The organism is Streptomyces sp. NPDC043867 (genome assembly GCF_056435845.1).
The window spans coordinates 282,324-339,606 of the sequence record NZ_JBWKDS010000003.1 but is presented as its reverse complement, the minus strand read 5'-3'; the positions used below and the strand labels follow the sequence as shown (position 1 = coordinate 339,606).

43 protein-coding genes and 4 pseudogenes (1 of these 47 running past the window's edge) are annotated in these 57,283 nt (G+C 65.7%); 17 read left to right on the top strand and 30 right to left on the bottom strand.

Going from position 1 to position 57,283, the window contains the following annotated elements:
* Window positions 1-37: 37 nt before the first annotated feature.
* The 7 genes and pseudogenes from AC069T_RS05055 to AC069T_RS05025 all read right to left on the bottom strand — a co-directional run bounded on the left by AC069T_RS05055 (window position 38) and on the right by AC069T_RS05025 (window position 9,623).
* Window positions 38-2,056: a hypothetical protein gene (locus tag AC069T_RS05055; RefSeq protein WP_478781386.1), complete on the bottom strand. Its 2,019-nt coding sequence runs from the start codon at window positions 2,054-2,056 to the stop codon at window positions 38-40.
* Between the two features lie 1,534 nt (window positions 2,057-3,590).
* Window positions 3,591-4,055, bottom strand: a pseudogene (locus AC069T_RS05050) (3'-5' exonuclease); the annotation flags it as partial.
* Between the two features lie 155 nt (window positions 4,056-4,210).
* Window positions 4,211-4,339, bottom strand: a complete 129-nt coding sequence (locus AC069T_RS05045; protein ID WP_478781385.1) for a hypothetical protein — start codon at window positions 4,337-4,339, stop codon at window positions 4,211-4,213.
* A gap of 526 nt (window positions 4,340-4,865) precedes the next feature.
* The gene (locus AC069T_RS05040; RefSeq protein ID WP_478781384.1) at window positions 4,866-5,420 is read right to left on the bottom strand and encodes an SUKH-4 family immunity protein; all 555 of its coding nucleotides are present in this window, start codon (window positions 5,418-5,420) and stop codon (window positions 4,866-4,868) included.
* A gap of 41 nt (window positions 5,421-5,461) precedes the next feature.
* Window positions 5,462-6,988 carry a WXG100-like domain-containing protein gene (locus AC069T_RS05035; protein WP_478781400.1) on the bottom strand — a complete coding sequence of 509 codons (1,527 nt, stop codon included), beginning with the start codon at window positions 6,986-6,988 and terminating at the stop codon, window positions 5,462-5,464.
* Between the two features lie 86 nt (window positions 6,989-7,074).
* Window positions 7,075-8,655 carry a hypothetical protein gene (locus AC069T_RS05030; RefSeq protein ID WP_478781383.1) on the bottom strand — a complete coding sequence of 527 codons (1,581 nt, stop codon included), beginning with the start codon at window positions 8,653-8,655 and terminating at the stop codon, window positions 7,075-7,077.
* 89 nt (window positions 8,656-8,744) lie between these two features.
* On the bottom strand, window positions 8,745-9,623 hold the full coding sequence (locus AC069T_RS05025) for a nucleic acid/nucleotide deaminase domain-containing protein (RefSeq protein ID WP_478781382.1): 879 nt from the start codon (window positions 9,621-9,623) through the stop codon (window positions 8,745-8,747).
* 287 nt (window positions 9,624-9,910) lie between these two features.
* Here AC069T_RS05025 and AC069T_RS05020 point away from each other — a divergent pair, with 287 nt between their 5' ends.
* The 3 genes from AC069T_RS05020 to AC069T_RS05010 all read left to right on the top strand — a co-directional run bounded on the left by AC069T_RS05020 (window position 9,911) and on the right by AC069T_RS05010 (window position 11,894).
* The gene (locus tag AC069T_RS05020; protein ID WP_478781381.1) at window positions 9,911-10,123 is read left to right on the top strand and encodes a DUF6417 family protein; all 213 of its coding nucleotides are present in this window, start codon (window positions 9,911-9,913) and stop codon (window positions 10,121-10,123) included.
* 376 nt (window positions 10,124-10,499) lie between these two features.
* Complete coding sequence (locus AC069T_RS05015; RefSeq protein ID WP_478781399.1) at window positions 10,500-11,012, top strand: RICIN domain-containing protein; 513 nt, start codon at window positions 10,500-10,502, stop codon at window positions 11,010-11,012.
* Between the two features lie 366 nt (window positions 11,013-11,378).
* Complete coding sequence (locus AC069T_RS05010) at window positions 11,379-11,894, top strand: RICIN domain-containing protein (protein WP_478781380.1); 516 nt, start codon at window positions 11,379-11,381, stop codon at window positions 11,892-11,894.
* A gap of 178 nt (window positions 11,895-12,072) precedes the next feature.
* Here the strand turns inward: AC069T_RS05010 and AC069T_RS05005 are convergent, their stop codons facing one another.
* Both AC069T_RS05005 and AC069T_RS05000 read right to left on the bottom strand, forming a co-directional pair.
* Complete coding sequence (locus tag AC069T_RS05005; protein ID WP_478781379.1) at window positions 12,073-13,347, bottom strand: acyltransferase family protein; 1,275 nt, start codon at window positions 13,345-13,347, stop codon at window positions 12,073-12,075.
* A 764-nt stretch (window positions 13,348-14,111) separates the two neighbouring features.
* The gene (locus AC069T_RS05000) at window positions 14,112-14,606 is read right to left on the bottom strand and encodes a lamin tail domain-containing protein (RefSeq protein ID WP_478781378.1); all 495 of its coding nucleotides are present in this window, start codon (window positions 14,604-14,606) and stop codon (window positions 14,112-14,114) included.
* 399 nt (window positions 14,607-15,005) lie between these two features.
* Between AC069T_RS05000 and AC069T_RS04995 the strand changes: the two genes are divergently transcribed.
* The gene (locus AC069T_RS04995) at window positions 15,006-15,473 is read left to right on the top strand and encodes a hypothetical protein (RefSeq protein ID WP_478781377.1); all 468 of its coding nucleotides are present in this window, start codon (window positions 15,006-15,008) and stop codon (window positions 15,471-15,473) included.
* 44 nt (window positions 15,474-15,517) lie between these two features.
* Here AC069T_RS04995 and AC069T_RS04990 read toward each other — a convergent pair whose 3' ends face one another.
* Complete coding sequence (locus AC069T_RS04990; RefSeq protein WP_478781376.1) at window positions 15,518-15,664, bottom strand: hypothetical protein; 147 nt, start codon at window positions 15,662-15,664, stop codon at window positions 15,518-15,520.
* Window positions 15,665-16,433: 769 nt separating this feature from the next.
* Between AC069T_RS04990 and AC069T_RS04985 the strand changes: the two genes are divergently transcribed.
* The 3 genes from AC069T_RS04985 to AC069T_RS04975 all read left to right on the top strand — a co-directional run bounded on the left by AC069T_RS04985 (window position 16,434) and on the right by AC069T_RS04975 (window position 22,054).
* The gene (locus AC069T_RS04985; RefSeq protein WP_478781398.1) at window positions 16,434-19,622 is read left to right on the top strand and encodes an RHS repeat-associated core domain-containing protein; all 3,189 of its coding nucleotides are present in this window, start codon (window positions 16,434-16,436) and stop codon (window positions 19,620-19,622) included.
* 1,140 nt (window positions 19,623-20,762) lie between these two features.
* Window positions 20,763-21,452, top strand: coding sequence for a GmrSD restriction endonuclease domain-containing protein (locus tag AC069T_RS04980; RefSeq protein ID WP_478781375.1), 690 nt, complete (start codon window positions 20,763-20,765; stop codon window positions 21,450-21,452).
* A gap of 164 nt (window positions 21,453-21,616) precedes the next feature.
* Window positions 21,617-22,054 carry a peptidase inhibitor family I36 protein gene (locus AC069T_RS04975; RefSeq protein ID WP_478781374.1) on the top strand — a complete coding sequence of 146 codons (438 nt, stop codon included), beginning with the start codon at window positions 21,617-21,619 and terminating at the stop codon, window positions 22,052-22,054.
* A 205-nt stretch (window positions 22,055-22,259) separates the two neighbouring features.
* On the opposite strand, the pseudogene AC069T_RS04970 reads toward AC069T_RS04975, so the two are convergent.
* Window positions 22,260-22,508 (bottom strand): annotated as a pseudogene (locus AC069T_RS04970) (transposase); the annotation flags it as partial.
* A gap of 108 nt (window positions 22,509-22,616) precedes the next feature.
* Entirely contained in the window at window positions 22,617-23,549 is a 933-nt protein-coding gene (locus tag AC069T_RS04965; protein WP_478781373.1) for an aminoglycoside phosphotransferase family protein, read from the bottom strand.
* 143 nt (window positions 23,550-23,692) lie between these two features.
* Between AC069T_RS04965 and AC069T_RS04960 the strand changes: the two genes are divergently transcribed.
* Entirely contained in the window at window positions 23,693-24,343 is a 651-nt protein-coding gene (locus tag AC069T_RS04960) for a GNAT family N-acetyltransferase (protein ID WP_478781372.1), read from the top strand.
* 298 nt (window positions 24,344-24,641) lie between these two features.
* Here the strand turns inward: AC069T_RS04960 and AC069T_RS04955 are convergent, their stop codons facing one another.
* A complete protein-coding gene (locus AC069T_RS04955; RefSeq protein WP_478781371.1) occupies window positions 24,642-25,658 on the bottom strand; it encodes a hypothetical protein in 1,017 nt (338 codons plus the stop codon).
* Between the two features lie 1,011 nt (window positions 25,659-26,669).
* Between AC069T_RS04955 and AC069T_RS04950 the strand changes: the two genes are divergently transcribed.
* The 3 genes from AC069T_RS04950 (at window position 26,670) to AC069T_RS04940 (ending at window position 28,918) form a co-directional block, all read left to right on the top strand.
* Window positions 26,670-26,804 (top strand): hypothetical protein, encoded by a 135-nt coding sequence (locus AC069T_RS04950; protein WP_478781370.1) that lies wholly within the window; start codon window positions 26,670-26,672, stop codon window positions 26,802-26,804.
* Between the two features lie 258 nt (window positions 26,805-27,062).
* Complete coding sequence (locus AC069T_RS04945; RefSeq protein ID WP_478781369.1) at window positions 27,063-27,887, top strand: hypothetical protein; 825 nt, start codon at window positions 27,063-27,065, stop codon at window positions 27,885-27,887.
* Between the two features lie 224 nt (window positions 27,888-28,111).
* Window positions 28,112-28,918 carry an SAM-dependent methyltransferase gene (locus AC069T_RS04940; protein WP_478781397.1) on the top strand — a complete coding sequence of 269 codons (807 nt, stop codon included), beginning with the start codon at window positions 28,112-28,114 and terminating at the stop codon, window positions 28,916-28,918.
* Between the two features lie 197 nt (window positions 28,919-29,115).
* Here the strand turns inward: AC069T_RS04940 and AC069T_RS04935 are convergent, their stop codons facing one another.
* Window positions 29,116-30,036: a helix-turn-helix domain-containing protein gene (locus tag AC069T_RS04935; RefSeq protein WP_478781368.1), complete on the bottom strand. Its 921-nt coding sequence runs from the start codon at window positions 30,034-30,036 to the stop codon at window positions 29,116-29,118.
* A gap of 123 nt (window positions 30,037-30,159) precedes the next feature.
* A complete protein-coding gene (locus tag AC069T_RS04930) occupies window positions 30,160-30,396 on the bottom strand; it encodes a DUF397 domain-containing protein (RefSeq protein WP_478781367.1) in 237 nt (78 codons plus the stop codon).
* A 562-nt stretch (window positions 30,397-30,958) separates the two neighbouring features.
* Here AC069T_RS04930 and AC069T_RS04925 point away from each other — a divergent pair.
* The 5 genes and pseudogenes from AC069T_RS04925 to AC069T_RS04905 form a co-directional block, all read left to right on the top strand.
* Window positions 30,959-31,705 (top strand): MFS transporter, encoded by a 747-nt coding sequence (locus AC069T_RS04925; protein WP_478781366.1) that lies wholly within the window; start codon window positions 30,959-30,961, stop codon window positions 31,703-31,705.
* 178 nt (window positions 31,706-31,883) lie between these two features.
* Window positions 31,884-32,798, top strand: coding sequence for a non-homologous end joining protein Ku (ku, locus tag AC069T_RS04920; RefSeq protein WP_478781365.1), 915 nt, complete (start codon window positions 31,884-31,886; stop codon window positions 32,796-32,798).
* A 381-nt stretch (window positions 32,799-33,179) separates the two neighbouring features.
* The gene (locus AC069T_RS04915; protein ID WP_478781364.1) at window positions 33,180-33,401 is read left to right on the top strand and encodes a LexA family protein; all 222 of its coding nucleotides are present in this window, start codon (window positions 33,180-33,182) and stop codon (window positions 33,399-33,401) included.
* A complete protein-coding gene (locus AC069T_RS04910; protein ID WP_478781363.1) occupies window positions 33,398-33,745 on the top strand; it encodes a hypothetical protein in 348 nt (115 codons plus the stop codon). The genes AC069T_RS04915 and AC069T_RS04910 overlap by 4 nt, the downstream gene beginning before the upstream one ends.
* A gap of 45 nt (window positions 33,746-33,790) precedes the next feature.
* Window positions 33,791-34,118, top strand: a pseudogene (locus tag AC069T_RS04905) (tyrosine-type recombinase/integrase); the annotation flags it as partial.
* A gap of 101 nt (window positions 34,119-34,219) precedes the next feature.
* Here AC069T_RS04905 and AC069T_RS04900 read toward each other — a convergent pair.
* The 11 genes and pseudogenes from AC069T_RS04900 to AC069T_RS04850 all read right to left on the bottom strand — a co-directional run bounded on the left by AC069T_RS04900 (window position 34,220) and on the right by AC069T_RS04850 (window position 53,140).
* Complete coding sequence (locus tag AC069T_RS04900) at window positions 34,220-34,975, bottom strand: barstar family protein (protein ID WP_478781362.1); 756 nt, start codon at window positions 34,973-34,975, stop codon at window positions 34,220-34,222.
* A 100-nt stretch (window positions 34,976-35,075) separates the two neighbouring features.
* Window positions 35,076-42,266, bottom strand: coding sequence for a polymorphic toxin-type HINT domain-containing protein (locus AC069T_RS04895; RefSeq protein ID WP_478781361.1), 7,191 nt, complete (start codon window positions 42,264-42,266; stop codon window positions 35,076-35,078).
* 224 nt (window positions 42,267-42,490) lie between these two features.
* Window positions 42,491-42,859 (bottom strand): annotated as a pseudogene (locus tag AC069T_RS04890) (ATP-binding protein); the annotation flags it as partial.
* Window positions 42,860-42,910: 51 nt separating this feature from the next.
* Window positions 42,911-43,630 carry a helix-turn-helix domain containing protein gene (locus AC069T_RS04885; RefSeq protein ID WP_478781360.1) on the bottom strand — a complete coding sequence of 240 codons (720 nt, stop codon included), beginning with the start codon at window positions 43,628-43,630 and terminating at the stop codon, window positions 42,911-42,913.
* A complete protein-coding gene (locus AC069T_RS04880) occupies window positions 43,630-45,750 on the bottom strand; it encodes a hypothetical protein (protein WP_478781359.1) in 2,121 nt (706 codons plus the stop codon). The genes AC069T_RS04885 and AC069T_RS04880 overlap by 1 nt, the downstream gene beginning before the upstream one ends.
* On the bottom strand, window positions 45,750-46,364 hold the full coding sequence (locus AC069T_RS04875; protein WP_478781358.1) for a helix-turn-helix domain-containing protein: 615 nt from the start codon (window positions 46,362-46,364) through the stop codon (window positions 45,750-45,752). The genes AC069T_RS04880 and AC069T_RS04875 overlap by 1 nt, the downstream gene beginning before the upstream one ends.
* 516 nt (window positions 46,365-46,880) lie before the next feature.
* A complete protein-coding gene (locus tag AC069T_RS04870; RefSeq protein ID WP_478781357.1) occupies window positions 46,881-47,522 on the bottom strand; it encodes a DUF6461 domain-containing protein in 642 nt (213 codons plus the stop codon).
* An 85-nt stretch (window positions 47,523-47,607) separates the two neighbouring features.
* Window positions 47,608-49,563 carry a hypothetical protein gene (locus tag AC069T_RS04865; protein ID WP_478781356.1) on the bottom strand — a complete coding sequence of 652 codons (1,956 nt, stop codon included), beginning with the start codon at window positions 49,561-49,563 and terminating at the stop codon, window positions 47,608-47,610.
* Window positions 49,564-50,252: 689 nt separating this feature from the next.
* On the bottom strand, window positions 50,253-51,740 hold the full coding sequence (locus AC069T_RS04860; RefSeq protein WP_478781396.1) for a UvrD-helicase domain-containing protein: 1,488 nt from the start codon (window positions 51,738-51,740) through the stop codon (window positions 50,253-50,255).
* Window positions 51,741-51,858: 118 nt separating this feature from the next.
* Window positions 51,859-52,710, bottom strand: coding sequence for a DUF6083 domain-containing protein (locus tag AC069T_RS04855; protein ID WP_478781355.1), 852 nt, complete (start codon window positions 52,708-52,710; stop codon window positions 51,859-51,861).
* Between the two features lie 166 nt (window positions 52,711-52,876).
* Entirely contained in the window at window positions 52,877-53,140 is a 264-nt protein-coding gene (locus tag AC069T_RS04850) for a helix-turn-helix transcriptional regulator (protein WP_478781354.1), read from the bottom strand.
* Between the two features lie 431 nt (window positions 53,141-53,571).
* Here AC069T_RS04850 and AC069T_RS04845 point away from each other — a divergent pair, with 431 nt between their 5' ends.
* Entirely contained in the window at window positions 53,572-54,315 is a 744-nt protein-coding gene (locus AC069T_RS04845; protein ID WP_478781353.1) for a hypothetical protein, read from the top strand.
* Window positions 54,316-55,226: 911 nt separating this feature from the next.
* Here the strand turns inward: AC069T_RS04845 and AC069T_RS04840 are convergent.
* The 4 genes in view from AC069T_RS04840 to AC069T_RS04825 are tightly spaced (at most 45 nt apart) and all read right to left on the bottom strand, a layout consistent with a single transcriptional unit that may run on beyond the window.
* Window positions 55,227-56,006 carry an aspartyl/asparaginyl beta-hydroxylase domain-containing protein gene (locus tag AC069T_RS04840; RefSeq protein ID WP_478781352.1) on the bottom strand — a complete coding sequence of 260 codons (780 nt, stop codon included), beginning with the start codon at window positions 56,004-56,006 and terminating at the stop codon, window positions 55,227-55,229.
* A 45-nt stretch (window positions 56,007-56,051) separates the two neighbouring features.
* Window positions 56,052-56,789, bottom strand: coding sequence for a 2OG-Fe(II) oxygenase (locus tag AC069T_RS04835; RefSeq protein ID WP_478781351.1), 738 nt, complete (start codon window positions 56,787-56,789; stop codon window positions 56,052-56,054).
* Between the two features lie 13 nt (window positions 56,790-56,802).
* Complete coding sequence (locus AC069T_RS04830) at window positions 56,803-57,132, bottom strand: phosphopantetheine-binding protein (RefSeq protein ID WP_478781350.1); 330 nt, start codon at window positions 57,130-57,132, stop codon at window positions 56,803-56,805.
* On the bottom strand, window positions 57,129-57,283 hold the 3' end of the coding sequence (locus AC069T_RS04825) for a class I adenylate-forming enzyme family protein (RefSeq protein ID WP_478781349.1). It continues 1,156 nt past the right edge of the window; only the last 155 of its 1,311 coding nucleotides appear in the window; its start codon lies off the right edge, out of view; the stop codon is at window positions 57,129-57,131. Before AC069T_RS04825 ends, AC069T_RS04830 begins: the two co-directional genes overlap by 4 nt.

Here is a 57,283-nt window from a genome sequence, read left to right as displayed (position 1 = left end):
TCACACTGGCGACGACGACGCCAGCACCAAGCCCGCATCAGCCACTACAAACGACGCGGACACAGCCCCTGAAAACTGCCCAGCAATCAGAACAAGCACCGTTGCAGTAGTAGGTCTTGATGTCCCAGAGCATGTCGGTGGAGAAAAAGGTCGGATAGTACGTCTTACCTGCGCAGTTGTAGTCCCCCGAGGTGCCGTCACACATCAGGTCGATCGGCACATCAGGATAGGAAGTCGGTTTGTCCTTGAACGTGGGGCACTCGGCAGGGGTTTCACGCAGAGGGTCGTCCTGCGTCATCCGCTCGATGCACCGATTGACGTGGGACAGCTCGACCTTTGCCGGCGCCGTGCTGCTGGCGACCTGGGAGGCCCAGCCGTACTGGATCTCCTTCACATAACCGGAGGAGACGTACGAGCGGGCCTTGTCCGTATTGGCGACGGACCGGTAGTGGTTGTACTCCTTGTCGTAGAAGTACATCGACTCGACCTCATTGGCGTCAACGACACGGTCGAGGTTCCAGCGCCAGGCCTGGGTGCACGGTTCGGGGAATTGATCGTGGCACGGCTCGCCCGCGTCGTTGCCGACCACGGGCACGGTGAAAACGGAAGCAGTAGCGGTGGTGGTGCGTTCGGATCGTCCCCAGCCGAAATAGTAGCGGTGCCCGTCCTGAGAGGAGATGACCCAATACTCGCCGTCGCGGCCTGCGCCATGGCCGCCGAACAGACGCTGCACCCGCCAGCCCGGATCGTCCTTGACGTGATATGAGCCGGAGCCGGTGTTGTCCTGAATGAGCTGGGAGCTGACACCATTGAGGTTGATGACATAGACGGCGCCGGAGGGCTCCTTAGTGCTGTTCGGGGAGTCCCAGCACAGGTCACCGATCGTCTTTAGGCCGTCCTGGGTGCAGTTGCGGTACCGGCGCTCGATGAAACCGACGCTTAGATCCCACCCCATGCCGACCCATGAAGCCTGGTTGTTGGATGCCGAGGTGCGCCCGTCCACCGACTGCGAGTTGTACGACATCGCCAGGGAGGGCGCGGAGCCCATCGGCGGTGACGGCAGCCGGATCGGCACGTTGTAAGCGAACGCACCAGAACCGGGCGACACACTCCACGAGCCGGTAGACGACATGGTGGAGGCGCGGTAATCGCCCTTGTCCGAGGACGAACCGGTGGCGAGCGCATACACGCTCCCGCCGCTACTGCTGCCCAACTGTGTCGTAACACCCTGCGTGTCCGGCTCGGCGATCACTGTCGCAGTCAGCGTGCCCGTGGCAGTGTCGTTGTCCGCGGAGACGACCTCCCTCTCGGCGCATTCATCGGCATCCGGGGTCTGCAAGGCGCAGGCAGGCAGCTTGACCAGCTGCAACCGGGAGGCGAAGTCGCCGCCGTAGGCATACTTGAAGCCCGAGTAGTCGATGTCGACGCGGACCTGGCCAGGCTCGTCGACGCCGTCGGTGCGGGTCACCTGCAGGCCCATGCCGATCCCACCGGCGGGCGCGACCGCTTCGCGGTCCAGGACTCGTACGTCAACCTGATCCGGCGATACCGAAGGCCTTGAGGTGTCGGTTGGGCCGCCCGTCGCGCTCGCCGAGGGCGAGGGAACCAGTGGTCGGGGCTCAGGGCTCGTGGACGGCTCAGAGCTGTCCGTGCTGCTTGCGGTAGGCGAAGCGGAATCCTCGTCCACTTGTTGCATGTTGCTGAGTTGGGGCTCGAATGGGTCTGCGGCGGGCAGCGGCGTGACCTCAACTACGTCGCCGACCTGCGTTTGAGTCTCACTGCTCGCCGTAGGCGACGGGCTGACCGCACCTGGTGTTCCGGGCACCGCATTAGACAGGTCGATGCTGGCTTCAGCGTTCCGCGGCCAATCCGGCGCCGGGAGCGGCTTGCCAACTTCTTCCGCCTGCAGTGGCGGGACGGAGCCCAGCGATTGAGATGGCACTACTGGGGTCGAGTCGTTCGCCGCTCCGGCTTGTTGCGGAGAGACCATCGACAACGTCGACAGCAAGCCCGCAAGCACCGCGCCGGCCACACCCGTCGAGACATAGCGCATCACACGCGCACGCCGAGCAGCCACTCAATACTCCCACCCCATGCGGCCGCCCGACACTGGGGCATGCTCGCTATCCAACTCGAAGCCACCGTCGTCTTTTCGGGTGCCGCACTCCTCAGCGCGGGTCATCCACCGCAGAAGATGATCAGTGAAGATGGAACGTATCTGATGTGAACCTGCCGTGAACAGCGGCGTCGTGGAAAGGTTCCCGCAACGTGGGGTGATAACGGTCACAGCTCGCTGTCAAGCGGCGTCTCCACCGCCGCGATTTCTGCTGTCGTCCTGGCGGGCGTGCAGTCAGGCTCCAACGAGCGCCAACTCTCTGCCCATCCAATGTGTCCATGAAGCGGGGTTTCTCCCGCAGCCTTCTGCTGGTAGTAATCGAGCATCCACCCCAGTGCGCGTGTCGGGTGGCGTGCCCCAGCCTCAGGGTGCTACCGCCAGCCAGACCCTCGGCCGGTGATCTCATGGTGGTCCTGCATAAGACTTGGCGCCCACATCTGTGATCGATAGGGGGTGGGCAGAGGAATGTGGAGTGCGGGGGGGGCGTCGTTATGGCCGTACCGCTGCATGCGGCGGCGAGGAACTCGATGCGCGTACGCAGTCTGAGGGCAAGAGCGGACCACCGCGGCGACGGATCGAGCCGCCCGGAACGAGGTAGAGGATGACATTCGGGCTGGGGTGGAGGCTGGGAACTTTGAGCCTCCACGCTTCATCGCAGCGAAGGACATGCTTGGTTCCCTGCGAGGTCGGTGCCGTTGTGCGGGCCAGCACGAGGCCAGATCCGGAAGCGGTCGCCAAGGTTGTTGCCGGCCTGAAGGGTCGAGGCTGACGCCAGACCAGGCATCTGCCGACTGAAGTCAATGAAGCTCGGGGACTGGAGAGGAAGGGGTGGATGGTGAGCGTCGTTGCCGGATCGGTCTCCGAGCGGGCCGTCTCCCTCAAGTCCGACACCGAAGTCCAGCCCTCGTTCAAGGGCCTGATGTTCCGCGGGACATATCGGGGAGACGGCACATACAGTGTCCCCTCGGCTCCTGCATCACCTTCGTAGGTTCGAGGTCGGTGCCTAACTAGTGACGCCGAATTGCAACACTGGTTGTCAGGGTGCACCCGAGTAGGTGGGTCATATTTCGAACGCTCCCTGAAGCCCTCCCATGCGACCTCGTATTCCAGCGCTGCCCAGGCCTTCACGTCCAGAAGATCATGAACAGTACGCTGATGGCGAACAGGATGGGACCCGACACCATCAGAGCAATCCCACAAATCTTGTAGAAGGCCGGGCCAACGGCGTCTGCATCGAGGGCTCCAAGGCTGCCCAAGCGCTGCGCGCAGCTCCGACCGCCGGGCGAGCTGAGCGTCGACAGCGCCGCTGAGGTTGAACGTCCAGCGCACGCCCTGGGCGGTCGCTACCGTGCCGACTGCGGCTAGAAAGAGGAGTCCCCATATCGAAGGGGACGAGCTGGAGCCGGACGTGGCGGCGATCATGAGCATGTCGCGATAATGCCAGAGGCTTCAACTGCCAGTACAGACCAAAGAATCACTGATGGTCGTGGATCCAGGACAGGCCTCCCAAGTGGAGTCGTTGACGAGTTCGGGTGACGGCCACGTAGGCCAGTCTCGCCTCAGCGTCGTCGATGGGATCGGGAAGCGGCGAGGTGTCTGTCTGCCCGTCGTCCAGATGGTTCTTGGGGCGTGTGAAGTCGTCTGCGATGAGGACGCAGGGCCATTCGCGGCCCTTTGCCTTGTGGGCGGTCGAGACGGTGATCTGCGCGTGCGGCTCGGGGGTGAGCTGTGCAACGGCGGCAAGGATGGCATCGGTACCGTGGGAATCGACCAGGTTGACCAGGGGCTGCAGGTCGCGTCCTGCCGCGTCGTGGGCGGCATAGTCCTGCAGAGCGGCCCAAGTGGGAAAGAGAACCAGTTCGGGGTGGTGGGTGCGGCGGCCTGCTTTGAGATCGCCGGCAGCGAGGGCCAGCGCACGGAGACTGTCCCCTCCTCCCGAGCTACTCGACCAGCTCGTGGCATCGCGCGCTTTGGTCTCCTGGCGGCATAACCGGGACAGCGATGAGCTCTTCTGGTGGCTGCCGTCGCCGGTGCGGACGGGGCACCGGTAGGAGTGGAAAGTTTCAGCCCTCCAACGGGATCCGGGCGGCGATCTCACGGGCCAGCCGGCCAGCCTCCGCAGACGCAGGCCTTCCCCCTCACGGCGACCATGGCCAGCAGGCGGAGCAGGTCATGAGCCTCCTCCAGAGTCCAAGGAGCCAGCCGCTCGGTGGCGTGCTCCATCGGAGCGAAGGCCAACTCATCGAGCTCGGCATCTTCGCTCAGGCCGGCGGCCCATTGGCCCCATGGTCACGTACCCGCGGCAGGAGAAGCTCCCCCCGCGCGGGTGAAGGCGGGGCGGCCGTGGAATGCATCCACTGCCCGATTGCCTTGCCCTCGTCTACCCCTCGACCAGGAGCAGGATCGTTGAGCTCCCAACCGCGCGTGAGCAGAGCACCACTGCGCCGCCCGCGAGTCCGGACTGCGGGACTCGAGTGGGCAACGGGGCTGCTTTGCCGACCCCCTTCGGCGTCAGGGAGTTACCCGAGCGCAGAGATGTGGTGGCGTCGACCGTCGACGATGCTGGTACGTCGTAGGCCAGGTCTCCTTCCGGATCCCAGTGCAGGACGGGGACTGGAGGGAAGAGCATGTCGTGCACAAGGCGGGCAAGTTCCGCCCGCCCCACGTAGCCGGCAAGCGACTGCTGGCGAGAATCGCCGTCGGCGCTTACATCTGTGAGGGCTTCCGATGGGCTGCGCGGGCTCTCGGGTCACCAAATCCCTTCGATGACCTCGTCGAAGATGAGGGCCCATTGGGACTGCTCGCTCTCGAAGGGCAGCGGATCGAAGGCTTCAATGCGAGCACGAAGCTGCTCGACCTGCACCTCGGTGTCGCCCTCGTCGTCACGCTCACGGTCATCGAACTTCTTGAACAGGTGCAGCGCGTAGACGAGGGATTCCACGTCTCGGTGAAGCTGCGTGTACGACTCAGGGGGGTCCCCCTCGCCGAACGCGTACACCTTGCCGCTGGCCGGGTCGAGGGCAATGACGGACGCTGCGAAGTAGGCAAGGACGAGCCACGAGCGGCACTCCGAGGGCAAGGGTCCGTCGTCAGGTTTGAACCACTCGGCCAGCCTGATTGACTCTTCCTGTCCGACGCTGGCTCTGGACTTGAAGTAGTCGTTGTCCGGGAGTCCGACACTACTGAGGAAGTCCGCGGTGCGCGGCTCGAGTTGATTGTCGGGTGACTCGTAGCGTGGGAAGTACACGACGCCGGACAGGCCGAAGGTGTTCAGGAGTTCGTCCGGCGTGACAGCGAAGCTCATGCGGGGGACCTTTGTGTCGCTGGCAGGGGCGTGGAAAGATGTTAGCGGCCGTGCGCTTTGCGTAGTTCTTCCATGTACTGCTGGTGTTCGGTGTCCCGGCGGTGGCGTGGGATGGCCTGGTCGTAGTCGTTGGTGTGGTGGACCGTCTTGGCGTCTTTGAAGTGCAGGTCGAGCCATCTGTCACAGCTGGGCTTGAGCTGGCAGGGCTCTCGTTCGGTGAAGACCTCCTTGAGGCCTGATTGTTTTCCATTGTGCAGGATGGGATAGCCGATGGAGCGTTCGGAGTGCATGCTCTTCTCGCTGTAGCCGACGAGGACACTCTCACCTCTGCCGTCCGGATCGATGTAGCGGCCTGCGGCGTAGTTGTTTCCGCTGTAGTCGTCACGGGCGTAGCGGGCGAGTTGGGTTGCTTGTCCGAGCTCGTCGGTGTAGGGGTCGACTTTGGTGGAGTGGACTTTGCCGGCGTGGGTGTTGGGGACGGAGGTGTCGGCTTGGTCGCGCCGGGTCTGGGGGCGCCAGGCTTTGCCGTTGTCGAGGATGCCGTCGAGGCGTGCTTTGTCGGTGCTGTCGAGGTGGTGGAGTTTACCGTCGGCGTCTAGGCGTTCGACGGTGCCGTCGGCGCTGAGCAGGTAGGTGCGGACGTCTTTGCAGCTGTCGATGTCGTGCTTGGTCTTCTCGTCGTTCTTCTTGTGATCTTTTTTACTGGTGTCGATCTTGCCGCCGTGGTCCTCGAGGACGTGGATGGTCTCGTCGGTCTTTTTCTCGACGGCGTCCTCGGCCTTGTCCATGACGGCGGCGAGCTTGTGGAAGCGGCTGTCCTTTTTGACGGAGCTGCGCCTTTTGGCGCCGCCCGTCTTATGGTCGTTCTTCTTTTTGTCAAAGTTCCGTTTGGTTTCGTCGTAGCCGCCGGAGGCTTTTTCGAAATCGTCGAACTCGATGACCAGGTCCTGCGCCATGTCGGCGCTTCCGACGGCGTAGTGCGAGAGGTCGTTGTCGTCGTGGGCGTCGAGTTGGTCGGTGAACAGGTCCTCGATCTCGCCGAGGATCTTCGCCTCGATCTTGTCGGTGACGATGGAGGTGATCTCTCCGATGGCGTAGTCGATGGCCTCGTGGAGCGCGATGCGGCAGGCGGCGATCGCAGCGGCGCTGAGGAGGCCGCTGAGGCCGACGGTGAAGAACATGCCGATGACACCCGCGGTCGCGGCGGCGGCTGTTGCTGACAGCTCGGCTATACAGGCTATTTTGCAGCCTTCGATGAAGCCGGCGCAGTCGTCGAGGGCGCCGGCCAGGTCGTCGAGGGCCTTGATGAAGGTGGAGAGGTCTTTGGTGGTGAGCTTGCCCCAGCGGCGGTCGATCGCCGTGACGGTCATGCCCTTGCTTCGGCCGGCGACGATATGGGAGCAGGCCTTGTTGCCTTCGGTGATGACGTCGCGCAGGCCTTCGGCAAGGTGTCGGTAGTCCTTGGCGCAGTCGCGAACTTCGTCTTCATCGATGTTGGGCCATTTGACCCCGACGAGATCGAGGACTTCAACCAGCTCGTCCGGCAGCTTCTTACCCACGCATCCCATCCCCCGTGCGACAGCAACCGCCCTACCCTTCACGTTGAGTGAAAGATCGTCAAGCCGTGAGCGTCGAGATCCGGCCCCGCCCTGTCTCAGCAGGGCCGCAGGCAGAGGACCATTTCGTCGCTGCCAATGACCAGGTCTGCGTTCGCAGTTGCCGCCAGAGAGCGAACGGGCCATCCAGGGCGGAAGGTCCGCGTCGTGCCCGTGTTCCAGATGTGGTGCTCGATCAGGCCGTCTGCCCATCCGACGGCAAGCGTCGGCCCCTCACTGGTGTGCGCTGCGGCCAGAGCGGTGACGGGAACTGTTCGCTCGGCGAGCGGTGTGGTGAGGGGTTCTCTGCCGGGAGACCATGCGCGCACGCGGCCGTCTGCCCCACCGCTGTACAGGAGGGTCGTCGGCTCGCGGCCGTCGGCGGCGGTCAGGTCCAGGGCGGCGAGGGCTGTTGCGGGTCCGTTGTGCAGGGTTATGGCATAGGGGCGGGCTGTGGGCTGGTGGAGCGGGATGGCGTGGACGGAGCCGGCTTCGTCGGCGACGGCCATCAGGCTGGGGGAAGCGGTGAGAGCGCGGCCTGGTGTCTGCGACAGGAACTCGTTCATGGTGTGGACAAGTTGCTCGAGGGGGGTGGGTCCGCCGTCCAGGAGTGCGCTGATTCCGGACGGCGTGCGCGTGGCAGTGCTGTGCGCTCCTTCCAGGCGGCCTTGGGGGTCCAGGGTGAGCACGGCTCCCTCCGGAAGTGCCGCGAGCGCCTGCGTCTGCATGAAGGTGCGATGTAGCCGACTTGAGGGGACCGCGGTGTCGGCATGGATGATCCGCACGATGCCTTGGTGATCTCCCACCAGAAGCTTGCCGGCGAGCACACCGTGTCCGGTGGCGAGACTAAGCGCAGGCCCGGGCCAGGGTGGGCTGACGTCGCCGGTCACTCGGTTCCAGACCACGCTCCAGTCGGCGTCAGCGGCGAGCGCAGCCAGTTCCTGCTTCAGGCGGGGGTCGGCGCCGTCACCAAGGGCTGCCAGCAAGGTGAGTGCCCGTGTGGCTGGCTTTGACTCGCTGATGAGGGCCTGTCCGGCGCGCAGCCAGGCGGCGCGCAGTCCTGCGTGGTCGGCGTTGCTGTCCTCATAGAGGGTGGTGACGTGGATCGGGTCTTGGGCGCACACGCGTCCCGGATCATCCAGCGTTTCTGCGGATACTGGGGAGGGGGCTGTTCCGGGGCGAGTGTCGGTCTGTGCGGCTTTCCAGACGGCGAGCCGTTCGGTATCGGTCCACTGGTCGTGGTCGAGGTTCATGACCGCCGGTGCCAGTGTGACGAGTCGGGACGTTGCAGGGCTCGTGGTGGTGGTTTCCACGAGGAGGCGGACGTGGTCGAGACGCATCAGGTCCGTGGCGAGGTCGGCAAGTATGAGGGGGTCGGCGGCGTCGTGCAGGTCCGGCAGGACGATCGTGACCGGTCGACGGTCGCTGGCCAGAGCCGCGACCAGCTCTCCCGGGGCCCGGGCGACCAGGTTAAGTTGGTTGGCCAGGGTCCAGACCGCACCGCGCACGCCGAGGTCCTGCAGCGGTGCGACCGCGTGGACGCGGCGTTCCTGAGGGGTGCCGGGACGTGCCCCATGTGCCACCAGCCAGGCCAGGAGCGTCGACTTGCCGCATCCGGTGCTGCCGGTGACCAGGCACATGTGGGGGGCCGCGGGGTCGGCCAGCCAGGCCAGCAGGGCGGCAGCTGCGGGTTCCCTCCCGGCGGCCGGCCGCTCCCAGCGGTCAGGACTCACTGCGGGGCCTGCCGGGCCGCGTGGGTGATCAGCTCCTTCAGGCCTTCTTCGCGGGACTCGGCATCGGGGCCGTAGTCGAAGCTGTGGGTGAACTGGGCGTGCGGGAAGGTGTGGTTGAGCCAGACTGCGCAGTAGTGGCCGGGCATCATGCAGGGTTCCAGCTCGCAGTACACCCGGCGTACCTGCTGCGGTGCGATGCCCTGCTCTTTGAGCCGCTGCCACAGCAGTTCTTCCGGGTGAGGGCGCCCTGGTCCGGTGGCGTCCGTGGCGATCTGCCTGTTGCCCGCCTGGTCGACATATTCAAAAGCGGAGGAGAACGGGAAGTTCAGGGTGTGCCGCACGTCGTCGAGGACCCGCGGCCACCAGCTCTCGCGCTCCTGGAACGCCTTCTCGTCGAGATGCCTCAGCTCGGCGTTGAGTTCACGAAACGCGGCCGCTGCGACGGAGAGGCCGGTCGAGGCCGCAATCACTGGCAGCTTCCGGTCCAAGGCGGCTAGGGCCGACGTGAACTTGACGACGCTCGACGACACCAGCATGTCGTCCTCGCCCTCGTCCCCAAGGAACACCGCCTGCACCGCGCCGTCGGGGCGCACACACAGATGCGCCAAGCCGTCGGTGCCGATCCGCAGCCAGTCGGCCATCTCCGCAGGAGGCCGCGGAAGCCCCTGATGCCCCGCCAGGAGACCAAGCGTCACGCCGTCGGAAGGGGCGGCTGCCGCAAAATAGCGCGCCACGTTCAGGGGCACGCCCGTGTCTTGCACGTACTCGCGGCTCCAGTCGGGCAGCCGGATGCCATACGCCCCCGGGACGTGGAAACGGCGCATACCGTCGGCGCCGAAGTGGCCGAGAGCCGCGTCCCGCACAGGCTCGGACATCGAAAATACCTCTCAAGCTGCAGTGATCCGTCGGAACATACTCTGCCAGGGTCTGCGATCGGGAAGGAACACCACCCTTGGACAGCGCGGACGGCTAGCCGAACACTCGACAGATACAGAACTCCTCGACGAGCGACGGGAAGCCGTCACGAATCTTCGCGCCTCGCCACGGCACCGCGCTGGGAAGAGCGGGCCCGTTCCGTGCTGCCGTCTCGGGCAGGGCACACCACAGCCGCCAGTGCGCCGCAACCATAATGAGGCGTATGCAGTTGGAGAGAGCGTGAAAAATGACGCCCCCCACCGACGACATCTTCAATCTCACGGACACAGACTTCGCGACCGTCGACGTCCCGGCGGAGCGCCTGCCGGTGATCTCTCTCCAGGAAGCACAGGAAGTGCTACAAATTCTTCTGCACGCCGCGCACGGCACCGGCGCTCACGCAGAGGCGGCACGGCGACTGGCCCGTGAACTCGCAGCACGCATCCCCTCCGACATCTGATCCAGGTCGTGTAACTTCCCGCCGCCGCCCCCTTGGGGAACGTTTGACACGCACCGTGCCCGTCCTGCTGCAGGTCCGGCACCACGAACACGAACTTCGGGATCTCCATAGCCGCCAGGACGCACTCGGACATGAGTCGAGGTGCATGGTTGACGTTGGCATGATCATCTCTCGTAACAGTGTCGCTGCATATGCATATCGAGCATGCACCCGTCAAGGAAGCGCTCTCGGTCGATTGTCTCGAACGGGCTAGCGAATGCCTCAGCCTCCTGATTGAGTACTCCTCGTAACCCCAAGGGCACCACAAGTGAGGAGACGCAACATGCGCACAACCCGCACCAAGAGTGTCGTCGTAGCTGGTCTGGCCGGAGCATTGATGGCGGTGGCCAGTCCGACCGTCACTCACGCGCAGTCGCAGCAGAGTTACGACCCCTCCCCCACGCCGGTCTCGGCCCTGGCCACCTCCGCCGGCCCCTTAGGGCTGGAGAATCAGAAGTCCGGGAAGTACCTGCAGCCCTCGGGCAACAGCACCGCCAACGGCGCCAAGATCGTCCAGCAGACCGGCAACTCCAACAACTCCGCGCAGCACTGGTACACCGTCCAGGACGGCGACTACCTCAGCTTCGAAAACGGTCTCTCCGGCAAAAACCTCGGCATCAACGGCGCCAGCACGGCAGCCGGCGCGGCAGCCATCCAGGCGAACGGGTCCGGTGACCTCAACCAGGACTGGCTGATCATTCCGAAGACGTCGACGCAGTTCGTCCTGCAGAACCGCAAGAGCCACTTGTGCCTGGGTATTTCCGGAGCCAGTACCGCGAACGGCGGGCAGGCCGCCCAGTTCGCCTGCGACGGGACGGCCAACCAGCTCTGGTCGCTGCACAATCTGTAGCCCAGGCGCTCATGAGGGAAGCATCCCTTCGCCTGCTGCCGGCGGCTGATTCCTCGACCAGCCTGACTGCTTCGGCGTCATGCTGCCGACAGGACGCGCCGGACCTGATCGGCGCGGGCGTCTTGCTTCCTCAGGGCATCCGGATCCCGGAGCCCTCATAGCAAAGCCGGAACGCGGCGTTTCGGTCCCATGCCCGGTGAAGCCTCGATCAGCGTAGATACCGCGATCCAGTGGTGCCACCTGCACGAGGCAGCATCGGCCGGTGCACGCTCTGCTCCGAACGCGTTGCCTGCTCGCTGCGAGAGAGCACACCGAACCCCCACGGGAGAACATGCCATGCGTGCAATACGCGCCAGGAACATCGCCATGACCGTGCTGGCCGGAGTGCTGATGGCAGTCGCCAGTCCAGCAACCACGCACGCCCAGACCCCGCAGGACGGTAACCCGACCCCGTCGCGGATCTTTTCCACCAACGCGATCAAGAACGTCAAATCCGGAAAGTTCCTGCAGCCGGTGAGCTCATCCAATGGCGCCAAGGTCGTCCAGCAGGCCGCAAGCGACAGTCTTCTGCAGCGGTGGGATTCTTTCCTGACCGAAGCCGGCACCTACACCACGTTCGAGAACTACTCGTCCGGACTGAACCTTGGGATCACCGGTGGCAGCACCGCGGCCGGCGCGGCAGCCATCACGGCAACTGGATCCAGCGACCTCAATCAGGACTGGACGAAAAATTTCGGCAGCAACGGTGATTACTTCACGCTCAAGAACCGTAAGAGCGGGCTGTGTCTGGGCATATCAGGCGCCAGTACCGCCAACGGCGCGCAGGCAGCCCAGTTCGCCTGCGACGGGACGGCCAACCAGCGCTGGACACTGACCGACTAACCACCGGGCAGTGACCGGCGATTCGGCTCGAGCACCGTGCAGTCTGTGATCCGAAGTCCCGAATGGGTCCGGACTGTTTTCCGCACGAAATTTCATCTGGCGGCCCCGGACCCGAGCAGGTCCGGGGCCGCCGTGCATTCCAGGCAGGAACGCGGCGCGCTCGCGGCGCAAGTGCCGCTCAGGGAGACTGCACCCGGCGTGCCGTCTTTCGGCCCCAGGCCTGGCCCGGTGCTTCGATGCAGCGGTACGTCAGCAAGCACAGGGGCAGCAGCACTGCATAGAACGCCAATTCGAGAACCGGTTTGTCCTGCCGCCACCGGCCGATGGTGCCGTCGGTCACCGCCAGCAGCGCCGGGTGCACCAGGTAGACCGAGTAGCTGATCGTTCCCAGGCCGGTCAGCCAGCGTGGTATCCGCTGCCGCCGCAATGCCAGTGCGATCCCGAACGTGAGGACGGCGAGCAGAAATGCCACGATCCACCCGCGCCGGGTGAAGGGAGCCTCCGCACTGTCCCCGTACGCGCTCCCCACGGCGCACGCGACTACAACTGCGGCGGTGCAGGCCACCCTCCACCAGGTGCTCTGCCCGCTGTCAGCCCGGTAGACGGCCGTGCCCAGGAACATCACGGCGAGGATCACCAGGCCCTCCCACATCGGGACCGTGCCATTGAAGGCCACCAGGGCCAGCGCCAGTGCTCCGCCCAGCAAGCCCCCGCATACCTGCAGCACACGCATGCCGGCGCTAGCGCAGCAGATGGCGGCCACCATGGTGATTGAGGCGAATGCGATCAGCGGGATGGTGCCGAGTTCACCGGAGAGGGCGGAGACCGGCAGCACGGCTCCTGCCGTCGCGCTCACGGCGGCGAGCACAGCCAACGTGACAGCCGCTGCGGCCGACCGCCCGTGCAGGCGGACCGTGAAGAGCGCGACGACCAGCAGGTAGAAGGCCATCTCGTACGACAAGGTCCACAGGACAAGAAGGAGGTTGGGTGTCGCCAGCAGCTCCTGCAGCAGGGTGACATGGGCGACTGCCGCCGCGACGATGTTCTGCCCGGTGAAGTCAGCACGGATGTCTGCGATGCCCAGCATGTTGAGGGTCAGAACCGCGATGACCACAGCTGCCCACAGCGGGTACATCCGGAAGATGCGTCCGATCCAGAATGTCCGGACGCAGCCGCGGCGTTCCAGTGATGCAGGGATGATGTAGCCGCTCACGAGGAAGAACACCATGATGCCGTATCGACTGGTGTTGAATTCCGGCATCAGCTCCCGCCGGAAATCAGCCATGAAGGCGTATGAGGAGTGGTCGAACACCACGACGAGTGCGGCAATGCCGCGTAACGCGTCCAGCCAGCCTAATCGAGGCGGGCCGACCGGCGTACCGGCTGCAGACGAGCGGGGCAGCGCCGAGGGTGTCCGCTCCAGCGGAGAAGGAACGGGCAGGGGGGGTTCCATACCCATTCTCACGTGCCACCCGTCGCCGCTGTTCAACGGCGCAGATGCTCCCTCAGTCGGCTCCCCCATTGCCCTGGTGAAACCACGGGTGGGCTGGCTAACCCGAACCGCCACACCTTCCTGGCGCGCTGCCACCTGGTCCTGGTCGCGGCCGTCCCCTCCGGGGCCGCTCTCACCACCAACATCGGGAACGACGACTGGGCCCTGTGGTTCTTCGTCGCCATGAACGCGTTCATGCACCTGACCGTCGCGAGTTCATTCGGATGCCTCCAGCTCGCCGCCATTCCACTCGCATGGATCATTCCGCTCTTCACGATCGAGATGACGACCCCGCCCGGCCTCATGCTCGATCAACACTGGCCTCCGGACTGGCCCCGCCCTGGCTCGTGTGGCCGGTCCTCTTCGCCCCCGGCCTTACAGCCCTGACCTACGCCTGACGGATCTGGTTCGGCCAGTTGCAAGCCCGACGGCCAGGGCATCTCCGAAGACCCGCTGGGATGAAGACGTACTCGTTCCGCGGCAGTAAGCGGGGATCACCGCGCCCTCCAAGGGGATCGAGGCGGTGGTCCAGTTCAACCACTCGCTGGCGGCGCCCGGGTCGGTTGCCGACGGGCACAGTGCGCTTCAGGTCGCGCTCGGCGAACAGTGTCTCCAGCGCCTCCCGGCGCCGGGAAGCCGGGTTCCGCACCGTGGGGTACAGCACGTAGTGCGGAACCGGCCGAGCCAGGAGGCGGAGATATGTTGGACGGTAGGCTGGGGTGTGATCAGCCGTGGTAGCCGATATATCCGTTGTTGTCGGGGTCGGATCCGCTCTTGGTGTAGGAGTGCACGTCTGCGCGGCTGCCGGAGGGCTTGTACAGGTAGATGGTGTCGTTGTCGTTGTTCCACATGAAGTTGCAGTTGTCGCGGTAGACCACGTTGTTGGCGTCCGAGTCGGTCCCGTGGTTGCCGCGGAGCTTCACATAGTCGCCGGGCTGCAGGTAGTGGTTGGCGGTGAACGTGAACCGGTTGCCGGTGGCGTCCTTGACGACGTAGCCCTTGAGGTCGATGGTCGCCGAGGACGAGTAGTTCTTGATCGTCAGGTATTCCGCGGCGGTGTTGCCGGAGGAGCAGCTGTTGGAGTCCCGGCCGGGCGCGTCGTACTGGACCCCGCGGATCTTCAGCGCAGAGGTGTACTCGGCGGCCTGGGCCGGCACGCCCGAAAGGACGGCGAGCGCGCCGACTGCGACGGCGACGGTCAGGACAGAACCCTTACGCAAGAGGATGCTCCTTCAATGGTGAACACAGGGTGTTGCGTGTGAAGGACACGCGAAGGCCGGCGATGGTTGCACGCCGAACCACTTGTCACCCATTCGAGTGACAGAGAACTCCCTTCCTAGCTTGGGACGCAGCTGGCGCGCTGCATACGCCAGCGGTCGACCGGGGCTCTCGGACCCTGGCCTGCTGTTCTTCGGCCACGGCTCGCTCCAGCCGCCATGTCTCGCCTGCGGCTGCGGTCACCTGGCCGTGCCGAATCTGGTACGCCCTGGGGGAGCCGCACCTCATTCGCCCGACCCGTTTGCCCGGGCTGGTGATCCGTTGCGGCAAATGGGCCGGACCCTGCTCGATACGCTCACTGGCGGCACTTCATATCGCCGATCGGTCCCTGGGGGCGAGTGGTGGCTGAGTTGATCCGGCAGCAGGAGCTGGAGGTGGAAGTCGACTTCTATGGCTTCGCCCTCCAGGACGTCGACGACACATGGGTCCCCCTGGAGTACCCGGAAGGCCGGGAGCCCGGTGGCGCGTTCGTGACTGCTCATCAAGGACGGCTCGACATCGAGAGCGCCGGACACACCCACACTGCTGCGGTCAGCGCCGAGGTGTGGAATGCCGAGCCTCCCGGCGCCGATGACCGCGGCGCGTGGGAGGAACGCGGCCAGGCCCGGCTACACAGCCGCTCCGGTGAGCTTGCGCTGTGGGGCGTGGCGGGTGGGCCGATGGATACCTTCCTGCACCTTTCCGGTACGGACGGCATCTGGCACGTGCGGGTGTACTGCGAGGGCCGGCGCGAGGTCGCACGGCTGACGCAGGAGGGCGTGCCGGAAGGCGTCGAGCGATATCTGGTGCAGTTCTGGCCCGCCACGTGAGTGGTGCGGCCGGGACCCTGGGCGGCTCCCGGCCGCACCACGGGCTATGAGGTGATCTTGACTATGAAGCCGTCGTCCATGCCATCGATGATGCGGTTCTTCTTGTAGAACTGCCCGAGCAGGATTCCAGCGTCTCCGTTCTGCTGTTTGATCACGGGCAGGACGGAGAAGTTGTTCTTCTCCGCGTGCACGTCGTACTCGGGCTCCGCGCAGCCCTCGTAGGTGGTGGCGAAGGGAACTCGTCGCAGTCCTTAGTGTTGTTCTGGCTGTAGCCGAGGCCGAAGTACCGGCGGCAGTTGCTCACCGCCCGGGACCGATTGCCCTTGCGGCGCTGGGTGTCCAGGAAGAGGCGGTGCAGCGGGGCGGCCGGCGTCTGTCCGGCTCAAATCCCGCGCCTTGATGGTCGCGCTGAACCCCGCACCTTCAGAACGCGCGCTGCCCTCGCTCTGAATAAAGGGTGCCCCCACGCCAGCGCGCCTTCATGCGGAGCGTTGGCACGAGCTGAGTGCCGCTGAAGCCAGCCCGGCGACTGCCCTCCTCCTAACGCTGTTGAGGTGTCTACGAGGCGACCATCCACGTACGGACACGGAAGCAAACCGTCCGGCCGGGAAGTGCGGCAGGTTTCGGACGCTTCGGAGAACTGCCGCTAGGTCTACACCAGTCGACGCGATGCTCCGCAGTGTAGGTTTGCGGCTTTCGCAGAGCTTGCCCCAGGGGAAGCGGCGGGGCTGATTCCGGGCCGCATGAGTCAGAAAATCATGGGTATTGCTCGAACTTTCGTGCGGATTGTGTGACAGGTTGTGCGGGTCTGGTGACTATCGGGGTTGCCGGGACTCATCTTCCTGTGGGGGGGAAGTCGTGCACTTACGTGCCTTCGGCGCGCCCGTTCGGCGTGCCCGTAAACGAACAACTCGTCTGTCCGCCGCGGCGGTTGTGGTGTCCGGCGCGTTGGCGCTGTCGATGCTGCCGGCCGCTGCCGCGGTCGCGGACGATCCCAGGCCGGTGTCGGCGTGGGGCAAGGACGCTCCGCGTTTCAGCATGCCGAGGGTGAAGGTCGGCTCGACCGAGCCGGTGGCGACCCGCCCGGAGCGCAAGCCGTCCAAGGAGCTGGCGGCCTGGCGCAAGGCGCAGAAGGAGCATGCGGCGGCGCCCGCAGCGCCGGCGGGGAAGTCCTCCCGCTCCGCGGCGCAGGATGCCGGCGTCCCCAACCTCGTACCGGAAGGCCAGGGCAACGTGCCCTGGCACCGCATCACCGACTTCGCGATCACGGACGCGCTGACCGCCCGGATCGACTACTCCACCGGCAACCTCATGCTCACCGCGACCGACTTCGACATCGCCGGCGTCGGGCAGAAGCTGATGCTGGCACGGACGTACAACTCCCTCGACGCCCCGCACGGCAAGGTGTCCCAGCGGTGGTGGCAGCAGTACGAGCGCTACCTGTCGATCTCGAGTACCGAAGTCGTCCTCTACGACTCCAGCGGTGCCACCGTCCGGTTCAAGAAGAACACCGACGGTACGTTCGCCACGCCCAAGGGCTACTCGCAGGAGCTGAAGAAGAACAGCGACGGCACCTACACCCTGGCCGACTGGAAGTCCCACTCCAAGGACACCTACAACGCGGGCGGGACCCTGACCAAGGTGGCCGACCGCAACAAGGGCTCGATCACCGTTACCCAGCACGCCGACGGCGGATTCAAACTCACCGAGACCCGCTCCGGCCGCTGGATCGACCTGACCCAGGTCGACCCCAACCTGTGGCAGGCCCAGGACAACACCGGCCGCACCGCAGCCTACGGCGTGGACGACACCGGAAACCTGACGATCACCACGGACACCGACGGCAAGACCGTCATCTTCGGCTACGACGACTCGGGCCGCGTCAACAAGATCACCACCGCCGAAGGGCGGGTGACGGTCTTCACCTACGACGCCGCCAACCGCGTCACGTCGATGCTGCGTGCGACTGCCTTCAACGGTTCGGGGCAGACCGGCCCGACGTGGACGTACGCGTACACCAGTGACTCGGCGACCGCGGCCGGTACGACCACGGCCACCGATCCGGAGTCCCACGCGGCGAAGTACCAGCACGACAGCGACGGCCAGGTCACCGACGTGACGGACGCCCTGGGCCACAAGCGGTCCACGAAGTTCGACGCGAACCACAACATCGACTCCGCAACCGACGCGATGGGCTCGGGCACCACACCCGGCAACGTCTCGGACTACGGCTTCAACTCCCGCAACAACCTGGAGACGGTGACGGCGCCGACGGGCGGCAAGACGGTCAACCACTGGCAGACCATCGCCGGCGGTGGCGACGTGCCCTCCGACTCCACCAACCCCGACGGTGAGAAGACCGACTTCACGTACGACGCGGCCGGCAACACCATGTCGGTGGCGCAGACCGGCACGGGCGGCGGCAACGTCTCCTACACCTACAATCCCGCTACCCCGACGTGCGGCGGCTTCGAGGGGCAGCGCTGCACCGAGAAGACGAAGATGTCGTCGTCGAAGACGGTGGTGACCGACTTCCACTACGACGCCAAGGGCAACCTGGACACCGTCACCCCGCCCGCACCCCTGGCCAGGACCACCTACACCTACGACGCGCTCGGCCGCACCAAGACGGCCACCGACGCCCGCGGTGTCACGGTCACCTACACCTACGACAACCGCGACCGCATCAAGGTCGTCGACACCACCAACAAAGCGCGAGTTGAGTACTGGTACGACGGCGACGGCAACCTCACCCAGCGCACCGACAGCACCGGGACGGTGAAATACCAGTTCGACCCACTCCAGCGGGAGACGGTCCGAACGCTCCAGGACGGCTCGCAGACGCTGCTGGCGTACACCGCGGCCGGCAACGTCGACTACTACCAGGACCCCGCCGGCACGGTCGACTACACCTGGAACGAGGTCAACAAGCTCAAGGAGCTGAAAGACCCCCAGGGCCGGATCACCAAATACGGCTACAACAACAACGACGTCCGCACCACGACCACCTACCCCGGCGGCACGGTGCAGAAGGTCACCCCCGACAAATCCAACCGCCCCGAGACCATCAAGACCACCTCGCCCCAGGGCACCCTGGTCGACCTCGCTTACACCTACGGCTACGGCACCGGCGCGGCCACCGACGGCAGCAAGATCCGCACCAGCACCGACAACGTCTCCGGGCTGAAGCGGACCTACAGCTACGACGGCGCGGGCCGCTTCTCCTACGCCAAGGAGGAGAAGAACGGCACGATCGCCGACTCCTGGCAGTACTGCTACGACCTCGCGGGCAACCTCACCTCCCAGGGCGCCGACCCCGGCTGCCCGCGCGGCACCACCTACACCTACAACGACGCCCAGCAACTGACCAACAAGTCCAGCACCACGGGCACCTGGTCCTACGACAAGATCGGCAACGAGACCGCCGCGGCCTCCACCGACGACTACATCCGCACCGGCGAAACCTGGTCGGACCACTCCCAGATGACGTCGATCACCGTCAACGCCAAGACGTACGCGGGCCAGTACGGTTCCACCGACCAGAGCGAGCGGATCAAGCTAGGCGACACGTTCTTCCACAACGGCCCGCTCGGCCTGTCCGCCAAGACCACCGCCGGCGCGGACATGGGATTCAACCGGGAACCGGGGGGCACCTTGAACTCCATGACGACCGGGGGCAAGGCGTACTACTACCTCACCGACGCCATCGGCAGCGTCGTAGCCCTCACGGACGAAGACGGCAACAAGGTCGACTCCTACACCTACAGCCCCCGCGGCGTCCGCATCCTGGCCCAGTCCACCGAGCCGGTCGCCCAGCCCTACCGCTTCGCCGGCAACTACCAGGACCCCACCGGCCTCTACCACCTCCAGGCCCGCTACTACGACGCCAACATCGGCCGCTTCACCCAGCCCGACCCCTCCGGCCAGGAACAAAACCCCTACCTCTACGCCGAAGGCGACCCGGTCAACCTCATCGACCCCACTGGTCTACTCCCAGGGTGGATGAAGGTCGGCGGGAAGATCTTGGGAAAGGCTGCCCCGGTCGGGTGCTATGCAAAGAAGGCCTGGGAGGACACGGATAATTCCTGGTCGGATGAAGCGAAGGACTTGAACAGCTGCTTCAATCCCTACGCGTGGGTTACGGAGTGAGATGACCCAATGGAAAATCTAGAAGGAAAATCCAAGGCCGCAAAGAACGCCCTAAGCGTTACATTCGCGACTGCGGTGCTCCTCAACCTTGTGGACGCCTTCGCGGACCCATCGGGCGGCATCTGGGAAGTCGCTAGAATCGTCACAACTGTCCTTTTCACTGCGGCATTGGTCGCATTCGCGGTGACACAGTTCCGTCTCCGCAGGAAACAAAACAGTTAAGCGGGGCGAGCTGGAATGCCGCAGAGCCTTCCCGTACAGGAAGGCTCTGCGGATCCCGCAGTGCATCCTCGCGCGCACAAAACATCTGCACTCGATCTTTGGAACTCAAAAAGAGGAGAATTAATCATGGGCAACCTGGGAGGTGCCGAGTTGGTGATTATCGGCGGCATCCTGATCGTTATTGCGATCGCCGTAACCGCGGCCGTCTATGTATCGCGACACCGCTAGAGAAGAGCCACGTCGTGCCGTAAGTGGCTGAAGGTCCGCCTACGGACGCCGAACAAGCAGCCAGAGACCGTGCAGACCGGCTGTTACTTCGCCCGAAACGGTTACCCGCGCTATCGTTTCGAGTTCCGGGCAGCTGGCATCTAGTACAGTTAGCGGATTGATAATTTGAGGGCCGGGAAGAGAATCGGGGTGCTGGCGGTAGAACGTCATCGGCCACGCGGGCGAGATGAGCAAGCCCGCGGGCGGCGTCAGGCTGTGGTCGCCGCCAGGCGCAGGCCCTGGTGCAGGCTGGTAATGAGCACAACTGGTCCGGCCGGGCGCGTTCCAGTACTGCTCGCCAGAGCGGCAAGGGCGCGCTGGGCGGCTGCTGCCAGTCATGGTCGGTCCAGCGGTCGTTGGTGTTGTCGTGGCGTTGCATACGGCGGAGCGGATTCGATCGTGCAGGTTGAACGGCCATAGGCCGAAGAGATCGCCGCGGACCTGGGCTGGAAGCGCGCCACGGGGACAGCTTCCGCAGCAGGGCCGGTCGGCATCGAGCCGGCAGCAGCCTACGAGGGCTGCGCCAGAGCTTCGGATCAGGATTCCCTGCCGGTCCCTTTGAGCGACTTGCGACCGCCCTGGACCATCCATCTGGGCGAACCTAAGCGGCAGTCGGCATGCAGAAGCGTTCCGCCAGGACAAGCCCTCACCATGACCTTGCTTCGCAGCTGGCATGCGGCCTCCAGCACGGCAGCCGTGTTGGCAGCCGCCCTCACCATCACTCCCGCTCACGCTCACGGCGTCGGCCGTTCCGACGGCGAGCACAGCGCGGCGCTCCACCAAGCGGTCGACGCCCTTCAGGTGGCTGCCGAAGATCGCACCGGCTACAACCGCGCCTCGTCTTTCGGCGGGTGGATCGACGCGGATCACGACGGCTGCAACACCCGCCAAGAGGTCTTGCTGGAGGAGGCTGTCACCGCGCCTCAGATCACCGGAAAGTGCACCTTGATCCCCGGGACCGGCACCTGGTGGTCGTGGTACGACGACACCGAAGTCACCAGCGCGAGCGGCCTGGACATCGACCACCTCGTCCCCCTTGCTGAAGCCTGGGACTCCGGGGCCTCCACCTGGGCCAAGAACCGACGCGTTGCCTACGCCAACTACGTCAACGACGCCCGGCACCTGGTGGCAGTCACCGCCCGCTCCAACCGGCAGAAGGCCGACCAGGACCCCGCCACGTGGATGCCGTCCGCGTCGCAGGCCAACTGCCGCTACACCGCCGACTGGATCAGCGTGAAGCTCACCTGGCACCTGACCGTGGACCCCACCGAACGCAACGCCCTCACAGGCTTGGCGGACTCCTGTCCCGACCAGACCATTACCTACACCCCCACCACCTGAACCCGCCCCAGGGCCGGACGCCGTCCCATTCCGCCCGGACGGGAGACGTAGCCACCCTGCACCCGCCCGCCCTACCCAGGTGGCGTGCCGGAGAACGACGTTCCCGCCGAACCCTGGGGCGCGTGCTGTTCTACACAACACAAATCGATCCCAGGAGCCAGTACATGCACGTTCCCAGGCTGTTCGCGCTCGCCGGCACGACCGTCGCCCTAGCGGCGGCGCTGGCCGGTGTCACCCCCGCCCAGGCCACACCGGCGTCGGCGCCGTCCCGGACCAGTTCAACCGGGCCCATTGCCCGGGACCAGGTCCAGTGCCCCCGCGGATTCGTGTGCATCTACCCCGAGATCCACTTCGAGGGCCAGCCCTATGTCAAACGCGCCATCGACGGTTCGGTCCGGCACCTACCGGATTACATCCGCGGCAAGGGCAGCTCCGTCATCAACAACAGCAGCCGCACCGCCCGGGTCTACCAGAAGGACAACTACTTCGGCCGACACGTGTGCGTGGGATCCGACGGCGGCACCATCGGCGACCTGCGCTCCTACCAGCTCAACGACACCACTCACTCTCTGAACAACAACACCACTCCCTGCGGCGCGTGAGCCCTGACAGGGCCGGCCCGGAACCCAGCCGGGGCAGGGCTGCCAGCAGCCCCTACGCCGCACCCTGCCCTGCGCGAGAGTGGGGGCGTGCCGCCGTCAGGCCGGGCGCTGCCCGCCAGTGCGGGTGTGATCCACAGCGGTCGGCCGTCCGCATCGGCCGCCAGCTACACGTTCCCACCATGACTGCTGTGCTTGGCGGAGTGCCGTCGAGCTTCTCGTCGACGACGAGCACCGCGGCTTCGTCGTGGAGGTGCTTGACGACGTATTCGCGCACGTCGTCGCGGACGGCGTCGGCATCCCAGGACGCCCGGCACAGCAGATGCTGCATGCCGTGCGAGCTGGCCTCCCCGGCCCACTCCGCGATCGTCCAGCAGTTCTTGCGGGGAAGGTCCGACAGCAGGCCCCGCACCAGCCGCCCGGCACGCAGGCGGGGTTCGTATCGGGCGAACCGGATTTATGCTGTGACCTGCGGCCACTATCTCGTCAGTCCACACAGCTCACGATGATCAACGGTGGCCGCACTCGTCCACCCAACGGACTCCCTGGCCAGCACCATCACGCTCTACGAGCGTTCGGTGAGCAACTCCGCCAGGCAGTCGGCGAATTCGGTGAGCCAGTCCAGCCGTGGTCCGCTGCGGGCGATACGAAAACCGTGGCGCCAGCCCCAGAACGCAGCCTGGACGGCATGGAACTGGGCCCAGCGCTGGACGCGTTCACGGTCGAGTTCCGCGGCCTCGGCGAAGACGTCTAAGAGGTGGTGGACAGCCTTGCGCAGGTCCCGCGCTTCGAGGAGCGTCAGCGCGCGGGACTTCAGCAGCGTTCCGCCGTCGTAGGCGGGATCTCCCACGTACCCTTTGGGGTCGACAGCCAGCCACGGCTCTCGGCCGGCACGCAGGATGTTCCGGGCATGAAAGTCGCCATGGATGAGGATATCCGGCTGGGCCCGGCCCAGCTGCCGAACGGTCGCTATGGCGGCATCCAGCACCTGGCGCGGCAACGCATGCGTCAGCTCCTCGGCGTCCTCGCGCAGCTGCTCCTCCCAGGCATCGGCCTGCTCACGCAGGCGGGGCAGGCCGGGCGGTGCGGGGATGGCCAGGCGCCGATTGAGCCGCCCGGCGACCGTCACCACCTCGTCAGCGTCCTCAACCTCCGCCAGGGTCGACGACTGAACCCGCTCCAACAACATCGCGAACCGCTCGTCGTCGCGCTCATGCAGCAGGACGGCACCGCACCCGCCCCATGCAACGAACGCATCCGGCTCATGGACGTTGCCGGGATGCGGAAACGACACCTTCAGCACGGCGCTCTCCTCAGCCCGCCGCCGTACCGGAACGATGACGCCAACGCCCCCGTGCATGACCTCGCCATCCGGCACGCACCCCCAGCGCCCCAGCAACTCCTCCACGATCCCGGGCAGCTCGGCGAGCCACGCCGCCCCGGTCTCCCCCTCGCGGTCGACGGTGCTCTGTGCGAACTCCTCTGGCATCGCGATCATTCCGGCACCCTACGCGCCAGCCCGCCGCAGTCACCAAGCCCAAAGCCGGCTGCTGCCGCCGCCCGACAGACCGCGCACTTCGAAGATCGCGATCTATAGCTGGAGTAGTAAGCGTTTGGTGGGGCGCTCGTAGGATGGCGCTCATGACTGACCAGCCCAGGACGGGCGCCGTCACCGTCGCTCTCGCGGCCCCAGGTGACGGGCCTGGAGCAGCAGCCCTGGGCGCGCTAGCCCTGGGAAACCTCGCGCCGGGCGAGAAGGCGGCAGCAGCACCTCTGGCCCGGGCCATCGACGTTTACGGCGGCCAGGTGCCCCTGCCGTACGGGCAGGGACGCTGCCTGGTCGCCCGCGCCGACGGCACCATCGCCGGGATGCTGTATATGACGCCTCCCATCCGCTGGATTGAGGGCCATCCGGCGGCCCAGCGGTCCGCGCTGGTCACAGCGCTTGTAGAGATCGAGCTCCTGGCCGTCGCTGAGTCCTACCGCAAACAAGGCATCGCCACTGCCCTGCTCAATACCGCCGAGAAGACGGCTCGCGATGAGGGGGCGCACCTGTCGTTCGCAAAGGTGCGCGTGGGCGACTTCGCAGTCATGCGCTGGTACCGCCGGCGCGGATATATCATCGCCGCCCAGGCAGAACCCGTGGTCTTCCGCACCCGTTCCGGGGTCGAGTCGTGCGACGACGGCTCTGACGGTTACCAGCTCGCCACGAAGCCGCTGCAGCCAGGCGTAGTCCTGCGCCGCAGTACCAGCCGCGGCGGCACCCTGCTCATCGCCGAACGAGGCACCTGACTCCCTTCACGTGCCACGTCGCTGACCGGATTGCAGACCCGAGGGAGGTAGAGCAACACGATTCCTGACCAGAAGGTTGGCCCCAAGCCGACGCTGTTCGATCTGGAGCGGGCAGCGTTGTCTCCCCTCTCCAGCAGCCTGCGCGGGGACTGGAAGGCCTGCGGAGCAAGACTCCGTTCACCGCTGAAGCCCGAACTAGGTGATGCTCGGGCACGGCCTCCCGGCAGCTGGTGGGGTAAATCTGTCGAACGGATGATCACGTCTGCTCTGCGCCCCGCCAGGCTGGTGGGATCAGGACTCAGCTGTCCCGCTTCTTGGTCGGCCGCCGTGAGTCGTCATTGAGGTACACAAGCAAGTCCGTTGCGCTGGCGCCCATTTCGATTCGGCTGCCCGGGTCGTTGCCGGGCCCTGCACCGTTCGATGATGCGGGGCCGGCCACCTCCTCGACGACTTCGACCGCCTTCGGCCCGGAGATGTGTTCCAGGGAGACTGTCTGAGCCCAGACTGGGTCCGACGCTCCTCCTTGGCGCACGATCGGGGGCCAGCCGTTGCCCCGTATCTGCTGCTTGAGATGACGGCTGTAGGCCCACGCGTCTTGCGCTGCGGGAAGACGCCAGCGTGCCAGGAGGCGCCATGCGCGGCGTGCGGAATGCAGAGGTCGTCCGCTGGGACGTGCCACCCCCCAGCCCAGCGCTCGGAGTTCGTCGTGGATCACCAGGTAGAGCTCGCCGGGCTCCTTTGGGTTGATGTCCTGCTGGGCGCACACGGGGCATGCCTGGAGGTGGCCAGGCAGGGACTGGGGGACGGGCGCGCAGTCGGTGTCACATGTGGTGCATCGTGACTTCCACGGTGTGTCTGTCCGTCCCGGATAGGGGTCGAGGGGGGCGAGACCGTGGGTGAGCATGCAGGCGACGGCTTGCTGCTCGTTGAGGCCCTGGCGTGAGGGGAAGGGTGTGGCACGGCAGGCCCAGCAGGCGTGGCCATGCAGGCGGACCGAGGCGAGCGTAGGGGTGCCGAGGTGGTGGCAGCGTAGGCATCTGGCCAGCCAGGGGCTCAGCTGCAGGTTGGGATAGGGCGTCAAGGGCTCCAGGTCTGCCGCGGCCATGATGCCGAGAGCTGCTGAGGCACTGACGGTATGGCCGGAGCAGTGAGTGCAGCGGGCGCGCTTGTTGCGGACGTGGTTGAGGCGTTTGGTCTTGACTGTGGCGCATTGCGCACAGCGGCTCTGCCAGGGCTTGCCGGCTCCGGGGTAGGGCTCGAGCGGCAGCCATCCGTGCTCTTCCATGGTGGCAGCGGCCTTGATGCCGTCGTGCATGAGCGTGTCGGCGATCTTCCGTGTGCGGCAGGCTCCTCGGCAGGGGCCACTCCCTTTGTTCACTACGTCGTTGTATCGGGGCGTGTTGACCTGTCCGCAGTGCAGGCATCTGCATCGCCATGGATGCTGGGTGCCGGGAAAGGGTTCCAGTGGTCTTGCGCCCCGTTCCAGTAGGGCTCTGACAGCTTCAGCTTCTGTGATCCTGCGCGGTGCCATTCACTCCCCCGACTCGCGATGGCGATGTGCGGCGGGCCGCCTTGCTTGCCGGCCTGCTACGCGGCTTCATTGTGGCCGCAGGAGGTGGTGTCGCGAAGCAAGAGCGGCCGAATCGCAGCAGATCTTGCTGTGGGCGGTGGGGGTTTCGCGCAGACGTGGCGGGATGTACGGAGTCCTCTCGTCCGTTGGCCGGGGCTGGCGGTCACCTCGGGCGATGGGTGCGGGGGTGCTCTGGGATCCGTGTCAGAGGGTGTCTATTTTTTGCATCTGCACGTGCAGATGAGCGGATGACCGGCTTCCGTTTAGGAGCAAGCCACCTGAAAGTGTGAACGAACCCGGCGTTCAGCGAAGTCCACAGTGTTGTCGTGAAGTCCAGGCGTGATCACTTGAGTAGCATTTTTGAGCGCTGTCGCATAGGTGGCATCACTTTTGGAGCATTCTGGATGTCGCGGCGACGCACTTCTTTCGATAGTCAGAACACGCCGGGCGTGGGCCCGAGTTGACTTCGCATTTTTGCGTGACAACACATCACCAGATCTCTGGGTTAACGTGACGCAGGGACGGAGGAGGGGGTAACTTCCATCCAGAAAAACACGCCGCGCCTCAGACAGAGGCGGGCCCCGACGGTGTTGCTGCACCGTCAGGGCCCTGTGCGGACAATCAAATCGGAAAGGCTATAACCACATGACTGTCCGGCTTTCCGGGGGGATGCTGCGCATGCCCCCGAGACGCGAAAATACCATTTTGCGCTCCCGGCTTCCACAAAACGCCAGCCTGGATGCCCTGGACGTGCACGTGCGGCTGAGTGTCGTCATCGTTGTGGTCATCGTCATCTGGGTGGCGGGCGCTGGCGGTGACAGCCGTTGGCTGCTGCTGGCCGGTGGCCTGGCTTCCCAGTCCTCCGTCCGGTACCTGCGCCTGCGGCACTAGGGGCCTCGAGGTGCGTCCTCAGCGCTGTTGGCGCTGAGGACGCCCCCGCCTGCAGGTCGGCTTCGCATGGAGGCGGAAGGTCCCATGGTGCGAGGGTCAGTTCAATCCAAGAAGTGCGGGTTTTGCGGAAAGCCCCTGCATCCTCGGGAGGGACGCGGGCGTCGACGGGACTACTGCGACGCAGCTTGCCGCAGGCGCGCCCAGCGGGCACGGAATGCTCAGAAGGGGCGGCCCCTTGCGGTGCCCAGCGGGATCAGAATGGCGCGGGATCTGACCTCTTTGGCCGGCCGTCTCTTGGCGGCCGAGCGGCTGCGTTTGCCGCTTGAGGCACGTCTGGGCCTGGTCAACAGCATCCTGCGTCAGGCGGATCGCTGTACAGCGGCTGCGGTGCACGAGAGCCGACAGGCGGGTGCCAGCTGGGCTGACGTCGCGGCAGCCGTGGGTACGACTGCCGCGCGGGCGAGCGCCCGCTGGGACACTCCCGCTCTTCGGGTGCTGTTTCCTCCCCTTCAGACGGCCGACCAGCGTGGGGCGGGACAGCGTCTGGCCGATGCGCTGGCCTACTTGCAGGTGCGTTCAGGCGTGTCTGTCGATGAGGCCGCAGAGCGAGCAGGGCTTCGTCTCCCCTATCTGGTGCATGTTCTGCAAGGATCGTGCACGCCGAGCTGGCCGGAGACGTATGCCTTGGCGTGCGAGTTCGCCGGCAGACCTCAGGATCTGCGGGTGCTGTGGGAGAGCGCTTCGGAGACGGTGCGTCTGCCCCGACTGCCGGCACAGGGCGCCGCCGGCTACCTAGCGGCCGCCCTGCGCGGCCTGTATTTGGCGGCCGGCTCCCCGACCCTGAACGAGCTCAGCAGCCAGGCTCTGCTGCCGCCTCCGTGTCTTTCCGAGGTGCTTGAAGGCGTCTATACCCCTCCCTGGCCTGTCACCGCTCGGCTGGTGCGTGCGCTGGGAGGACGGATCGAGGACATCGAGCCGCTGTGGCAAGCGGTCCGTCAGGCAGCCGTGGAGCTGCACGGCCCGGCTTCATCACGACAGTTGGGCTGTCCCCACTGCCGTGCCGCCACGCAGGGTGCGCCGTAAGCCGGTTGCACCTGCGCCGCCTGATGCACGGCGCTTTGGTGTGTTCGGTAGCCGCGCGGTGCCAGGACGCGCCAGGGGTGCACCGGCGTGCATTTCTCTCCCGCTCTCTGCGGTTTTCTCGCCCCCTGTGGCTGAATTGTCGGGGTAAGTCTGGCTGTTGGCCGATGGTGCCTCTAGCATGAGGCACTGATTGCGGCTTGGACATTGGGGGCTTCGTGGCGCAGATGGCAGGCAGGGAAGAAGGAAAAGGGATTGACGTGCGCACGCCAAGCGTGGCGCGTATGTACGACTGGTTGCTAGGCGGAGTGGAGAACTACGCCGCCGATCGGCGGGAGTGCGAGAAGCTGCTGGAAATTGCCCCCAACAGCCGCTCCCTCGCTCGGCACAATCGCGACTTTCTTAAAAGAGTCGTCAGAGTGCTCGCCGCCGACTACGGGATCCGCCAGTTCATCGATCACGGCTCCGGTCTGCCGACTCAGGACAACGTGCACCAGATCGCGCAGCGGATCAACCCCGGGGCGAAGGTTGTGTACATCGACAACGACCCGAGCGTGCTGGCCCACGGCCGCGCGGTCCTGGAGGAGAACGACGACTGCCTCGTTCTGCAGGCGGACATGCGGCACACTGACGCGATCTTCGGTCATCACGAGGTCCGGGACCTGATCGACTTCACTCAGCCGGTCGCGGCCCTGTTCGTATCGGTGCTGCATTGTCTGCCTGATGACGATCATCCCGGGGATCTGGTCCGTCGCGTTGCCGATCGGCTGCCCGTGGGCAGTTTCCTGGTCGTCTGCCAGTTGGTCAGCGGCCGCACTGAAGTGCGTGAGCAGGTGACGGAGCTGATGCGCGTGGCGACCCACGGAAACTGGGGTCGTGTGCGCGAGGAGAGCGAAGTGCGGGCCTTCTTCAGCGACTTCGAAATTCTTGACCCGGGGCTGGTCAACGTCCAGCTATGGCGGCCGGACGACCCCGGCGCGGCCGAGCCGGGGGACGAGGAATGGGTCGAATGGGGCGGTGTCGCCCGCCTGTGAGGGCGGGTGCAGCTCCTGGCTCCGCTTGCTGATCATCAAGATGCCTGTGATGTACCGCCACCCGTGGGCGCCCCCCTCCTCCCCTCAGGGGGCGGGGGTAGACGCCTTTGCTTGGTGGGCGAGGGGGTGCAAAGACGGTGGACGGCGATGGCCGCGGGCGACGGAGCGTTGACCTGGCAGGAGAAGAGGGCGTGGTGTCAGGCCAGGGCTGCGTAGCGGTCGCGGGCCTCTTCGAGCCGGTCTCTGCTGTCCTTCATCCGCGCTGACGCCTGGAGGAGGTTGAGCAGGACCTGCCGGTACTGTTCAATCTCCACTCCCCTGCTGAGATACATCGCGCTGTCGATGAGCTCCACGTAGACAAGCTCGGAAGGCCCGCCGTCCCCGAACGTCAGGTGAGTGATGGGGTAGCTCGGTGCGACACTTGCACTGCATTCAAAGGGAACGATCCTGATGTTGATGCCGTCCCTGTGCGAGAGGTCGATGAGGTGGTTGAGTTGTCGGCTCATTACTGCAGGGCCACCGACGGGTCGTTGCAGAATTCCTTCGTCGAGCATCGCGATGATGGCCGGCCGGTGATGCCCACGTAGGACGCGCTGACGCTCTAACCGCAGTCGCACGCGGCGCTCCACCTCCTCCTGGCTGGCGCTGGGCAGTCCGTTGGACACCAGGGCACGCGTGTACTCGGAGGTTTGCAGCAGCCCCGGAACGACGTGGTTCTCGTAGCAGTAGATCCTGGTGGCGCCGGACTCAAGGCCGATCAAGCGTTTGAGCCAGTTGGGAGTGACGTCTCCGTACTGCTGCCACCATGCGTTGTCTTTGGCCTGCTGCAGCAGGCCGTTGATTTCGTGGGCACGGTCGGTCGGCAGTTGGTAGAACGCCACCAGGTCACGTACGTCACGGTCCTTGGGCGGGCTCTCACCGCGCTCCAGACGGCTGAGTTTGGACACCGAGCCGCGGATGACCGGAGCGACGTCCCGAAGCGCGAGCCGGCGCTCCTTGCGCGCCTGACGCAGTTCTTCTCCCAGTAGGCGGGCAGCGATTTCCGGCCTGGCGTTGTGCCCCTCGATGTCGGTGGCCGACGCAATCGTGTCCTCACGTGCCGCGGAACCGTCGGACATGCACAAGCCCCCCTGCGGAAACAGCCCTGAACCGGCGCCAGTTTCGCAGACTTAGGGTCTGCATGTCCGACGTATGCGATGAGCCCGAAGGCGTGGGTAAGGGGCGGTCGCCGATGAGCCCGCTCAGCCGGTCAGGTGGTCGAACTCGCCGTCCTTGGCACCCGCCACGAACGCGATGATCTCCTCACGCGTGTAGATCAGGGCAGGCCCGTGCGGGTCACGGGAGTTGCGCAGCGCAGCTCCGCCGTCGGACAGGCGTGCCACTTCAACGCAGTTGCCGCCTTGGGCGTTGCTGTGTGTGCTCCTGGTCCAGGAGACGTTCTGGATCTCGCTGGCCTGCATTCCGTTGCGGTAGTGCATCGTTGCCGCCTTCTCTCTCGCTCGATGCTGCTCCCACCGAGCGAGGACCCTCTGGGATCCCGCACACGGGCCACCGCATTGCTTCGTCTGGGAATTGGGATCCCATATGCAATTGCATGGGGGTGGGACGCGAGGATCGTAGCCGGTCGGGCTGGTGCTGCGGTGTCCCCCGAAAGGGGGTACCTCCGCAGGCCTGCAGTGTCGACTAAGCAGCAGTAACGTGCCTGCGGGCAGCGCGAGTTGAGTACCCTGCAGTGTTCTCACGGGGGCTGCTTCGTGCGCCCGGCAACTCGTCGGAGGCTGGGGGTTGGCCAGCGTATTCGTACGTTCGTTCCTTCAGCGGCTCATGGACATCCGCTCCCGCAGGGTCTCGTGCTGACTGCACCAGACAGCACAGGTGCTTCGGTGAAGACGCCCACGGCGGGTGGTGAGATGCATGGTTACGACGCTAGCGGCAACCACTGACAGTCCCCGTCGGCCCACGCAGCCCCACCCTCCGACGGACCTCTGCCTGGTCCCGGTCACACAAATCCCCCGCGCAACGTCCGCGCCGCCGGGGGCCTTGGCCCTGAACGCAGTCTCGTTCGTGGTCAGTGCGGTGCTGACGGGCCGCCTGCGGTTGCCCGCAAGGCCGGTCATGACGTCATCCGTGGGGGCGGATCTGCGTGAGGGCTGGCAGGAATTCGCCTCCCGGCAGTGGCTGTGGGTAGTGGTCGTCCAGTGCACGGCCGTGGTCTCCGTATTCAGCGCACCCCTCGGAGTTCTGGGGCCGCTGGCGGCCCAGCAGCATCTGGGTGGGGCCGGTTCCTGGTCGGTCATCGTGGCCGCCCAGGCTCTGGGCGCGATCACCGGGGCCGGACTGGCTGTGCGGGTTCGGGTCAGCCGACCGGTCCTGGTCGCGGTCATCGCCACGTTCCCGGCAGCTCTGCCCATGGTGTTCCTGAATATCCCGGCGCCGGTCTGGCTGATCGCCGCCGCCATGTTCTGCGCAGGCGTGGCCAGCGACGTCTTCAACGGGCTGTGGGCGAGCACGCTTCAACGCGAGATTCCTGAACAGGTCCTCTCTCGCGTCAGTTCCTACGACTTGTTCGGATCCCTGGCCTTCGCCCCACTCGCCCTGCTCGCCGCCGGCCCTGTGGCACAAGGGGTCGGTTCGGGCACGGCTCTGGCCGGCTGCGCAGCTGTCGTCGTACTCGCCACTGTTGCGGCTCTGGCGTCTCCCCAGGTCCGCGCACTCAGGCGCACTGCATCCCCGCTCCAGACATCTGCCGCTTTGAGCCATCAGGCTGGCGAAGAAGTCACGCGCTGATCCTTGTCCGTCTGGGATCAGGAGCCTGAGCGGACCGGCACTCCGCCCGTCGCACTGATCGACGTACTTGCAGGCTGCGCCCCTATCGCCGCCTCGCAGCTCTTGGCGGATGCTCGCGTGCGGCGGGCGCGAGCCGCTCGTAGGCTGGCCTCCTCGGGGCACGTCGCGGAGGTCCATCATGCCCCGAACCATCTGGTCAGGCGCGATCAGCTTCGGTCTCGTCACCGTGCCGATCCACGTGGTCAGCGCCACCGAGAACCACAGCATCCAGTTCCACCAGTACCACCTCGACGACATGGCCCGCGTCCGTGTGCGGAAGTACTGCGAGATCGAAGACCGCGAGGTCGCCCAGGGCGAGATCGGCAAGGGCTACGAGGTGTCCAAGGACCAAGTCGTGCCCGTCCTCGACGAGGAGCTGCGGGAGATGCCGCTCCCCACGGCGAAGGCCATCGAGATCCACGCGTTCGTGCCGGCCGAGTCCATCGATCCGATCCGGATCGGTGAGGGCTACTACCTGCAGGCGGACGGGCAGGTCGCGGCGAAGCCGTACAAGCTGCTCCGCATGGCCTTGGAGCGCAGCAGCAAGGTGGCCATCGCGAAGTTCGCCTGGTCCGGGCGGGAGCGGCTGGGGCTGCTGCGGGTGCGCGACGGCGTGATCGTGCTGCACGCGATGCGGTGGGCGGACGAGATCCGCAGCCCGGCCGAGCTGGCGCCAGCCCCGGTGGAGCTCACCGACGTGGAGATCGCGGAGGCTGAGCGGCTCATCGACAGCCTCGCGGCCAACGAGCTGGAGGGCCCGGAGTTCACCGATCGCTACACGGATGCGCTGGCCGAGGTCATCGAGGCGAAGCGGGAGCACCGGGAACTGCCGAAGGCGCCGGAGCAGCAGGAGCCTGGGAAGGTTGTCGACCTGATGGCGGCGCTGCAGGAGTCGGTGCGCAAGGCGCAGGAGGGGCGCGGGGAGGCGCCCGAGCGGGACGCTGACGTCCACGAGATGCCGAAGAAGAGGGTGGCGAAGAAGGCGCCCGCCAAGAAGACCGCCGCGAAGAAAGCGGCCAAGAAGGGAGCGGCGAAGAAGCGGCGCAGCGCTTGAGGCGGCTGTCAGGCGTCGAGGTAGCCGAGCTTCACGTCGGGCTGGCAGTCGACGCACGGGATGGTGCTTTGCTGGAGCGCGAGCAGCGCTTCCTCCTCGGTGACCGGAGTCGCCGGCCGGCGCGCGCGTACAGTCGCCGGCGTGCAGGGCGGGCCGGAACGGGTCGGGCTCGACGACCCAGGCTGGTGGGGGTGGTGCGTGCTCGCGGCGCCGCTGGGCTTCGGCTGCTTCCTGCTGCTCGGCATCGGCGATGACTCTGTCCAGGCGCTTGACCCACATCGCGTGCCAGGTACGCAGGGTGCGGAGTCTGGGCAGGTCGGGCGGTAGGTCGTGCATACTCCCAGGTTGCACCAATATTCGAACACATGCTCTAGTCGAGGTATGGGTCAGCACAACGTCAACCACCTCACCCTCACCCAGGAGCGCACCCTCCGCTACATCCGCACGGCCATCGCCGACGAGGGCGAGGCGCCGACCGTGCGCGAGGTCTCAGCCGCGGTAGGCCTGGCGGTCGGCAGCGCCCATTACCAGTTGCGCGAGCTGACGGCCAAGAGCGCCATCGAGCGCGACCCGCACCGGCCGCGCGGAATCCGGCTCAGGTGAACAACCCCCGCGAGCGCTTCCACCTCACCCCGGCCACCGGTGGCCGGCCAGTGATGCACGGCTGGTGGCCTGACCAGGCGACCGCCGACCGGAAGCTGGCGTCGCGGGTCGGCGAGTTCGGCGCGATGGCGGGGGCCGGCATCACCCTCGTCGACGAGGAGACGGGCACTCCGTTGACGGCCTGGCCTGACGAGGCCAGAAGCGTCTGCCATCCTGGCGTGATGATCGACGACACAGGCGAGGCCGCCCCGCAGAACGACGACCTCGACGACGTCACGGGCGAGGCCCCGCCCGTCGACGAGTACCAGCTGTCCACGACCGACCCCGCCCGCCCCGCCTCATAGCCCCGGCACGGGCCCTGACCGGCGACCCGCACGCACGAAGCGCACCACCGGTTCACCACGGTGCAGGGCACACCGATCGACCCGACCAATCTCACCCGCAACCTTCACTACCCTCCTCCTCCGCGGCATCCGCTTCCACGACCTAAGGCACTCCACCGCCACCCTGCTCCCGGAAGAGGGCGTCGAACTCGTCGTCATCAAGGAACTCCTCGGCCACGCCCACATCGGCGTCACCGCCACCGCCTACGCCCACGTCCGACTCCGCCTCCAGCGCGACGCCACCGACACGCTCGGCACCGCGCTTAACGGCTCGTCGATCATCGAGAGGGTCAGCTCCGACGGCGACGAACCGCCGCCTTCGTACGCTGACGTTGCCGTCAACTACTGCCGTCAAGACCCGCTGAAGGCCCACCAGGGACCGCCTGATGGGCCTTCTGATTTTTTTGACTTCCAATGCCTAGAAACCAAGCGCTGCTACCTGAGTGTCACGTCTATGCCGAATTGTCTCAGAACGTCCATAGCGGAGGCCGCCAGCGAGGCGCCCATCCTTTCTTGCGCACCGGAAAAGTGTTCCCAAACCAACTTAAACGGAGCACTAGCACTTCGAGACGACGCAAGGCAATCAGCAAGCCCGTCAAGAGTGGATCCAAAGTATCCACCGGGACCATTAACCGCTTCACCAAGCGCGCAATAGAAGCTGCCTTCGCCGACGATCTGGCTTCCATCGATTACGCAGATTTCTCCAACGCCGTACCTCTTAGCCGCATGCCCAGTTTCGAACCAAGAGTTCTGCACCACATGGAGCCAGCTATCATGCGATTTGACGGGATACCCTACCCATTCCCCCTTTGTGAGGGGGCTCCCTGAAGCCCATCGACGCCAGATCGCTCCCGCTGCGACGTACGGGCAGGTATAGCCATAGAAGGTCGCAACAAAGCCACCCCGCCCGGGGCCTCCCTTATCCTCGAACGTAGAGCGCAGCCCCACCCGCCCGATGTAATACGACCCGATTGCCTTGCCGAGTGAGTTGACCACGCGCAGCTCTACGTCTGACAGGTCCTTGGCGAGGCGGACCGGTTCTCGCGCAGACCCGAAGATCAAGATGTCCTCTGACTGTGCGTGACCCGACTCCACAAAGAACCCATTGATTTCATGCGCCGCGATGATGACTGTTCCGGACTCTTCTTCGACGAGGCGATAGAGCGGAATAACCGGGCCGCTTTCACTCATCTCGCACCTTCCCACTATCAACCAGGTGAATTATAGCGGAGAGTCCGGAGAAGTCTGACGGAGACCCCTCCGGACTCTCCATTGCATGCACTTCTACCTGCTACCACCCAGAGTCAGGGAAGTGTGGCGCACTGAAGGGCTTGATCGTCTTGTAGTGGTCATTCGTCCACCCCATCACTGTCCGACCATCGGGCAGGGTCTTCGCTAGAATCCGAGCGCTGTCACCCTTAGATCCGGGAACTCGATACTCCAAGGCACCCGCCCACCGCTTCTCGTGCCTCGCGTTACCTTGGAATACCTTCTGCGCTCCCGTGGCAGGATCCGTCTGCGGAACGCCTCTCCCGGCCCTGATTTCGTCATAGGCATTGACGAAGTGCCTCGACATCCCCTGCGGAAGCGGATCCGACAGCTTCCCGATAGGGCAGCCACTGCTGTTGTGAACGAGGACCGGAGTCGAGCCCGCCAGCACATAGTATGTGTGCGTACTTTCGACCGTCAGGTTGAAAGTACGTGCATGTCTGACGTAGTCGCGATTGTCGGTTACGAGGACCGACTTGCCTGAGTCTGTTAGCAGAGTCGTGCCGGGCTTGAGCTGCCCCGCCTGCACCCATTTACGCTGCGACTGAGACCAGAAGGGGTGCTCATGGGTAGCGCTGAGCTTTTCAATCCCGTTTTCCGTGGCGATGGACAACTCGTTGAAGTGCTTGTCGTCGTCGGTGACGATGACTCTGGTGACTCTTTGGAGGCCGGATTTTCCAGTCTCGGGGTCGGTCGCTACAACTCTGTCGCCGACCTTGACGTCTTCGATGTCCTTGGTCTTACCGCCTGCCATGAGGACATCTGTGCCGGCAAGGAAGCACTTGCACCCTGAGAGAACATCGTCGATTACCCTGGCTCCGCCTGTGGTCTTCGCGCCCTTGACCGCCTTGCCGAGCTTGAAGATTTTGAGGAAAGGAACGTCAGCTGCCAGCCAGCTGCAACCCCATGAAAGGTCGTGCGTACAGTTTCCGGCCAGTTCGTAGTCGAATACGAAGGCCTTGAATAGATCCTTCGCTTGGGTGATCCTCCGGTTCTCGCCCTGGGGAACGATTCCGTAGGCCATGCCGTAGCTTCCTACACTGATGTGGTAGATGACGGTCTTGTCGCCGTGGGTTTCCGTGTAGGTGAACAGGGTTGAGCCGTCGTCGCGTGAGTCTGTCTGACTCGAGTAGGTGTTCTGAGTCCACGACCCGTCGTCGTTCGGCGTGAACGTTTCGTGTGTGCCGTCGGCGCAGTGTCCTTCTTTGCCGCAGAGGCTTTCGGGCTTGAGCCCGCTGGGGTCGGAGTAGTTGATGGGGTCGTTGTTGCTGTAGCTGTAGGCGGAGAGGTTCTGCGGGTTGAATGGAGAGACGAGGGGGTCGGGGCTGAGGAAGCGGCCGAGGGTGGGGTCGTAGGCCCGGGCGCCGAGCAGGGAGAGCCCGGTGCTGGTGTCTTCGGTCTTGCCCAGGAAGCCTCGGTCCGTTCCGGTGGGCAGAGTGCCGCTGCGTTGGTCTCCGAAGGGGGTGTAGCGGCGGCGGGTTGACGTGCCGGTTGCTGCGTCGATGGTGAGCTGGGTGGAAGCTTGGGTGTCGCTGGTCAGGAAGGTGAGCTTGCCGTTGGTGGCACTGGTGCCCTTGGTGGTGCGCATGGCGACCGGTGTGGGGCCGCTGGCGTAGTAGCGGGTCGCCGTGACGGTGGTGCCGTCCGTGCGCAGCTCCATGCCGTCGATGGTGGCGATGGTTTCCTGGGGGGTGGTGCGGACGAGCAGGTTGCCGTCGGCGTCGTAGGCGTAGCGGGTGAGCTGGCTGCCGGTGGTCTTGTTGGTTGTTTTGACGCTCGCGGGCTGTCCCTGCTTGGTCCAGGTGTAGTCGGTGGTGGTGTCGCCTTCGATGCGCTGCTTCATGGCGCCGTCGTCGAAGTAGGTGAGGGTGTCGGTTTGGGTGGTGGTGGCGCCGGTTTTGTGGAGGGTTTTGCGGATGCCGTGGGGCTGGTTGGCGTTGGGGGTTGTCCAGGTGCCGGCATCGTCGTAGCCGGGGTAAAGGTAGTCGCGGGTGGTTGCGGTGCCGCCTGCTTTGGTGTCGGTGATCGACTGAAGGTTGCCGAGGCGGTCGTAGGTGTAGGCGGACTGGTAGGGGTCGGTGCCCTTGAAGTCTGAGGTGATCTTGCTGTCGTCGGCGCAGAGTCCCGTGGTGGTGTGGGTGTAGGCGTCGGTGAGCCGGCCCTGGTTGTCGTAGTGGAAGCACTGTGACTGAGCGGTCTGGCCGGTTGCCTGTTCGCGCAGTTCGATCAGCCTGCCCGCGAGGTCGTAGGTGTAGCTGTCCTTCTGCTTCTCGCTGACCGTCTTGTTCACGGTGGTGGTCGTCGCCACGCTCTGCAGCGCACGGGTGCCGTTGCTGTCGTTGTAGCTGTAGGTGCGCTGGGCTGACGCGCCGGCCCCGGAAGTCAGCGATTCGGAGCCGTAGTACCGGTCCGTCAGGCGGTCGTAGGCATCGTAGGCAGTAGTGCGGATGTAGTTCTGCAGGGTGGACTCGAGGCCGCGGGGGTGGCCATAGGAGTCGTAGGTGTTGTTGACGGTTTCGGCGGGGAGGCCGCCTGCGGCCGGGTAGGTCGTCGAGGTGACGTGGTCGGCTGCGTCGTAGGTGACCTTGGTGGTGTAGCTGCCGGCGAGGCCGGTGACGGCTGCGGGCAGGGTGACCGTGGTGTTCAGCGCACGGCCTCGCGCGTCGTACGCGCCCACGCTGGTGGTGTACGTGTTGCCGGAGGTGTCGCGGCTGGTGGCAGAGGTGATCCGGCCCTTGCCTCGGGGGACATTCGGGCCGTCCCAGGTCCAAGCTGCGAGTTCGGTCGAACCGCTGCGCACCGAGGTGGCCCGGCCCAGGTAGTCGTAGCTGTAGTCCAGGACGGTGGCCCCAGCGTTGCTGATGGTCTTGCTGACCTGGCCGTTCTTGTCGTACTCCGTTGAAGAGAATCCGGCGTCCGGGTCATCGGTGGTGAGGCGCTGTCCAGCCCAGTCGTAGGTGTTGACGGTGTTGTTGCCGCGCGGGTCGGTGATCGTTTCCAGTTCGCCGTTGCCCGTGTAGCTGTAGCTGGTGGTGTAGGTGGAGCTGCCGTTGTGCTCGACGACCTTGGACACCTGGCCGTAGACGTCGGTGTAGGTGTCGACCGCGCCGTCGGCGCCGTCGGCAGCGTCACGGACGCTGGTGAAGTCGCCGTCGTAGGCGGTGTCGACGCGTCCCGCGAGTTGGTCGACTCCGTTGACCTTGATCTTCGAGGTGACAGTCCGTCCCGCCCAGTCCACGACCAGGTCGGTGTAAGAAGGGAGGTCCTCGATGTCGGGGTTGGTGGGACCGCCTGATCCGGCGGTGCCCTGGCTACGGAAGACGGCCGATGCGCCCGCGACTCGCCCGGCGGAGTCGTAGCGGGTGACCGATACCTGCCGGTTGGGTACCTCTGCACCTGTAGTGGGGTCGATGCCGTCCCCGATGGGCTGCTGCGTTTCCCTGGCCCGCCCGAGGGCGTCGGTGTACTGGTGCGAGGACAAGTAGAGGGTGCCGGACTGCAGGAGGCGGGTGGTGATGTGCGGGTAGCCGTCGACCGAGTCGGGAACTCCGGCGCTGTTGGTGGATGTGGGGACGCTGTAGGTGAACTTTGAGGACGGTGAGCTACCGGTCTCGGTCGGCTTCCACACCTCCGTGACCCGGCCTGCGGAGTCGAGTGTCACCTTCGTGTCGTCGCCGTTAGCGCTCTTGATGGTGGTGGGTGTTGCCCAGTACCGGGAGCGCCAGATGGTGGAGGCGAGCGGCCCGCGGGAAGAGGCGGCGCCGTCGGGGTCGGGGGTGGTGGTGGTGATTCCGTTCAGGGGCCAGGTGTTGGCGGGGTCGAATTTCGTGGTGGTGCGGTTGCCGTAGCCGTCCTCGGCCCAGATCGGTCGGCCTGCCGCGTCGTAGCCGGCGCCCTCGGTGCGGTTGGTGCCTGATTCGGTGTAGGTCCGGATTTCGGTGGCGTTGCCGTCGACGGGCTTGTTGGCGTCGACGCTGGTGGAGTTGTCGTAGAGGGTGCTGGTGTATCCGTTCTGGTTGCTGTCGCTGATGCTTGAGCAGCCGACGGAGTAGTGCTTGACCTGGTCTTGGAGGACGGTCCAGCGCTGGGCGCCTGTGGAGTCGTAGTTATCGGTGTTGTAGGCGCGTCCGTATGCGGTGCAGCGGTTGTCGGAAATGTCTGTCTCGCCGCGGTCGTCCGTGCGCATCGGCAGGCCGAACGTGGTGGAGGCGGCTTCGTTGGCGTCGTACTGGTTCTCGACGACGTGTTCGCGCCAGGCGCCGCTCTTGATGAGGGTCCTGGTGGTGGTCGTCTTCTCGCGGACGAATCGGGCGTCGGGCAGGCCGTCGTACTGGGCGGTGTTGTGGTCCCAGTAGGTCTGGTAGGTCCGCTCGCGCGAAGTGCCCGCGCTGTCGCGCAGTGAGGTGGACAGAGTCCGTCCGGACAGCCAGGAATGGTCGGCGTAGTTGTTGCCGTCCCCGTCGTTCACCGTGACGCTCTTGGTGGCCGACGTGTCTGTTTTGGAGGTGCGGTCTCCGTCCAGGCCCCGGTAGAGCCAGTACTTCATGGTCTTCTGACCAGTACCAGCGCCGGTGGTGACCTGGACTTCCTGGTAGCCGCGCCAGTCGGACCAGGTTTCGTCCTCGTCCTTGGTCAGCGGGTTGTTCGTGAAGCGCCAGCCGGCGCCGTCCTCGTAGGTGTACGAGGTGGTCATGAGCGGCGATCCGACCTGGTTGGTGGTGACGGTGGGGTCGACCGTCACCTCCTTGACCAGGAACTTCTTGAACCAGCCTGTCTTGGAGTCGGTGGCGCCGTCTGGCTTCCACTTCTGCCAGAAGCAGTCCTGGGTGTTCGATTCCTGGGACGGCAGGTGATCGATGTCGCAGGCATTGGCGAAGCCGTACGTGACGCTGGTGGTGGCGCCGAGATCACCGTGGATCTCAGCAATGCGGGGGAAGTTCAGCTCAGAGGAGCCGACCTTGTTGTCGAGGTCGATCCGGTTGAAGTTGATGACCGGCAGGACAATGTCGTCGTCGTCACCCGCGGCGCCGTAGGTTTTCCGCTGTACGTAGTCCAGCCAAAGGGTTTTGCCGATCGTGCCTTCAGGGTTCGGCATGCCGTACTTGTTCTGGTACTGCTGCACCAGGTCCCAGCCGCTGCCGTCCTGGTCACTGACGTAGGTCTTGATGTCCCACAGCATGTCGGTGGAGAAGAAGGTGGGGTAGTACGTCTTGCCGGCGCAGTTGTAGTCCGCTGATGTGCCATCGCACATCAGGTCGACGGGCACGTCTGGATAGGAGGTCGGCTTGTCGTCGAATGTCGGGCAGGTCTTCGGTGCGTCGCGCAGCGGATCGTTCTCCTGGATGCGTTCGATGCACCGGTTGACGTGGCTGAGTTCGACCTTCGCCGGGACCTTGCCGTCGGTGATCTGAGAGGACCAGCCGTACTGGATCTCCTTCACGTAGCCGGAGGAGACGTACTCGCGGGCTTTGTCGGTGTCGGCGACGGATCGGTAGTGGTTGTACTCCTTGTCGTAGAAGTACATCGTCTCGACCTCGTTGGGATCCACTACGCGGTCCAGGCCCCAGCGCCAGGCCTGCGTGCATGGCACGGGGAACTGGTCGCGGCACGGCTCGCCTGCGTCATTGCCGACCACCGGCACGGTGAACACCGACGCCGTGGCGGTACCGGTGCGCTCGGAACGGCCCCATCCGAAGTAGAAACGCTGCCCGTCCTGAGTAGAAATCACCCAGTATTCGCCGTCGCGACCTGCTCCGTGGCCGTTGAGCAGACGCTGGACACGCCAGCCCGGGTCATCCTTCAGGTGATAGGAGCCGGTGCCATTGTTGTCCTGGACCAATTCTGAGGTGGTGCCGTTCAGGCTGATGACATAGACGGCACCGGAGGGCTCCTTCGTCGAGTTCGGTGAGTCCCAGCACAGGTCGCCAATGTTTGACAGACCATCCTCGGTGCAGTTGCGGTACTTGCGCTCGATGTAGCCGACATTGAGGTCCCAGCCCATGCCGGACCACGAGGCCTGATTGTTGCTGGCAGAAGTGCGGCCGTCCACCGACTGCGAGTTGTAGCTCATACCCAGCGACGGCGCCGAACCCATCGGCGGCGCGGGCAGCTGGATCGGCAGGTTGTAGGTGAACGCGCCGGATCCGGTGGCCACGTCCCAGGAGCCGGTCGGAGACAGCGTGGAGGCCCGGTAATCACCTTGGTCCGACGAGGGGCCGGAGGTCAGCGCGTACACGCTGGCACCGCTCGCCCCGACCTCGCGCATCAGCTGCGTCGACGTGCCCGAATCCTCCGTGTCCGGGGACGCTGTCACCGTTGCTGTCAAGGTGCCCGTGGCGGTGTCATTCTCCGCCTCCACGAACTCGCGATCGGTGCAACCCTCCGCCTCAGGGGTACCCAGGGCGCAAGCAGGCATTTTGACTAGCCGCAGCCGGGACGCGAAGTCGGCACCGTAGGCGTATTTGAAGCCTGAGTAGTCGATCCCTACCTGCACCTGACCAGGCACCTGCACGCCGTCGGTGCGCGTAACCTGCAGTCCCAGCCCGATTCCACCGGCGGGCTCAACGTCCTTACGGTCAAGAACCCGCACGTCAACCTGCTCAGGTGACATAGGGTCGTCGTCCGGCTGCGTCGATGGCGGATCAGTGGGTTGCGGTGTGGTGCTTTCGCTCGCCACCGGACCGGCGGAAGAGCCAGGATCGAGGCTTTCGGAAACACTGGGATTCACAGACGGGGTGGGGCCCTCCGCCAACCGCGAGGCTGATAGTTGCGTCGTCGCGCCCTCAGCATCGGAAACCGGAGCGACCTCGACCACGTCACCCATCTGGAGTGCACTATCGCCCTGCGAGGCGGTGGGCGAAGGAGTAATGATCTTTCCAGGATCACCCGGCTTCGCCTGCGACAGGTCGACCGTGGCTTCAGCCGCAACCGGCCACTCCGGAGCAGGAAGCGGCTTCCCGACCTCCTCCGCCTGCTGCGCCGGCACCGAACCAAGTGGCTGTGAGGGAACGACCGGGATCCGGTCATCGTTCGCTGCGGTCGCCTGCTGAGGCGCCACAACCGATACCGTCGAAAGCAGGCTGGCTAGCAGCGCACCTGCCACCCCCACCGACACAAAACGCGCACGCGAACGCCGAGCAGCCACCCGAACTCCCACCCCAAGCCACCCGCGGCTCACGCAGGCAAGCAATCCAACAAACTGAACCGCCAGCATCCGGGCAGGACAACGACCGCGCTCCCCAGCGCGGTGACACGACCTGACACAGAATTTGATCAGTTACTCGGGACAGTAACTGTTGTGAACACCGTGTGAACAGACCCTGAGATCTCGGGCTCCCCGCACCCCCAGTGATGTCCCTCACAGCCGCTAGCTGCTAGCGCAACCACTGAAACGGCTGGTCAGGCCGTGTATGGACGGCAGCGCCCTCTCGGATGGAGTCAGAGGTCCGGTGGAGCGAGCACACGCGCCCAGACCATTTCCCCGGAGCGTTGCGGGGGCGTGCAGCCCCAGGATGAACTGACGGCTTCGACGATGCGCAGTCCTCGGCCCGATTCGCTGAGGTCTCCGGGCCATTGGGGCTCGGGAGCGCAAGGGCTCGGATCCGCCATGGCGCATATGACGGCCTGATGCCTACGGACCAGCCCTAGCCACGCGGTCGCGGTGCCGCCGTCGCCGGATTCTGGTTCGAGGGCGTGTCTGGCGGCGTTGGCAATCAGTTCGCCAACCACGATGACCTCGTCCTCGGCGCAGCAGGAAAGCCCCCATTCCTCCAGGACATTCCAGGCAAATAATCGGGCGCGGCGTGCGTCACCTGAGTCTGCGCATCTTCACGCGCGTGCCTCGGTGGCCCGCTGGCGTCAACGCGGGCGCCAGGTGCGGACTTCCAGGTGCAGAATGTGAGCGTCCGGGTGAATGCGTCCGGTCTCCACGAGCCATTGGTGCACGGCAGCTGTCACGTCTCCGCCCGCGGTGTCCACGCGGCGGGCGAAGTCGGCTGCCTCGTGGCCTCCGGTCTGTGCGGAGCCGTAGGAGCGTTCTTCGGTGTGGTCGGCGCGTTGGATGACGTCACGGCGGATGCCGGGTGAGTCGGTGCGGCTGCCGGAGGGGTGCAGGTAGCCGGTTTTGGCGAGGCGGACGGTGAAGGCCAGGCGCAGGCCCTGGCGGGCGGCTTCGGCGATGAGGGGGCGTAGGCGGGAGGAGCCTGAGGCGATGGCTTGGGCGCCGACGCGGCCGGTGCCGGAGCCGGTGGGGGTGATCAGGACGGCTTTGCTGCGGACGCGTGCTCTGGTGCCGCTGGCTGTGGTGCGGCGGGTGATGTGGCGGCTGGCGAGGGAGGCGAGTTCGGGCAGCTCGGTGATGCCGCCCCTCTGGACGGCTGCAAGGACCTGTTGCAGGGCGGGGACGAAGGCTGCGCCCTTGTTCTTTGTGTAGAACTGGGAGACCAGGGAGGGGTCGCGGTCGATGATGCGGGCGATGTCGCGCTTGGTGTAGCCGGCTGCTTGGAGTTGGTCGGCGAGCCGGGCGGCCTCGTTCAACTGGCTCTGCGCCGATGCCGGGTTGCGGCGGCGAGGTGGCATCAGGCCTGTCCCCCGTTCTGGGTGAGAGCGGTGCGTCCGGCGTCGCGGAGGGCGAGGAGTTGTTCCTCGGTGGTGGGAGCCGTGATCGGTCCGGTGAGGTGGCCTTTGAGGAGGTAGTCGCCGGGCTGGTTGTGGTGCGGCCAGTCTTGGGGTGCGGTGAGGTAGAGGGCGTCGGTACGGAAGGCGATTACGGTTCCGGGCTGGGCGTGCAGGGCGCCTGCGTAGGTGTTGTCTTCGCGGTGGCGTTGGGTGAGGAGGGCGGCGCGGGCGCCGGACCAGATCGAGGCTGCCCATTCGGGGTGGGCGTTGGGGTCGCGGCTGAAGCCGGTGGGCTTCTGCCAGGTGATCAGTTCGTCGTCGAAGCTGATGATTTCGGCGTCCGATGGGATGTCGCGCTCAGCGGTGCGGGGGGTGGTTCCTGTGACCATGCGGGGGCGCTGGGCGAAGCCTCCGATGCCGTAGAGGAGGATGGAGCGCACGGCTCGGGAGGCGAGGTGGGCGGCGCGGGCCTGCTGCGGGTCGCCTTGGAAGTGGGCCTGGGCGGAGAGGTTGGTCCAGGCTTCTTTGAGTTTCTTGGCCCAGTCGTCGAGGGGTTTGCCGTCGTCCCACAGGATGCCGTCGAGGATTTCGATCTTCCATGGGGTGATCGGGTTGGTGAGGGCGGTGTGAATCTCGGGGCCGCCGGCCCAGGTGGTGAACGTGGTGCCGGGTGTGGCCGGGTAGTGCCAGGAACGGTCGCCGGGTGCGGGAGCGGGCAGGATGCCGACGTGATTCCAGCTGTCCGGGACGGTGACGCGGACCTGCCAGTGCCCGCAGCCGTACAAGGCCCGGGTCTGCTCCTTTTCGGACCAGGAGGCGAAGGTCGCCGCGGTGATGCGGCGGGGGGTGCCGACTGGGGACTTCCAGGTGTGTTTGGCGTAGGCGAACGTGCGGTCATACTCGACGAGTTGGGGCAGTTGTTCGGGCACGCGGGGCGGGAGGATGAGTTCGTTGCGGCCCTGGCCGGCGGTGGCGTGCAGCAGGCCCCGCAGTTCCTCGGACAAGACGGGAAAGCCTTCGGCGTGCTGGCCGCGGGTGGGGATGGTGCGGGTCCAAAGGTCGCGGCCGGTCTGAGACGGGGAGCCCATGATGACCGCGTCGGGCCAGTGGCGGCGCAGTGCCTGCCACAGCAGCACGAATGCGTCCCGGATGGTGGCCGGGTCGTCGCCGTCGGTGTCGAACCACTCCCCCACTGACCGGATTTCGACGTGGGCGTCGCCGTTGTCGCGCTGGTAGCGGCCGACCGGATTGCGGGCGTGGACGAAGTGTCCGGCCATCCGGTCTTTGCCGCGGCCGGTGTCGGTGCGCCAGCCTGGCGTGGGGGCGTTCAGCCAGGCCGCGACCGCATCCCGCAGGTAGGGATAGCGGTCGGCGTCACGGTGCCAGGGCTCGCCGCCGGTGATGTAGATGCGTTCCACACCCTCCGGCACAACGTGAAAGACGGCGTTCAGGATAGCGGCGACCGAGGTGTCGGCCAGGTCGAGGCGGTGTGTCTGGCTGCGGTGCACCAGTACGCCCGTGTCCGGGTCCAGGAAGACCGTGGAGCGAGCCTGCTGGGTGAAGTTCGGTGCTGTGGAGAGCAGGTTCGCCGTGTGCGTGAACCAGCCGTTGCCCGCTGCCCCCTCAGGGATCGACGGGAGGGCACGCGGCTCGTCCGGAGCTGCAAGGCCGTCGGGACCAGGGTTTTCGGCAGGAGCAGCCTGCAGGGAGGCGGCGACGGACGGTGCTGGTGTGGCGGCGGCCATCGCGGGCGCCACCGCTTGCGTCTGGGTGGCGAGACGGGGCGGAGCCTCGGTGCTGTCGGTGGTGGCCGAGGCGTCCGGCTGGGGGCGGGGCGCGGTGGTCTTGGCTGTGGTGAGGCGGTCGGGGGCCAGCGCAGGGGCCAGGGTGACGACGTCCGTCAGGCTCAGTCCGGCCGCCGGGGCGATCCGTTCCGCCTTCGCCTTCTCATACGAGGCGAGCTGTGTGATCTGCCGGTCCCGCTCGGCTTCCAGCTTCGCCAAAGCAGTGCGGGCCTTTTTGATCTCGTCCCGTACGGTGCGCAGTTCGGCGAGGGCTGCGGTGTAGCGCTGTGCGTCCATCAGTCTTCCTTGTCCGGACGGCGGGCGGCGGATGCGGGAACGTAGGCGATCGCCCCGCCCGAGTGGGAGACAAGCCGGCTGCCCAGCAGGAGCTCCGCTAGCCTGCGGTCGGTCTGCGAGGAGGCAAGCACCTGGCTTACGGGCGTGGCGAGGTCGGTGACGTAGCCTGCGAGCCGCGCGTGCGGGAAGGCATAGCGGCCTTCGGCGTTCTTCTCCCAGGCTTCCAGGCCGGTCAGGACGGCCACTACGTAGCCCGAAAGGGTCACCGGCAGGACTCCGGCAGCCGCCACGCTCGGTGCATCGCAACGCCACCAGCCACGCAGCGCCTTGAGGAGGTCCTCGTGGGTGAGGGAGGCCGCAAAGCCAATCCACTTCCGGTCCGGTTCCTGTACCTGCTTGGCCGCGTCCACCCGCAGGACGGCAACCTCGCGAGCGTCCAACTGGTCCAGCGGGGCGTGCCAGCGCCTACCGAGCGCCTGGACCACCTGGAGCGGAACCATGACGCGCACACCACGGCGGGACAGGCCCGGCAGCAGTCCCGCCTGCACGAGACGGCGGAAGGTGGTGATGGCACAGCCGAGTTCCTCAGCTGCCTGCCCGGTCGTCAGTAGCATCCCAACCACCTCCCTACATGCAAACTCTTATATCTGATTCGGCATGAAGGTTAGCGGAGCACTGAGGGCCCGTCAAAGATTGGCTGGCCCGGACATTTTCCATGCACCCAGGCATCCATCCCTGGGTCGGCTCCGTCACGGAGGCAAAGGAGGCAATCGGCTGGCTGATCAGCGTAGGACGCAGGGAAGGAAGCCTGTGAAAACACAGCAGTGGGTACGCAAGGGCCGGCCCGCCGGGTCGTTCGTGCGACTGAGGCAACGAAACTCATGGAGTAGCGCTTCCACGAGGTCATCGATGTGCAGAGGCGGCTCGCGTCGTGAATGTGTCACCACACGTCGATTACGTGTAATGCCCAGGATGCGGGCAGGAGTGGTTCCCTCGAACCAGGCCCAGCCCACAGCCTGGCTGCACAGGACCAAGTACAAGCACGGTCCTTGAAGCGTTGAGACTCGAGGAGACTGCGAGCGCCTACACCGCCGGCGAGATGCGTCAACGGCGGCCGGGTGTTGAGGTGCTTACCAGGAGGACGGAGGTGAAGTGCGGGTGATCACGGCGGGGAGCCTTTCGGTCTCAATCGCCTGCCGCGGGAGAGACAGCCCAAAATACTCGCCCACAACTTCCAGCACTCGGCGCTTCTCTTCGACTGGGGATACCTCGACGTCCTCGCCGAGCATGTCATCGATGGAGTCTTCCGGCGGAATGACTCCGGCCATTTCCAGCGCCGGGCGCAGCAGGTCCGGCTGGGCTCCTGCAGGGTCGTAGCCGAAGCCGAGTTCGAAGTGCAGCTGCACTTCACCGTTGGCGAGGTAGCTGAAGAAGGAGGGCGGATCGTCCGGCCGTGGGTCGAAGATCAGCACCTCGGCACCGCGGGACACTGCTGGATCCAGGGACCAGCCTTCGCTGGCGCCGCACTCCGCGATGAAAGACCAGTCGCCGCTTTGGCCGATGCGGCCGACGCAGTAGACCTGCGCGAGGTCAACCATGCTCGACGCTTCCTGGATGGTCAGAGCAGAACCGATCTCAACAGGCTCGTGGTCGGCCATGCGTTGCGCCAGCTGCTGAGGACTGAGCCCGCGCGCGCAGGTGATGTACAGGTCTGCGGCATTCAAGTTCCCGCCATGCCAGGCATCGGCAATCCATGCGAGGTTGTCAGGCACTACCGATCTCTCCTTCGTCCACAACATGAGGCCGGCGGGGCACAGCGACAGGAGTCGCTGCACCCCACCAGCTGTCATCGAAGCGTTACGGCTTGGGCACCGTACAAGTCACGGTCACCTTAGACGCATCGCAGTGCGCGAACTGGGGGAAGTCCACCCAGTACGGGTCCTTGTCCAGCAGCCGGTACTTGGCCGAGAAGCCGGAGCTGAATGCTCCGCCCATCGAGGTGGAGTTGATCCATCCCGACATGGCCGAACGGCCGCACACCTCGGTCCATGAGGGAGCAGCTTCGCGAATGTCGTCGTACAGGTGCCATTCACCCTGCTTGACGCGGGTGGCGTAGGTCTGAACGCAGTCGTTTCCGGTGTCGACTTCGTTCATTCCGCCGTTGCTGGCAGGCATGCCGCCGGAGTTGTAGGTGGAGGCGTAGGCGAACTCGTCGCACGACACCTTGTCGGTCGGGCTGATCTCGGTGACTTTGGTGGCGTCCGGATTGCCGTAGGTGGCTGCCCATCCGTCCGGACAGATCACCTTGCGGTTGTCGTCCGGGTCGCGATTGTGCGCGTTCTTCGACGCGGCAGGCAGGTAGAACAGCGGCTTGTTGGCTGTCTTACTGCCGGGATGGGTGGGGAGCTTGGCCTGGATGAGCCACGCATGCGCAACGGCCGGCGGCGTCTTGTCGAAGTTCATCCTCCAGGTGGGGATGTACTTGTAGAAGCTGCAACCCGGCGTGGCGGATGAGATCTTGTCGCACCGGACCTGCGCGCCATCTGCCTGCCATCGTGCCGCGGAGGGGTTCGCCACCGGCGAGTAGGCAGTGATTTTCGTGGACAGGTCCAGCCTGTCCGCGCTGTTTGCCGCATTCCAGGTATGGTCGATTTTCCCGACGGCTGAGTGGGAGAACGGGTCAGCGGCCGTCCACACCAGCGCCCCGTCCCATGACTGCGGGCCGTTGTTGCACCGGTCGGCGAGAAGGCAGTCGAACTCTACGTTCAGTGTCACCGATCCGAACTTGGGGTCGATCTCCACCGGGACCAGGACGAGTTGCTGTGTGAACGTTGCCGAGGTGCCTGAGAGTTTGACCTCTTGACCGACTGCCCAGGACGATTTCAATACTTCACCGGTTGGCTGGCCATCTTTGGTGACGACGCCTTTGTGCTCGTAGGTGAAGCTTCCGATGCACGCCTCGTAGCGCTTGATATGTGAGTTGAGCAGGTTCTCGCACCAGTCGACCAGGTGAGGCAGAGGAGCCCTCGTTCCCCTGGTGAGAGCATCGCGAACCTTTTTGCTGTTGTTGGGCACGAGTCGCGAGCACGGCTGGATTCCCGTTTTGGTGTTCAGCTCGCCGCAGCTCCAGCCATCTGCGGCGCTCAGCCCGATGGGCGGCTCCGTCGGAGGCACCACCACTATGGAGGGCTGGGCTATTTGCTGCGGCTGCTGGTGAGTGTCCTGGTTGAGGGCTGGAGCGTCCTTGTTGGGCTCGGGCAGGGTGATGCTGACTGCCCTGCTGCGGGTGTGGAACTTCGCCCACGGCGACCAGTTGGTCTCGTACAGGCTTCCGTCGAAGGCGCTGGTGCGAAACGCATAGGTCGTATTCGTCTTCAGGTCGCCGTACCTGATGGTGACCGATGCCCTTCCGCCGGAGGTGACGAAGTCGGACACGATCACGCCGTAGGCGGCAGGTTGGCCCGTGTCGGGGTCGGTGAGCTGGACCTGGTCCTTCGGGTTGCCGCTGGCATCCGTGGTGTAGACCTGGAAGGTCAGATTCGACGCGTCACCATCGGCGTCGGTGACGGTGTTGCGCAACGTGACTGTGGTGCGATCGGCCTGCCATACGCCGGATGAGTTCTTCGTGAACGGCGGGCCGGCCTCGAGGTTTCTCCCAGAGACAGGTCGGCTGTCGCTAGCTATGGCGACGGTTTCCGGTCCTGCCGCAGGCCGGGAGGACGGCGCGTAGTCCCAACTGGGCTTCCCGTCAGCATTGTCGGCTGCGGTGGCAACACCACCGGATCCCATCAGCAGGATCGAGCAGGCACCCATGGCTAACTTGGACAGGACACGTCTTCTTCGTAATAAGTATTCGGACAAGAGAACTTTCCCCTCTGGCCCCGCTCACTTTCGGCTCTGAGCAAGGCTCGTCGATGCGCGATGCCGTTGCCCTGCCGTTCTAGGAGCGCTTGGCCTACGAGGCAAGACCACCATCGCCGGACATACCTCGTGAACTGAACCTGTCGGACGTGACGGTGGACACGGTTGCGTCCCAGGGGGTCACGATCGCGTGAGGGGACGGTGAAGGGACCCGGCCGTGAGGTGGTCTTCGCTTTTTCAACTTCGAGCGGTAACGGCGTGGGCCGTGCCGCAGGGTGGCACCTGTCTTGGCTGGATGTGAGCCGGTTGCCCAAGGTCTGATTGGACTGCGGCTTCGTGGCCTGAACGGGACCGGACAGCAGGTCGAGGGGTCCATCCCGTATTGCGCGGGCGTCGGCTCACGGTCCGTCATGCTCCACATTTGATGCCGAACTGACGTCCACTCACCTGGTCCTTTGTCACACGCAGGCAGCGATAGAGCCGGCATGTCTGCCCGCTGTCACCAACGGCATCGTGCATGGAGTGCCGCTTTGTGCTTCTTCATGGTCATGGCACACCGTCATTGGCGGGATGGCACTGATTCAGATTCCGACGCTTCCGGGCAGCTTGCGGATGGGGATCACAGCAGATGAGAGTTTGGATCATGCCACTGAACGTTCTCCAGCTCGGCTCGGTCTGCCGTCGGGGTGCTGATCGATCCAGCTGAGGCCTCCCAGATCGAGGCATCCGCGTGTACGAGTGACTGCGACGTAGGCCAGGCGTGCTTCTCCGTCGCCGATTGGTCCTGGTAGTGCGCGGCCGGCGTCGTCGTGGTGGTCGCTGTCCGGGGGCGGTGTGAAATCGTCGGCGATCCTCACATTGTTCCATTCGCGACCTTTGGCCTTGTGCGCGGTGGAGACGGTCACCTCCGCCTTATCTTCGGGAGCGAGCCGGGTGACGGCTGTCAGGATGGCGTGGGTGCCGTGGGTGTCGACGAGGTCGACCAATGGCTGGAGGTCTCGTCCGGCCGTGTCGTAGATGGCGTAGTCCTGAAGGTCTCCCCAAGTCGTGAACAGGACCAGTTCGGGGTGGGTAGTGGGGCGGCCTTCTTTGAGGTCTTGGGCGGCCGCGGCCAGGGCGCGCAGGCTTTCGCCTCCGCCGACCAGTGCTACTCGGGATGGAGTGGCCAGTAGGTTCATGACCTGGGCCATCGCGCCGACGTTGGTTCGGCACAGTACTGCGTCGGGCCGGGCTACGGGGCCCACGTGGGTGGGCACCGTGTCGGTGCCGGTGAGACGGATCGGGGCGTCGGCGATCGCCAGCCACCGGTTGGCCTCTTCAGCGAGCCGGGGACCGAAGCGGAAGGACTGCGACAGAGCGAGCTTGGTGCCGTCGAAGGCGGTCATGACGTCTTTGGCGCCGCGCCAGTCGTAGATGGCCTGGGCGGAGTCGCCCACCATGACGAGCTGAGCGTGGGCGCGCTGTGCGAGGAAGATCTGCTCGACGACGGGGTTGGTGTCCTGCGCTTCGTCCAGGAGCAAGAAGTCGGCATCGATCCTGGGGTGGGTGAGGGCCCAGATTTTCAGGTAGTGGTCGTGGTCGAAACGGACGATGCCGTCGTCGGGATGCTGCAGGTCCGCCCAGGCTTTATGAGCGAACGGCACGACGTGATCGGCGAGTTCCCTGTGCAGACTTGGTTCCTCGAGGCCGCGCAGGTGCGGGACGTGGTGGCGGGTAATGGTGAGGTCTGCGGTGTGGCAGAAGCGGGCCACGGTGCGCAGAACGGCGTTGGAGAAAGCCCTCTGCGGCAGATCTCGCTCGCCGATGCGGATGGCTTTGGTGATGCCCAGAGCCTGCCCGGTCTGCCAGGCGGGCCGGCGAGGAGAATTCAGGCGGCGTGCATAGCGGTGGCCGATGGCGGCGTAGGCCAGGGAGTGTGCGGTCTTGCAGCTGACGGTGGGCGGGAAGCGGGCTCGGGCGTCCTGGGCGATGGCCCGGTTGTAGGCGAGGTAACGACCGCGGCGTTGAGTGGCGCGTGCCAGCTGGGCGAGTGTGGTGGTCTTGCCAGTTCCTGCGCCGGCCTGCACGGCCAAGTGTTCTCCTGCGTGGAAGGCGTCAGCTGCGGCTTGCTGTTCAGGGGTGGGATTCAACACGGTGCGGCTCCGTAGGGCTACCGGCCTTGGCGCGCCCGGGCGATGTGGCTGGGACGTTGCGCGCCATCGGCTGTGGTCAGGGTGGTATCCGGCCCGGTGCGGCGGTCACGTGTCGCTAGTGGCCGGGAACGGGATGCGGCAAGCGGCTGCGGAGGTGCTGCGCATGCAGCAGGGGGTCAAAGACTTGCCATCCGGTGAGCGCGAGGTCTGCGGCGCTTGGAGTTGCTGCGTGAGTGGTGCATCGCTGGGTGCGCCAGCGCAGTTGCTCGGAGTAGGGCAGGCGGGTGAGGTCATAGACAGCGATGTGGGCGGCAGGCAGAGCGAGTTGGCCTCGCTGCGGGCTGGCCGGTTGCAGAGTCCAGACACCACGCGGGGCTCCGGGCTCGAGCATGCTACGGGGACAGCGGCGCCGCTGACGGGTCTGGGCCACGCAGCGCAGGTCCTCAAGAGGAACGTCGGCGAGATAGCGGCCCAGCAGCAGTTGCACAACCGGCTGGGCCGGGCGGCCATGGCTGTCGGATGACGTGCAGGGGGCGGTCGGAGGAGTCGGGGTGAATCGTCCCGTGTCGATCAGGCGCCGGGTACGGACGGCGAGTTTGCGGCGGAGGGATTCGATGTAGGGACCGGCCTGCACGGTGGGGGTGTGGTCTGGGCAGAGTGTGAGGTGCGGGATGCGGCACCAAGGGCTGCCGTCGTCGTGAGGATGGGCGATGCCGCCGTTCAGGTGCCACCGGCAGGGGGCGGGGACCTGGGAGGCGTCCAGTTCGGTGGGGTGCAGGGTGATGGGCCGCTGGTCGGCGCGCTGGAACCAGTCGGCTCTGTGGCCGCATCGTCGGCAGCGGCCGCTCTGCCCGGTGCGCAGGAGACGGCTGGGGCTGGCGGCTGTCACTCGAAGCGGGCGCCGGTGGTGTGCGGTGCGTGGGCTGCCGTCCCAGTGGCAGCCGGGGGCAGCAGTGTCGGAATGCATGGCGCAGACCGTGCCAGTCGACACCCCGGAAGGTTGGTGAGGGACAGGCCGAGGTCCCTCGCACAGCCGAACGACATCGAACTCTTGATCTAGTAGGCGCCGAGATTTTCGATGCGCGTTCACCGGTGCGGGTGATTCGATGCCGGGTTACATCTGCGCGGTGTGGTCAGGAATGCGGGGTGCCGGGCGGGGTGTGGTCGTCGCAGAGGGTGCCCAGCATCTGCTCGATGGGGACGTCGAAGGCGTGGGCGAGGGCGTGCCAGGTGGTGAGGCTGCCGGTGGTACGGCCGTGCTCGAGGTCGATGAGTGTGCGTCGTGCCAGGCCGCTGCGCTCGGCGAGTCCATCGAAGGTCCAGCCGCGTTCGTTCCTCAGCCGCGCCAGCGTCACGCGCAGCGCGTTGAGGTCGGGGTCGGGCGGCAAGATCGTCACTCCACCATCCGACGGTGCAGGACCCTGCCCTGTCAGTGCAGACTTCTGCACTATCCGCACGAGTGGGAGCGACGTTCGTAGTGCAGGGATCTGCACTACGGTGCGCTCGGGTGCTCCCTGCATGGAGCTCCCGCTACGGCGGCGCGAACAGACAGGAGGACGACGGGGCAATGAGGCTTGCCGGCGCGCATCCCGCAGTACGGCGCATCTGGACGGTGGAACTGCAGTCCCGAGCAGGTGGCCACAGCCTCGCCTGCCCGCACTGCACCGTGCACTCCCCTCCCCTGCAGCCTGCCTCCGCCCGATCGGCTGTCCTGGCGCATCTGGCTCGTCACGCGCGCACCGACCCGCTCCCGACCCATTTGCGCACCTGTCAGTGCCAGGCGCAGGGCTGTTCCTGGCATCTACGCCATCGCGGATGCGCGGGGCCCGTGATGCTGGCACTGACCCGCGACCGCAGCGGCCGAATCTGGCGCCTTTCCGACACCTGCGCCGCCTGTGCGGCCGCCACCAGCCACACCGCCGTGGTTCCGGCCACCTTGGTCGCTTCCCACCCCGCAAAATGCCCTGGCCGGCATCCGAGGGTGCCGGGCACCCCGGCCGAACGAACCCTCGTACGGGAGATGCTCAGCTATCTGGCGGTGGCCCTCCCCCAGTTCACCTCCCCCGCCGCCCGGATGCTCGCGGTGCAATGTGCCCTACGCGCCGACGTGAGCGGCTCCGTTCGACTGCCCGCAGGCCTGTTGCGCGGCATGCGGCTGCACGGCCGCATGGAGCTGTGGGCGGAGCTGGAGCACGCGGGCTGGCTGCGATACCAGACAGGGCGTCGTCGCCTCCACATGGAGACCCAGCTGCTGGACTATGCACTCGTGCTGCAACAGCCAGGCAGCGGCCGGGAGCGAGCGCGTGCCGCGCAGTGGGCACTGCGCCCTACCCCGGTGCTGGTATCGGCTGCACGACCGCCGGCCGTGCAGCTGGTCGCACTCGTCTTGGCTTCTCATAGTGCACACGGTGGCTGGACCACCGATCTTGATGTTCTGGCCCGCCAGTGCGGGCACTCGCCTCACCAAACTGCCGAACTCCTCGATCGGCTCGTGGCTTCACGCGCCCTGGCTACTTGGCGGCACAACAGGGAGACCGACGAGGTTTTCTGGTGTCTGCCACCGACGGTATGAGTGAGGCAGGCGCCAGAAGGTCAGTAGCCGCCCGCTTCATGGGGGCACAGCTCGAGCTGCCTGACCTGCGCGCGGCTTGCCGGTACGCGCTGACCGACGGCGCGGCCGGCGCACCCCCACCGCGGGAGGACCCGCGCCGCCCGCCCAAGACACCCTCTTTGGCGACCTGACCGATCCACTGCGGCTACTCCAGCTACCCCCATGGCAGCCGACGAGCGCAAAGGGCAGCAAGTGGAATGGCTCTTGCCTGTCTCCCGTGAACGCTCATACCGACGGACGCTGCGCGGCAGGATCTACTAGGCACCTGAGTCAAGACGAGGAACTACACGAGAGTTCAAGGTCCTGGCGGTCATGTCCAATCACATGGCGCGCAAGCTCCCTCGTGAACGCTGCTACGCGGTGCTCAGAGCTCGGGCGCTGAGCCTTTCTGCTTCCGTGGCCCCACCCCTTGTCCGTGCGAGCCACGGCTCGCTCTTCGCACAATCGCAGTGGTGCCGTCGGCCCCATTCTTCACCGGCCGACCACCACCCCACCTCTGACCACCTCAGACGGACGCCACCCGCTCCGATCCCATGATTGTCGGGCGGTTCTGGTAAGCAAATCCGGGACAGCCGGGGCTGTTTCGTGACTGCCTCGCCTGGGGGCCCGCAGCCGAGGTCACCGCGTGCACGGTGTCCGACCGCGTGTGGCGTCCATCAGATGAGGTTGTCGTCACCGGTGGAAGACCCGGAACGCTCGACCCTAGCGGTGGATGGCTTGCTGCCACCTTCGACAAGCATCTGCGGCGGGAATGGCTGGGACAGTAGCGAAGGCGGATACTGGTGGCGGCGCAGGAACTCGTCACTCCACCCGGTGGGGAGGGAGTCAGCCGCGTTCTGATGGAGCGGGCCGCGGCCGAGGCCGGGCCCGGATCAGGCGACGAATTCCTTCGTCCAGAAAGACCGGTAGATCAGCTTGCGCGAGACCTCCATCAGGTATGAGATCGCCCTGACCTCAATCTCCGTCAGTTCCGGGTGCCAGATGTCGAACAGGAGGACGGCGCGTCCCTGCTTACTGTCGTTCCACACCTCGTGGTCGTAGGAGTCGTCGAAGACGAAGGCCTTGCCGGGCTGCCACGTCCTCGTCCGGTCACCGACCCGCATCCGTGCCCCCTCGGGGGTCACGAGGCCCAGGTGGCACCGGAGATGCGCATTGGTGAAGCCGGTGTGCGCCGCGATGTGGGTGCCGGGGTCCAGCACTGAGAAGTACGTCATGCCGCAGCCAAGCGCCCCGTGTGCGGGCCGCAGTGCCCGCACGGTCGCGGGGCAGGCGCTGAGGTTCCGCGGGTAGGACTTGGCGGAGTAGTACAGGTAGTGCGCCGACCAGCGGCCCTCGTCAGCCAGTTCGGTCGGGTTGGCGACTACCCTCTTTCCGGCAAGGCCCCCCAGGCTCTCGAACTCCGCCCTGATGTCCGACGTTGCTGTCTCCACGCCCGCCAGCCACGGGAAGTCCTCGTCATCCCACCATGCCTTCTCTGTGAGACCGGGTACGAAGAGGTTGGGCTCCTGCCCGCCGCTCACGTGTTCGCTCACTTTTCCCTGGAGGGCGATCTCCAAACCGCTGGTCACCCGCGCGAGCGAGGCCCTGTCCACTCCCTGCTCGTCAATCCATCGCTCCAGATAGGCCGGGCTCTCGGCAAGCCACGGTTGCATGTCGTCCTCCAGACGTCGGGGTCTCGGCTCAGCGGGTGGTCCAAGTCAGTCAGCGGTGAGCAGCGCGCTGAGGCTCTCCAGCGCACTCTCCCGGGTCCGTGCGCGCATGGGACTCTTCGCGACGAAGCCGGTGAGCGTGCGGCGCAGCGCGTCGCCTGCGGTGTGGTCCACGCGGCTGATGGTGTGCACGGTGTCCGCTTTGACCATGACCAGACGGTTCGGTTTCGGCACGATCGCGACCGGGCTGGTCTGGCTGCGGGCGATCCGTGCCTCCATGCGGAGGACCAGATCCTTCTCGGCATTCTCGGCGTCGGTCGCCGGTAGAGGGTCCTCGTCGACCAGCTTCAGTTCGCCGCCCCAGGACGGCCGCCACCTGTCGTGGAGGAACAGGATGAACTCGCCCTGCCTGCCCAGGCCGGCGTCGTTGTGCCAGCCGAGTCGGCTGCCCGCTGGGTACTTCCAGAAGGCGAATGAGATCCTGTCCCAGTCGGCGCCCGCCTCACCAAAGAAGTGCACGTACGCGCGGACAGTCCGGGCCAGCTCTTCGTACACCCCGGGCTGCCGTGCGGCGTCGGGAAGACCGAGGTCGTGCGTGAAGCGCGCGCCTCGGGAGCGGTGGGCCGGTCCGTCCTCAGACGAGATGACGCTGTCCCGCAGTGTGAATGCGGTGTTCGTCATGAGGTCCTGCGCCGCCGCGAAGTCCTGCGGACTCAGAAAGTCGTCGACGACGATGTAGCGGCGGCCCTGCTCTGTTTCCTGCACGTTCCCCACTTCCAAGGTCATTGGCTCCGAGGAGTCATCGGTTCGGGTCCTGCGCCTGGGGCTCGGTCGAGCTCGCGGCGAGGACCGCCGCACCCCAGCCCGCCACGGAGCGGCTTTTCGGAGTAACCAGCACCTCGTCGGGCAGCTCCGCGTCAATCGTCTCCTCCAGCCGGGTCGCGAGAGCGATCCAATCGAGCGAACTCAGTCCGAACAGAGAGAGGTCGCGCGTACGCAGTTCGGCGTCCTGTGCCAGGTCTCGTACGGCCGGGGGCTCGATACCCCGTTCGGACATGGCCTGCACGACCAGCCTGGCGACCAGCAGTTCGCACTCCTTGAGGTGCTCGGGTTGCGCGAGGTCTGTCATACGCCCACCTTTCGTACCCACTCGATGAGCGCTTGCCGGTCGGGCTTGCCCACCGTGGTCCTCGGCAGGCGCTCGCATACGAGAACGCGGGGCACGGGCACCTCGGCCTCGGCCCCCGTCAGGGCGGCGGTCAGGTCCGCAGCCGGGGCAC

Excerpts from the sequence above, each read along its gene's own strand:
- AC069T_RS05015 (WP_478781399.1), top strand. The coding sequence starts at position 10,500 with ATGGCGGTGGCCAGTCCGACCGTCACTCACGCGCAGTCGCAGCAGAGT.
- AC069T_RS04965 (WP_478781373.1), bottom strand. The coding sequence starts at position 23,549 with ATGATCGCGATGCCAGAGGAGTTCGCACAGAGCACCGTCGACCGCGAG.
- AC069T_RS04935 (WP_478781368.1), bottom strand. The coding sequence starts at position 30,036 with ATGTCCGACGGTTCCGCGGCACGTGAGGACACGATTGCGTCGGCCACC.
- AC069T_RS04980 (WP_478781375.1), top strand. The coding sequence starts at position 20,763 with ATGACCTTGCTTCGCAGCTGGCATGCGGCCTCCAGCACGGCAGCCGTG.
- AC069T_RS04865 (WP_478781356.1), bottom strand. The coding sequence starts at position 49,563 with ATGGGTGCCTGCTCGATCCTGCTGATGGGATCCGGTGGTGTTGCCACC.
- AC069T_RS04945 (WP_478781369.1), top strand. The coding sequence starts at position 27,063 with ATGGCGCGGGATCTGACCTCTTTGGCCGGCCGTCTCTTGGCGGCCGAG.
- AC069T_RS04975 (WP_478781374.1), top strand. The coding sequence starts at position 21,617 with ATGCACGTTCCCAGGCTGTTCGCGCTCGCCGGCACGACCGTCGCCCTA.
- AC069T_RS04900 (WP_478781362.1), bottom strand. The coding sequence starts at position 34,975 with ATGAGTGAAAGCGGCCCGGTTATTCCGCTCTATCGCCTCGTCGAAGAA.
- AC069T_RS04960 (WP_478781372.1), top strand. The coding sequence starts at position 23,693 with ATGACTGACCAGCCCAGGACGGGCGCCGTCACCGTCGCTCTCGCGGCC.
- AC069T_RS04985 (WP_478781398.1), top strand. The coding sequence starts at position 16,434 with ATGCTGCCGGCCGCTGCCGCGGTCGCGGACGATCCCAGGCCGGTGTCG.
- AC069T_RS05010 (WP_478781380.1), top strand. The coding sequence starts at position 11,379 with ATGACCGTGCTGGCCGGAGTGCTGATGGCAGTCGCCAGTCCAGCAACC.
- AC069T_RS04955 (WP_478781371.1), bottom strand. The coding sequence starts at position 25,658 with ATGCACGACGGCATCAAGGCCGCTGCCACCATGGAAGAGCACGGATGG.
- AC069T_RS04940 (WP_478781397.1), top strand. The coding sequence starts at position 28,112 with ATGGCAGGCAGGGAAGAAGGAAAAGGGATTGACGTGCGCACGCCAAGC.
- AC069T_RS04930 (WP_478781367.1), bottom strand. The coding sequence starts at position 30,396 with ATGCACTACCGCAACGGAATGCAGGCCAGCGAGATCCAGAACGTCTCC.
- AC069T_RS05035 (WP_478781400.1), bottom strand. The coding sequence starts at position 6,988 with ATGGGATGCGTGGGTAAGAAGCTGCCGGACGAGCTGGTTGAAGTCCTC.
- AC069T_RS04835 (WP_478781351.1), bottom strand. The coding sequence starts at position 56,789 with ATGACCTTGGAAGTGGGGAACGTGCAGGAAACAGAGCAGGGCCGCCGC.
- AC069T_RS04855 (WP_478781355.1), bottom strand. The coding sequence starts at position 52,710 with ATGCATTCCGACACTGCTGCCCCCGGCTGCCACTGGGACGGCAGCCCA.
- AC069T_RS04830 (WP_478781350.1), bottom strand. The coding sequence starts at position 57,132 with ATGACAGACCTCGCGCAACCCGAGCACCTCAAGGAGTGCGAACTGCTG.
- AC069T_RS05030 (WP_478781383.1), bottom strand. The coding sequence starts at position 8,655 with ATGTGCCTGGTCACCGGCAGCACCGGATGCGGCAAGTCGACGCTCCTG.
- AC069T_RS05005 (WP_478781379.1), bottom strand. The coding sequence starts at position 13,347 with ATGGAACCCCCCCTGCCCGTTCCTTCTCCGCTGGAGCGGACACCCTCG.
- AC069T_RS04875 (WP_478781358.1), bottom strand. The coding sequence starts at position 46,364 with ATGCTACTGACGACCGGGCAGGCAGCTGAGGAACTCGGCTGTGCCATC.
- AC069T_RS04840 (WP_478781352.1), bottom strand. The coding sequence starts at position 56,006 with ATGCAACCGTGGCTTGCCGAGAGCCCGGCCTATCTGGAGCGATGGATT.
- AC069T_RS04895 (WP_478781361.1), bottom strand. The coding sequence starts at position 42,266 with ATGCTGGCGGTTCAGTTTGTTGGATTGCTTGCCTGCGTGAGCCGCGGG.
- AC069T_RS05040 (WP_478781384.1), bottom strand. The coding sequence starts at position 5,420 with ATGAGCTTCGCTGTCACGCCGGACGAACTCCTGAACACCTTCGGCCTG.
- AC069T_RS04915 (WP_478781364.1), top strand. The coding sequence starts at position 33,180 with ATGGGTCAGCACAACGTCAACCACCTCACCCTCACCCAGGAGCGCACC.
- AC069T_RS05025 (WP_478781382.1), bottom strand. The coding sequence starts at position 9,623 with ATGTCCGAGCCTGTGCGGGACGCGGCTCTCGGCCACTTCGGCGCCGAC.
- AC069T_RS04885 (WP_478781360.1), bottom strand. The coding sequence starts at position 43,630 with ATGCCACCTCGCCGCCGCAACCCGGCATCGGCGCAGAGCCAGTTGAAC.
- ku (WP_478781365.1), top strand. The coding sequence starts at position 31,884 with ATGCCCCGAACCATCTGGTCAGGCGCGATCAGCTTCGGTCTCGTCACC.
- AC069T_RS05020 (WP_478781381.1), top strand. The coding sequence starts at position 9,911 with ATGACGCCCCCCACCGACGACATCTTCAATCTCACGGACACAGACTTC.
- AC069T_RS04880 (WP_478781359.1), bottom strand. The coding sequence starts at position 45,750 with ATGGACGCACAGCGCTACACCGCAGCCCTCGCCGAACTGCGCACCGTA.
- AC069T_RS05045 (WP_478781385.1), bottom strand. The coding sequence starts at position 4,339 with ATGGAGCACGCCACCGAGCGGCTGGCTCCTTGGACTCTGGAGGAGGCT.